The organism is Novosphingobium sp. SG720 (assembly GCF_012275365.1).
Lineage (GTDB): Bacteria > Pseudomonadota > Alphaproteobacteria > Sphingomonadales > Sphingomonadaceae > Novosphingobium > Novosphingobium rhizosphaerae.
Map to the genome: position 1 here is coordinate 449,333 of NZ_JAAZQN010000003.1, position 42,488 is coordinate 491,820.

Annotated in this window: 42 protein-coding genes and 1 other RNA gene (1 of these 43 cut by a window edge); 23 read left to right on the plus strand and 20 right to left on the minus strand. The window is 66.3% G+C overall.

The window, feature by feature from the left end; genetic code table 11:
- Window positions 1-683: the 5' portion of a LysR substrate-binding domain-containing protein gene (locus FHW94_RS14350; RefSeq protein WP_168556495.1), read on the minus strand. Its footprint begins 253 nt before the window's first position; only the first 683 of its 936 coding nucleotides appear in the window; the start codon lies at window positions 681-683; its stop codon lies beyond the left edge, outside the window.
- Window positions 684-790: 107 nt separating this feature from the next.
- Between FHW94_RS14350 and gabT the strand changes: the two genes are divergently transcribed.
- From gabT to FHW94_RS14370, 4 genes are all read left to right on the plus strand, one after another.
- On the plus strand, window positions 791-2,077 hold the full coding sequence (gene gabT, locus FHW94_RS14355) for a 4-aminobutyrate--2-oxoglutarate transaminase (protein WP_168556496.1): 1,287 nt from the start codon (window positions 791-793) through the stop codon (window positions 2,075-2,077).
- A complete protein-coding gene (locus tag FHW94_RS14360; protein WP_168556497.1) occupies window positions 2,074-3,555 on the plus strand; it encodes an NAD-dependent succinate-semialdehyde dehydrogenase in 1,482 nt (493 codons plus the stop codon). The genes gabT and FHW94_RS14360 overlap by 4 nt, the downstream gene beginning before the upstream one ends.
- A 136-nt stretch (window positions 3,556-3,691) precedes the next feature.
- On the plus strand, window positions 3,692-4,807 hold the full coding sequence (ald, locus tag FHW94_RS14365) for an alanine dehydrogenase (RefSeq protein WP_168556498.1): 1,116 nt from the start codon (window positions 3,692-3,694) through the stop codon (window positions 4,805-4,807).
- Between the two features lie 22 nt (window positions 4,808-4,829).
- Window positions 4,830-5,696: an XdhC family protein gene (locus FHW94_RS14370; protein WP_168556499.1), complete on the plus strand. Its 867-nt coding sequence runs from the start codon at window positions 4,830-4,832 to the stop codon at window positions 5,694-5,696.
- 56 nt (window positions 5,697-5,752) lie between these two features.
- Here the strand turns inward: FHW94_RS14370 and FHW94_RS14375 are convergent, their stop codons facing one another.
- Together FHW94_RS14375 and FHW94_RS14380 are read right to left on the minus strand one after the other, a co-directional pair.
- The gene (locus tag FHW94_RS14375; RefSeq protein WP_168556500.1) at window positions 5,753-6,358 is read right to left on the minus strand and encodes a nucleotidyltransferase family protein; all 606 of its coding nucleotides are present in this window, start codon (window positions 6,356-6,358) and stop codon (window positions 5,753-5,755) included.
- A complete protein-coding gene (locus FHW94_RS14380; RefSeq protein WP_168556501.1) occupies window positions 6,355-6,858 on the minus strand; it encodes an Lrp/AsnC family transcriptional regulator in 504 nt (167 codons plus the stop codon). Before FHW94_RS14380 ends, FHW94_RS14375 begins: the two co-directional genes overlap by 4 nt.
- A 141-nt stretch (window positions 6,859-6,999) precedes the next feature.
- Between FHW94_RS14380 and FHW94_RS14385 the strand changes: the two genes are divergently transcribed.
- From FHW94_RS14385 to FHW94_RS14395, 3 genes are read left to right on the plus strand one after another with little or no spacing between them, the layout of a single operon-like run.
- Window positions 7,000-8,295 carry a 3-methyl-2-oxobutanoate dehydrogenase (2-methylpropanoyl-transferring) subunit alpha gene (locus FHW94_RS14385; RefSeq protein ID WP_168556502.1) on the plus strand — a complete coding sequence of 432 codons (1,296 nt, stop codon included), beginning with the start codon at window positions 7,000-7,002 and terminating at the stop codon, window positions 8,293-8,295.
- Entirely contained in the window at window positions 8,292-9,323 is a 1,032-nt protein-coding gene (locus FHW94_RS14390) for an alpha-ketoacid dehydrogenase subunit beta (protein WP_246866136.1), read from the plus strand. Before FHW94_RS14385 ends, FHW94_RS14390 begins: the two co-directional genes overlap by 4 nt.
- Before the next feature lie 4 nt (window positions 9,324-9,327).
- Complete coding sequence (locus FHW94_RS14395) at window positions 9,328-10,635, plus strand: dihydrolipoamide acetyltransferase family protein (RefSeq protein WP_168556503.1); 1,308 nt, start codon at window positions 9,328-9,330, stop codon at window positions 10,633-10,635.
- 34 nt (window positions 10,636-10,669) lie between these two features.
- Here FHW94_RS14395 and FHW94_RS14400 read toward each other — a convergent pair whose 3' ends face one another.
- Window positions 10,670-11,590, minus strand: coding sequence for an SDR family NAD(P)-dependent oxidoreductase (locus FHW94_RS14400; RefSeq protein WP_168556504.1), 921 nt, complete (start codon window positions 11,588-11,590; stop codon window positions 10,670-10,672).
- A 20-nt stretch (window positions 11,591-11,610) separates the two neighbouring features.
- On the minus strand, window positions 11,611-12,558 hold the full coding sequence (locus FHW94_RS14405) for an SDR family NAD(P)-dependent oxidoreductase (protein WP_168556505.1): 948 nt from the start codon (window positions 12,556-12,558) through the stop codon (window positions 11,611-11,613).
- A 189-nt stretch (window positions 12,559-12,747) separates the two neighbouring features.
- Here FHW94_RS14405 and FHW94_RS14410 point away from each other — a divergent pair, with 189 nt between their 5' ends.
- The 7 genes from FHW94_RS14410 to FHW94_RS14440 all read left to right on the plus strand — a co-directional run bounded on the left by FHW94_RS14410 (window position 12,748) and on the right by FHW94_RS14440 (window position 20,856).
- Window positions 12,748-14,196 carry an MFS transporter gene (locus FHW94_RS14410; protein WP_246866137.1) on the plus strand — a complete coding sequence of 483 codons (1,449 nt, stop codon included), beginning with the start codon at window positions 12,748-12,750 and terminating at the stop codon, window positions 14,194-14,196.
- Window positions 14,197-14,250: 54 nt separating this feature from the next.
- Window positions 14,251-15,006: a nuclear transport factor 2 family protein gene (locus FHW94_RS14415; protein ID WP_168556506.1), complete on the plus strand. Its 756-nt coding sequence runs from the start codon at window positions 14,251-14,253 to the stop codon at window positions 15,004-15,006.
- A 10-nt stretch (window positions 15,007-15,016) separates the two neighbouring features.
- Window positions 15,017-16,453, plus strand: coding sequence for an NAD-dependent succinate-semialdehyde dehydrogenase (locus FHW94_RS14420; protein WP_168556507.1), 1,437 nt, complete (start codon window positions 15,017-15,019; stop codon window positions 16,451-16,453).
- A gap of 108 nt (window positions 16,454-16,561) precedes the next feature.
- Window positions 16,562-17,248: a DUF2490 domain-containing protein gene (locus FHW94_RS14425; protein WP_168556508.1), complete on the plus strand. Its 687-nt coding sequence runs from the start codon at window positions 16,562-16,564 to the stop codon at window positions 17,246-17,248.
- A gap of 37 nt (window positions 17,249-17,285) precedes the next feature.
- On the plus strand, window positions 17,286-18,356 hold the full coding sequence (locus tag FHW94_RS14430) for an amidohydrolase family protein (RefSeq protein WP_168556509.1): 1,071 nt from the start codon (window positions 17,286-17,288) through the stop codon (window positions 18,354-18,356).
- 32 nt (window positions 18,357-18,388) lie between these two features.
- On the plus strand, window positions 18,389-19,240 hold the full coding sequence (locus tag FHW94_RS14435; protein ID WP_168556510.1) for an NAD(P)H-binding protein: 852 nt from the start codon (window positions 18,389-18,391) through the stop codon (window positions 19,238-19,240).
- 2 nt (window positions 19,241-19,242) lie between these two features.
- On the plus strand, window positions 19,243-20,856 hold the full coding sequence (locus FHW94_RS14440) for an MFS transporter (protein ID WP_168556511.1): 1,614 nt from the start codon (window positions 19,243-19,245) through the stop codon (window positions 20,854-20,856).
- 124 nt (window positions 20,857-20,980) lie between these two features.
- Here FHW94_RS14440 and FHW94_RS14445 read toward each other — a convergent pair whose 3' ends face one another.
- Complete coding sequence (locus FHW94_RS14445; protein ID WP_168556512.1) at window positions 20,981-21,442, minus strand: DUF3237 domain-containing protein; 462 nt, start codon at window positions 21,440-21,442, stop codon at window positions 20,981-20,983.
- Between the two features lie 48 nt (window positions 21,443-21,490).
- Entirely contained in the window at window positions 21,491-22,960 is a 1,470-nt protein-coding gene (locus FHW94_RS14450; protein ID WP_168556513.1) for a carotenoid oxygenase family protein, read from the minus strand.
- Between the two features lie 77 nt (window positions 22,961-23,037).
- On the opposite strand from FHW94_RS14450, the gene FHW94_RS14455 reads away from it, so the two are divergent.
- Window positions 23,038-23,508 carry a MarR family transcriptional regulator gene (locus tag FHW94_RS14455; protein WP_168556514.1) on the plus strand — a complete coding sequence of 157 codons (471 nt, stop codon included), beginning with the start codon at window positions 23,038-23,040 and terminating at the stop codon, window positions 23,506-23,508.
- A 67-nt stretch (window positions 23,509-23,575) separates the two neighbouring features.
- Window positions 23,576-24,880, plus strand: a complete 1,305-nt coding sequence (locus tag FHW94_RS14460; RefSeq protein ID WP_168556515.1) for an MFS transporter — start codon at window positions 23,576-23,578, stop codon at window positions 24,878-24,880.
- Between the two features lie 30 nt (window positions 24,881-24,910).
- Here FHW94_RS14460 and FHW94_RS14465 read toward each other — a convergent pair whose 3' ends face one another.
- Genes FHW94_RS14465 through FHW94_RS14480 form a run of 4 tightly spaced genes read right to left on the minus strand, consistent with a single transcriptional unit; the run spans window position 24,911 to window position 27,551 of the window.
- Window positions 24,911-25,456: an NUDIX hydrolase gene (locus FHW94_RS14465; protein WP_168556516.1), complete on the minus strand. Its 546-nt coding sequence runs from the start codon at window positions 25,454-25,456 to the stop codon at window positions 24,911-24,913.
- A complete protein-coding gene (locus tag FHW94_RS14470; RefSeq protein WP_168556517.1) occupies window positions 25,453-26,124 on the minus strand; it encodes a hypothetical protein in 672 nt (223 codons plus the stop codon). Before FHW94_RS14470 ends, FHW94_RS14465 begins: the two co-directional genes overlap by 4 nt.
- A gap of 1 nt (window position 26,125) precedes the next feature.
- Window positions 26,126-26,902, minus strand: a complete 777-nt coding sequence (locus FHW94_RS14475; RefSeq protein ID WP_246866159.1) for a TPM domain-containing protein — start codon at window positions 26,900-26,902, stop codon at window positions 26,126-26,128.
- 43 nt (window positions 26,903-26,945) lie between these two features.
- Window positions 26,946-27,551: a LemA family protein gene (locus tag FHW94_RS14480; protein WP_168556519.1), complete on the minus strand. Its 606-nt coding sequence runs from the start codon at window positions 27,549-27,551 to the stop codon at window positions 26,946-26,948.
- 169 nt (window positions 27,552-27,720) lie between these two features.
- Here FHW94_RS14480 and mscL point away from each other — a divergent pair, with 169 nt between their 5' ends.
- Entirely contained in the window at window positions 27,721-28,170 is a 450-nt protein-coding gene (mscL, locus tag FHW94_RS14485; protein WP_168556584.1) for a large conductance mechanosensitive channel protein MscL, read from the plus strand.
- Window positions 28,171-28,298: 128 nt separating this feature from the next.
- Window positions 28,299-28,682: a transfer-messenger RNA gene (ssrA, locus tag FHW94_RS14490) on the plus strand.
- Window positions 28,683-28,777: 95 nt separating this feature from the next.
- On the opposite strand, the gene FHW94_RS14495 is transcribed toward ssrA, so the two are convergent.
- Genes FHW94_RS14495 through FHW94_RS14505 form a run of 3 tightly spaced genes read right to left on the minus strand, consistent with a single transcriptional unit; the run spans window position 28,778 to window position 31,277 of the window.
- Window positions 28,778-30,238: an MATE family efflux transporter gene (locus tag FHW94_RS14495; RefSeq protein WP_168556520.1), complete on the minus strand. Its 1,461-nt coding sequence runs from the start codon at window positions 30,236-30,238 to the stop codon at window positions 28,778-28,780.
- A 5-nt stretch (window positions 30,239-30,243) separates the two neighbouring features.
- Window positions 30,244-30,765, minus strand: coding sequence for a YceD family protein (locus tag FHW94_RS14500; RefSeq protein ID WP_168556521.1), 522 nt, complete (start codon window positions 30,763-30,765; stop codon window positions 30,244-30,246).
- A complete protein-coding gene (locus FHW94_RS14505) occupies window positions 30,762-31,277 on the minus strand; it encodes a ubiquinol-cytochrome C chaperone family protein (RefSeq protein ID WP_168556522.1) in 516 nt (171 codons plus the stop codon). The genes FHW94_RS14500 and FHW94_RS14505 overlap by 4 nt, the downstream gene beginning before the upstream one ends.
- Before the next feature lie 231 nt (window positions 31,278-31,508).
- Between FHW94_RS14505 and bamE the strand changes: the two genes are divergently transcribed.
- From bamE to hslU, 3 genes are all read left to right on the plus strand, one after another.
- Window positions 31,509-32,015, plus strand: a complete 507-nt coding sequence (bamE, locus tag FHW94_RS14510; protein WP_168556523.1) for an outer membrane protein assembly factor BamE — start codon at window positions 31,509-31,511, stop codon at window positions 32,013-32,015.
- Window positions 32,016-32,088: 73 nt separating this feature from the next.
- The gene (gene hslV / locus FHW94_RS14515; protein ID WP_168556524.1) at window positions 32,089-32,646 is read left to right on the plus strand and encodes an ATP-dependent protease subunit HslV; all 558 of its coding nucleotides are present in this window, start codon (window positions 32,089-32,091) and stop codon (window positions 32,644-32,646) included.
- Window positions 32,646-33,947 (plus strand): ATP-dependent protease ATPase subunit HslU, encoded by a 1,302-nt coding sequence (gene hslU, locus FHW94_RS14520; protein WP_168556525.1) that lies wholly within the window; start codon window positions 32,646-32,648, stop codon window positions 33,945-33,947. The genes hslV and hslU overlap by 1 nt, the downstream gene beginning before the upstream one ends.
- 20 nt (window positions 33,948-33,967) lie before the next feature.
- On the opposite strand, the gene FHW94_RS14525 is transcribed toward hslU, so the two are convergent.
- The gene (locus tag FHW94_RS14525; RefSeq protein ID WP_168556526.1) at window positions 33,968-35,365 is read right to left on the minus strand and encodes an MFS transporter; all 1,398 of its coding nucleotides are present in this window, start codon (window positions 35,363-35,365) and stop codon (window positions 33,968-33,970) included.
- 66 nt (window positions 35,366-35,431) lie between these two features.
- Between FHW94_RS14525 and FHW94_RS14530 the strand changes: the two genes are divergently transcribed.
- Window positions 35,432-35,632, plus strand: a complete 201-nt coding sequence (locus tag FHW94_RS14530; RefSeq protein WP_168556527.1) for a DUF1737 domain-containing protein — start codon at window positions 35,432-35,434, stop codon at window positions 35,630-35,632.
- 55 nt (window positions 35,633-35,687) lie between these two features.
- On the opposite strand, the gene FHW94_RS14535 is transcribed toward FHW94_RS14530, so the two are convergent.
- The 5 genes from FHW94_RS14535 to FHW94_RS14555 form a co-directional block, all read right to left on the minus strand.
- Window positions 35,688-37,517: an ABC transporter ATP-binding protein/permease gene (locus FHW94_RS14535; protein WP_168556528.1), complete on the minus strand. Its 1,830-nt coding sequence runs from the start codon at window positions 37,515-37,517 to the stop codon at window positions 35,688-35,690.
- 72 nt (window positions 37,518-37,589) lie between these two features.
- Window positions 37,590-38,558: an aspartyl protease family protein gene (locus FHW94_RS14540; RefSeq protein WP_168556529.1), complete on the minus strand. Its 969-nt coding sequence runs from the start codon at window positions 38,556-38,558 to the stop codon at window positions 37,590-37,592.
- A 94-nt stretch (window positions 38,559-38,652) separates the two neighbouring features.
- Window positions 38,653-40,179, minus strand: a complete 1,527-nt coding sequence (locus FHW94_RS14545; RefSeq protein ID WP_168556530.1) for an oligosaccharide flippase family protein — start codon at window positions 40,177-40,179, stop codon at window positions 38,653-38,655.
- Window positions 40,176-41,180, minus strand: a complete 1,005-nt coding sequence (locus tag FHW94_RS14550; protein WP_349237523.1) for a glycosyltransferase — start codon at window positions 41,178-41,180, stop codon at window positions 40,176-40,178. Before FHW94_RS14550 ends, FHW94_RS14545 begins: the two co-directional genes overlap by 4 nt.
- Window positions 41,177-42,202: a glycosyltransferase family A protein gene (locus FHW94_RS14555; protein ID WP_168556531.1), complete on the minus strand. Its 1,026-nt coding sequence runs from the start codon at window positions 42,200-42,202 to the stop codon at window positions 41,177-41,179. The genes FHW94_RS14550 and FHW94_RS14555 overlap by 4 nt, the downstream gene beginning before the upstream one ends.
- Before the next feature lie 42 nt (window positions 42,203-42,244).
- On the opposite strand from FHW94_RS14555, the gene FHW94_RS23060 reads away from it, so the two are divergent.
- A partial coding sequence (locus FHW94_RS23060) for a hypothetical protein (protein ID WP_210425668.1) occupies window positions 42,245-42,488 on the plus strand: 244 nt, incomplete at its 3' end.

Consider the following 42,488-nt stretch of genomic DNA (forward strand, 5'->3'; position numbering starts at 1 on the left):
TGCCACAGCCGGGCCGAGACCGGCGGCTGCGCCTGCCCTAGGCCCTGTGCGGTAAACCAGGCGCGCCATTCGGCGTCTGAATCCTCGTGCAGCAGGGGTAGGGCGAGCAGGTCTTGCGGCGTGGCCACGGCTGCGTCTTTCAGCCAGAGTGCATCGGCGCGGGCCACGGGAAACAGGCGGGGGCGCACCACGGCCTGGCGCATCAGGTTGCGCGGCGTGGCCAGGCCCGGCGCATCGTCGAGATACCAGCGAATATCCCCATGCGCCTCGCGCCGGGACAGATCGGGCGGGCTGTCGCTGGGCCGCAAGTCCAGCGCCATGCCGGGGTGGCGGCGGCCGAAACCGGGCAGCTTGGGGGTGAGCCACAAGTAGGCGAGGCCGGCCACCGACCATACATCCAGCCGCCCGCCATGCTGCCCCCGCGCCTGGCTGGTGGCGGTGCACAATTGGTCGAACGCCGGGCCGATCAGCGCGTGATAGCTTTCGCCTGCCGGGGTCAAGCCGCCGTGCTGGCGATCGACCAGCATCACGCCCAGCCAGTCTTCCAGGGCACGCAAGTGACGGCTGACGATGGCGTGGCTTACCCCCAGCGCGGTGGCCGTGCGGCGTACCCCGCCGTGGCGGCCGAACGCCTCGAACGCGCGCAAGGCGGCAAAGGGGGGCAAGTGGGGGCGGTCTGGCATGGTTGTGGTAACCCTTGGTCACCATCTGGGTAGCATTAGTGGGCTTTTGCGCACAAGCCGTTGGTGCGACAAGGCATGATCTGTTTTCCTTGCCCGGAGTGCCCGCCATGGCCGACAACGCTTCCCTTCATGCCCGCCGCGAACAGGCCGTGCCGCGCGGCGTGGCGTCTTCCACCGCCGTCTTTGCCGATCGCGCCGAGAATGCCGAGTTGTGGGACGTGGAAGGGCGCCGCTACATCGACTTTGCCGGGGGCATCGCGGTGCTCAACACCGGGCACCGCCATCCCAAGGTGATCGCGGCGGTGCAGGCGCAACTCGACCGCTTTACCCACACCGCGTTCCAGGTCAGCCCGTATGAAAGCTATATCGCGCTCGCGGAAAAGTTGAACGAGGCTGCCCCATTTTCCGGCCCGGCCAAGACCATCCTGCTGACGACGGGCGCCGAGGCCACCGAAAACGCGGTGAAGGTTGCGCGTGCCGCCACCGGCCGTTCGGCGGTGATCGCGTTTACCGGTGGCTTCCATGGCCGCACCCTGCTGGCCAGCGCGATGACCGGCAAGACCACCCCCTACAAGCGCCGCTTCGGGCCGATGCCGGGCGAAGTGTTCCACGCGCCGTTCCCCACCGGCCTGAATGGCAACACGGTGGAACGCACGCTGGAAGCGATCCAGTACCTGTTCGCCGCCGATGTGGAGCCCGAGCGCGTGGCGGCTTTCATTGTCGAGCCGGTGCAGGGCGAGGGCGGGTTCCATGTGGCGCCCAGCGAATTCCTGGAAGCGCTGCGGGCGCTGGCCGACCAGCACGGCATCCTGCTGATTGCCGATGAAGTGCAGGCCGGTTTTGCCCGCACCGGCAAGCTGTTCGGCATCGAGCATTCCGGCGTCGAGCCCGATCTGGTCTGCGTGGCCAAGTCGCTTGCCGGGGGCTTTCCACTGGCCGGGCTGATTGGCCGCGCGCCGATCATGGATGCGCTCGATCCCGGTGGCCTGGGCGGCACCTATGGCGGTTCGCCCATCGGCTGCGCGGCGGCGCTGGCCGTGCTGGAAGTAATCGAGGAAGAGGGCCTCTGCGCCCGTGCCACGGCGATCGGTGCGCGGATGCGCGCAAAGGTGGAGGGCTTTGCCGCCGCCGGGTTGCCAGTTGCCAACATTCGCGGGCTGGGCGCGATGTTCGGGTTCGACGTGACCAATGCGGCCGGGGAAACCGATGGAGCGGTGGCCAAGGCGGTAACCGCCGCCGCGCTCGATCTGGGGTTGATCCTGCTGTCATGCGGCACCAAGGGCGAAACCATTCGCGTGCTTGTGCCGTTGACGGCATCGGACGAACTGATCGACGAAGGCTTCGATCTGGTGGAACAGGCCCTGGCAACGGTGGCCGGCAAGGTGATGGCATGAACGATATTCTGGAAGTGACCCGCCCCGCGCTGCGCCGCGCCGACTTGTGGCGCGAGGCCGCTTTCGTGGCGGGCGAATGGCGCAAGGGGGCCAAGGCCATCGCGGTGGACAATCCCGCCACCGGCGCAGTGATCGGCCATGTGCCCGATCTGGGTGCGGCCGAGGCGGAAGAAGCCGTGGCTGCTGCCCAGGCCGCGTTCGGCCCGTGGAAGGCCAGGACGGCCAAGGAGCGCGGCGCCGTGCTCAAGCGCTGGGCCGCGCTGATGCTGGAACATGCCGACGATCTGGCCACGATCATGACCGCCGAACAGGGCAAGCCGCTGGCCGAGGCCAAGGGCGAAGTGGGCTATGCCGCATCGTTCCTGGAATGGTTTGGCGAAGAGGCGCGGCGCATTCGTGGCGACGTGATCGCCCCGCACCAGGCGGACCGGCGGCTGGTCGTCACCCGCCAGCCGGTGGGCGTGGTGGGCGCGATCACGCCGTGGAATTTCCCGCTAGCGATGATCACGCGCAAGGCCGGCCCGGCCCTGGCGGTGGGTTGCCCCATCGTGATCAAGCCTTCGGAACTGACGCCGTTTTCGGCGCTGGCGCTTGCCGTTCTGGCCGAAGAAGCCGGCCTGCCCAAGGGGCTGCTCAGCGTGGTGACGGGCCAGGCCAAGCCGATCGGCGAAGTGCTGACCGGCGATCCGCGCGTGGCCAAGTTCACCTTCACCGGATCGACCCCGGTGGGCAAGTTGCTGGCCGCGCAATGCGCCAGCACGGTGAAGAAAGTCAGCCTGGAACTGGGCGGCAATGCGCCGTTCATCGTGTTCGAGGATGCCGATCTCGATGCCGCGGTGGAAGGCGCGCTGGCGTCCAAGTTCCGCAACACCGGGCAGACTTGCGTCTGTGCCAATCGCCTGCTGGTGCACGAGGCGGTGCACGATGCCTTTGCGGAAAAGCTTGCCGCGCGCGTGGCCGCGTTCCGCGTCGGGCCGGGGCTGGACGGGCCGACCGACCAGGGGCCGCTGATCGACGATCGCGCGGTGGCCAAAGTGACGGCGCATGTGGCCGATGCCGTGGCCAAGGGCGGCAAAGTGCTGACCGGCGGGCATCAGGCCCAGGCGATCGGCGCGCGTTTCTTTGAACCCACGGTGATTGCAAACGTGCCGGCCGATGCGCTGCTCAACCGCGAGGAAACCTTCGGGCCCCTGGCGGGCCTTGTGCGCTTTTCCAGCGAGGCGGAAGCCGTGGCCCTGGCCAACGACACGCGCTCGGGCCTGGCGGCCTATGCCTATACCAACGATGCCGCGCGGCAATGGCGCCTGACCGAGGCGCTGGAATATGGCATGGTGGGCATCAACACCGGCCTGATTTCCACCGAAGTGGCCCCGTTTGGCGGGGTGAAGGAATCGGGCCTGGGCCGCGAAGGTTCGTATCTGGGCGTGGAAGACTATCTCGACGTGAAGCTGGCCTGCATCGCAGTGCCAGCCGCATAAATCGCGCGCGGCGCCGGATGGCTGGTAAAAAATCCCGCCATTCGGCGCTGTGGCGCCAAAAATAGGGAAAAATCATCAGCGAATTTCCCATATCATCCCGCTGAGATCGCAATGGATCACTTTGGGAGTTCAGGCCATGCTTGTCGGCACCGTCAAGGAAATCAAGAACCACGAATATCGCGTCGGGCTGACCCCTGAGAGCGCGCATGAACTCGTGGCGCATGGGCACACCGTGCTGGTCGAAACCGGCGCCGGGGCCGGCATCGGGGCCACCGATGAAGCCTATGTGGCCGCCGGCGCGCAGATCGTGGCGACAGCAGCCGAAGTCTTTGCCCGCGCCGAGATGGTGGTCAAGGTCAAGGAACCGCAGGCGGTGGAACGCGCCATGCTGCGCGAAGGGCAGATCCTTTACACCTACCTGCACCTGGCACCCGATCCGGAACAGACCGCCGACCTCGTCAAGTCGGGCGCGGTGTGCATCGCTTATGAAACCGTGACCGATGCCAGCGGCGGCCTGCCGCTGCTCAAGCCGATGAGCCAAGTGGCCGGGCGCATGGCGATCCAGGCCGGCGCGACCGCGCTGGAAAAGGCTCATGGCGGGCGCGGCGTGCTGCTGGGCGGCGTGCCGGGCGTGCTGCCGGCCAAAGTGGCGGTGATCGGCGGCGGCGTGGTGGGCTTCAATGCCGCGCAGATGGCCGCTGGCCTTGGCGCCGACGTGACGATAATCGACCGCAGCCCCGAAGTGCTGGAGCGCCTGTCCAACCATTTCGAAAGCCGCGCCAAGACGCTCTATGCCGGCAAGGCCAATATCGCCGCTGCCGTGGCCGAGGCCGACCTGGTGATCGGCGCCGTGCTGGTGCCCGGTGCCGCCGCGCCCAAGCTGGTCACGCGCGAGATGCTGGCCACGATGAAGCCCGGCGCGGTGCTGGTGGACGTGGCCATCGACCAGGGTGGCTGCTTTGAAACCAGCCACGCCACCACCCATGCCGAACCGACTTACGTGGTCGACGGCGTGGTGCACTATTGCGTGGCCAACATGCCGGGCGGCGTGGCGCGTACCAGCACCTACGCGCTAAACAACGTGACGCTGCCCCATGCCCTGGCGATTGCCAACCTGGGCTGGAAGGCCGCGCTGGCGCGCAACGTGCACCTTGCCAACGGCCTCAACGTGGCGTTCGGCAAGGTCACGTATGAAGCGGTGGCAAAGGACCTGGGCTATACCTATATCCCGGCCGCCGACCTGATCGGCTGACGCCAAGCCCTTTGGAGATGCGATGATCCACACCGACCATGCCGCGTTGCGTGCCGCCTTGGACGACGGCACGGGCCTGTGCACGGTGGTGGGGATCGATGGTAGCTTCTCCCGTCGGGTGGGGGCGCAGATGGCGGCAAGTCGGGCCGGTGTGGCGCAAGCCATTGCCGGCTCGCTCGCAGACGTGTGCCTGGAACGGCAATTGGCGGGCGACCTTGCCGGGCTGGCGCCGGGCGCCGTGCCCATGCTGCAGCGCTATGGCCGCGGATCGCCGATCATCGATTTCCGGCTGCCCTGCGGCGGCGGATTGGACATCCTGCTCGACCCCGCACCGGAACGCGCCGAACTGGCGCAGGCGGTGGCCATGCTCGATGACCGCCAGCCGGCTAGCCTGCCTTTGCCCGTGCCTGATTGTGCGCCGGCGCACCTGCTGCGTGCTCGCCCCTACATTCCGCCGCTATCGCTGGTGCTGCTGGGCGAAGGCGCGGAATTGGCTGCCACGGCGGCACTGGCGCACACCATGGGCATCGCCACGCAAGTCTATGCCAAGGAAGACGCTGGCGCCCTGCGCCTGGGCGGTCTGCCGCAAGGCGCGCAGGCCGATGCCTGGACGGCGGTGCTGCTGCTGTTCCACGATCACGAATGGGAGCGCACGATCCTGCGCTGGGCGCTCGATACCCCGGCGTTCTACATCGGCGCACAAGGCGGCCTGCGCGCGCGCATGGCGCGGCTGGAAGACCTGGCGCGCGACGGCGTGAATGAAACCCAGCTTTCGCGCGTGACCAGCCCCATCGGCCTGATCCCGCGCACGCGCGATCCTGGCGTGTTGGCGCTGTCCGCGCTGGCCGAGATCATGGGCGCGTATGAGGCGCTGCATCCGCTGGCGTGAGGGCCGCCCCCTCCGACGGCCTGCGGCCGCCACCTCCCCCGATGGGGGAGGATTTGTCAGGTCGATCCTTCCCCACCGGGGGAGGTGGCAGCCCGCAGGGCTGACGGAGGGGGAAGCAGCGCTTCCGCACGCGCCAGGTCTTCGGGCGTGTCGATATCCAGTGCCTGCTCGGGCGTGAGTGCGAGACACGGCGCATCACGCAAAAGCGCACTTGCGCCGCGATCGCCGGTCAGCGCCATGAGTGCGGGAAAATGCTGCCCGCCGAGCAGGGCGGGGGGCATGGGCTGGGCACCGCAAATGCTGGTCAGCCGGTCCCCATCGAACCGGTCGAGCATCGCGGCGAAATGCTGCGCCGGAACCAGCGGCATGTCGGCCAGGGCGATCAGCACCGCGTCTGCCCCTTGCACGGCGGCAAGGCCCAGCGCAAGCGAGCGCGATTGCGGAGCATCGGGCGGATCGAGCGCTATGCGGGTGAAGCCGGGCAAGTCTGGCACGCCGGGTGCGGCCACCAGGATGCGTTGCGCCAGAGGCAAGGCGGCCGTGGCGGCGGCGGCGTGGGCGATCACCGGCTTGCCCGCCAGCAGGGCCGAGAGCTTGCCGCCGCCAAAGCGGCTGGCGCGGCCCGCCGCGAGCAGGACCAGGGCGATGCGGCGCTCGGTCATCGCGCGCGCCGGATGCGGCTTTCGCTGATCAGCGGGGCCGGGCGGTTGATGAAGGTTTTCAGGGCAAAGCTGCTTTGCACATGGGCGACGCCTTCGATTTGCGTGAGCCGTTCGAGCAGTTCGCGATAGTGATCGAGATCGCGCACCACGCAGCGCAGCAGGAAGTCCGACCCGCCCGACATCAGGAATCCGCTCATGATTTCGGGCAGTTCGGCAACTTGCGCCTCGAAGCGGTCCAGTGCCTCGCGCTGTTGCCGTTCCAGCGTGACCGAGACGAATACGCTCATCTTGCCGGCCAGGGCGCGCTCGTCCAGGCGGGCGAAGTAGCCGGTGATCAGGCCGGCCGCCTCCAACTGGCGCACGCGGCGGATCGTGGGGGTAAGCGAGAGGCCGATCTCCTCGGCCAGGTCGCGCCAGCTCATCCGGCCATCGCGGGTGAGGCATTGCAGGATGCGAATATCCCAGGAATCGAGTTCGGGCGGAGCGGTGGTTTCGGCCATGCAGCGTGAATGCACCATGATATGGCGTGATGGTAGTGCAAAATGCTGGCACGGGATTTTACCGGTGCGGCATTTGGCAACCCTTTCCAACCCTTTTGCGTTATCCTGTCATGACCGTTCAAGGCTTGGGAGAGAAAGCCCGTGGCAGAAATCGCCAACCAGCAGCCCCTGGCGCTGCATGTGCCCGAGCCCAAGGCCCGCCCCGGCGCGGCGCCCGACTGGAGCGGGGTGATCCTGCCCAAGGCCGGCGCCCAGCCGCGTCCCGACGAGGTCTGTGCCGCGTCGGAAACCTGGCCGTTGTGCACCGACCTGATCCGCGTGCTGGACGAAGCAGGCCATGCACAAGGACCGTGGAATCCCCGGCTGGACGCGGAAACGCTGCGATCCATGCTGCGCAACATGGCGCTGACCCGCGCGTTCGACGAGCGCATGTTTCGCGGCCAGCGCCAGGGCAAGACCAGCTTCTATATGAAGTGTACCGGCGAGGAAGCCACCTCGGTGGCGCCGGCCATGGCTCTGGCCGCCGATGACATGGTCTTTCCCAGCTATCGCCAGCAGGGCATCCTGATCACGCGCGGCTATCCGCTGACAGAGATGATCAACCAGATCTATTCCAACAAGGCGGATAAGCTGAAAGGCCGGCAGTTGCCGATCATGTATTCGGCGCGCGACTATGGCTTTTTCACCATTTCCGGCAACCTCGCCACGCAATTGCCGCAGGCGGTCGGCTGGGCCATGGCCAGCGCGATTTCAGCAGACACGCGCATCGCCGCGGCCTGGGTGGGCGAAGGATCGACCGCCGAGGGCGATTTCCATTCGGCGATGACCTTTGCCACGGTCTATAACGCGCCGGTCGTGCTCAATGTGGTCAACAACCAGTGGGCCATTTCCAGCTTTTCGGGCTTTGCCGGGGGCGAGCGGCAGACCTTTGCCGCGCGCGCCATCGGCCATGGCATTGCCGGGTTGCGCGTGGACGGCAACGATCCCCTGGCGGTCTATGCCGCCACGCGCTGGGCCGCCAACCGCGCGCGCAGCAATGCCGGCCCCACGCTGATCGAGCATTTTACCTATCGCGCCGAGGGGCATTCGACTTCCGACGATCCCTCGCAATATCGCAGCGCGCAGGAGCGCAGTTCGTGGCCGCTGGGCGATCCGATCGCGCGGCTCAAGGACCACCTGATTGCCCTGGGCGAATGGGACGAGGAGCGCCAGGCGGCGATGGACCTGGACCTGGCCGAGCAGGTGAAGACCGCCACCCGTGCGGCCGAGGCCAATGGCGTGCTGGGCCACGGGCTGCACCATCCGTTCCACACCATGTTCGAGGACGTGTTCGAGACGCTGCCCTGGCACCTTCAGGAGCAGAGCGAGCAGGCGATGCGCGAGCGGCGGATCAAGTGGCCCGATTGGCGGCCCGAGGACGGAGACGATATGCCATGAGCGACTTGGTAACGTGCCGCCGCATGACGATGATCGAGGCGATCAACGACGCGCTCGACGTGATGATGGCGCGCGACCCGTCCGTGGTGATCATGGGCGAGGACGTGGGTTATTTCGGCGGGGTGTTCCGCGCCACGGCCGGCCTGCAGAAGAAGTATGGCAAGACCCGCGTGTTCGATACCCCGATCAGCGAATGCGGGATCATCGGCGTGGCGGTGGGCATGGGCGCCTATGGCCTGCGCCCGGTGCCCGAAATCCAGTTTGCCGACTATATCTATCCCGGCCTTGATCAGCTTGTGTCGGAAGCGGCGCGGCTGCGCTATCGCTCGGCGGGGGAGTTCATTGCACCGCTGACCGTGCGTTCGCCCTTTGGCGGCGGCATCTTTGGCGGGCAGACCCACAGCCAGAGCCCGGAAGCGCTGTTTACCCATGTGGCGGGCCTTAAAACGGTGATTCCTTCGAACCCCTATGATGCGAAGGGGCTGTTGATCGCGGCGATCGAAGACAACGACCCGGTGATCTTTTTCGAGCCCAAGCGCATCTACAACGGGCCGTTTACCGGCGCCTATGACCGTCCGGTGGAGCCGTGGAGCAAGCACCCCGACAGCGAAGTGCCCGAAGGCCACTACACCGTGCCGCTGGGCAAGGCCCGCGTGGTGCGCGAGGGCGAGGGCGTGACGGTGCTGGCCTATGGCACGATGGTGCACGTGGCCCACGCGGTGTGCGTGGACAAGGGCGTGGACGCCGAAGTCATCGACCTGCGCACCTTGGTGCCGCTGGATATCGAGACGATCAAGCAATCGGTGCGCAAGACCGGGCGCTGCATGATCGTGCACGAAGCGACACGCACGGGGGGCTTTGGCGCAGAGCTTTCCGCCCTGGTGCAGGAGCATTGCTTCTATGAACTGGAAGTGCCGATCGAGCGCGTGACAGGGTTCGACACGCCCTATCCGCACAGCCTGGAATGGGCCTATTTCCCCGGTGCCGTGCGCATCGGCGAAGCCCTTGACCGCATTTGCAAGGATTGATCCCATGGCGCTTTACACCTTCCGCCTGCCCGACATTGGCGAAGGCATTGCCGAGGCCGAGATCGTGGCCTGGCATGTGCAGCCAGGCGACATGGTGGGCGAGGACAGCCCGCTGGCCGACATGATGACCGACAAGGCCACCGTGGAGATGGAAAGCCCGGTGGCGGGGCGCGTGGTGGCGATCGCGGGCGAAGTGGGCGAGCGGATTCCGATCGGCTCCATGCTGGTGGAAATCGAGGTTGCCGATGTTGAGGCGGGGGCTTCGACGGGCTCAGCCCCAACGGAACCTGCGGAAATTGCCCCAAGTCCCGTTCGCCCTGAGCCTGTCGAAGGGCATGGGGCGGAGGTTGAGGTCGCGCAGGGGGCTTCGACAAGCGCAGCCCGAACGGAAACCAGGCAAGAAACCTCAAAACCCGTTCGCCCTGAGCTTCTCGAAGGGCGGGAAAGCATGCGCGTCCTGGCCAGCCCGGCCGTGCGCCAGCGCGCGCAGGAACTGGGGATCGATCTGGCGCAAGTGCGCCCCTCGCAGGATGGGCGCGTGCGGCATGGCGATCTCGATCAGTTCCTGGCCTATAACCGCAGCTATGCCCCGGCGGGCGTGGCGCGCGCGGACGAGCAGGTGAAAGTGATCGGCCTGCGCCGCCGCATTGCCGAGAACATGGCCGCGTCGAAGCGCGCGATCCCGCACTTTTCCTATGTGGAAGAATGCGATGTGACGGCGCTGGAAGAACTGCGCGCGCAGCTCAATGCCGGGGGGCTCGATCGTCCGCGCCTGACCATGCTGCCGCTGCTGATCGTGGCGATCTGCCGCACGTTGCCGCAGTTTCCCATGCTCAACGCCCGCTATGACGATGAAGCAGGCGTGGTCACGCGCCACGGCGCGGTGCATCTGGGCATGGCGACGCAGACCCCGGCTGGCCTGATGGTCCCGGTGATCCGCAACGCGCAGGACAAGAACCCCTGGGCCCTGGCGCAGGAAATCGCGCGGCTGGCCGAAGCCGCGCGCAATGGCACGGCCAAGGCGGACGAGCTTTCCGGCTCGACGTTCACGATCACGTCGCTCGGGCCGCTGGGCGGCGTCGCGACGACGCCGGTCATCAACCGGCCCGAAGTGGCGATCATCGGCCCCAATCGCATCGTCGAGCGGCCGATGTTCGTGCCCGATGGCCTGGGCGGCGAGCGCATTGCCAAGCGCAAGCTGATGAACATTTCGATCAGCTGCGACCATCGCGTGGTCGACGGCTGGGATGCGGCGAGCTTTGTTCAGGCGGTGAAGAAGCTGATCGAGACGCCGGCGTTGATCTTGGCGTGATGGCGGGGAGCGCGGTTGCGCTCCCCGCACCCATTCAGAAATCCGACGCGCGGGAGGCGGCGCGCGCCTTGGCAAAGGAGTCGCGGCGGAAGGCTTCGAACGCGACGCGCTGGTCGTGGCCGTTGTCCTTGGGATAGTCGCGGTATTCATCGATGATTTCGTCGAAGATCTCGCGCATCTCCTCCTTGTGGTCGGGGTGCGAGAAGATGTGCAGGCGGTTTTCGCGCATCGCGTCGAGCGTGCGCTGCGCGATCACGTCCGGCTCCATGCCGAATTCGTGCACGCCGGCCAGGCGCTCCACCGCTTCCTGGTTCACCGGCTTGGCCCCGGCTTTCAACCCATCCGGGCGGATCGCGTCGCTGGCGTAGATATAGCTTTTGACGAGGCCGGGGCACAGCACCGACACGCCGATGCCATATTGCAGCAGGGAATAGTGCAGCGATTCCGAAAGACCGCGCACGGCGAACTTGGTGGTGTTGTAGATCCCCGGTGTGCCGGCGGCGAGGAACGCGGCCATCGAGGCGGTGTTCGTGATGTGCCCGCCTTTTTGCGTGCCGGCCTTCACCCGTTCCACCATGCGCGGAACGAACGTCATCACGCCGTTGATCACGCCGTGGAGATTGACGCCGAGCAACCAGTCCCAGTCGTCATAGCTCGATTCCTCGATCGGCTGGAAAAGGTTGACCCCGGCGTTGTTGAACAAGAGCGAGACCGGGCCGAATTCGGCCTCCACCCGGTCGGCCGCATCGCGGAAGGCCTCGCGGCTCGATACGTCGAGCTGCACGCCCATGACTTCGCGATTGTCGAGGCTGGCCAGGGCCTTGTCGATCGAGTCCTGGCGAATGTCGGCAATCGCCACCTTGCAGCCTTCGTTGAGCAACTGGCGGACGAGGCCGATGCCGACGCCATTGGCGCCGCCGGTGACAAAGGCCGTGCGGCCCGCAAAATCCTTCATGGTCTTTCCTCTCCTTCCGGTCAGGCCGGCGTCTTTTCGGTGCGCGCGGCCTTGAGCGCGTTTTGCCGTTCGATTTCGGCGGTGATCGCCGGGTTGCGGAACAGCATGGCAAAGGTCTGCTTGTATTCCGGGTTTTCCGGCAGGTGGGTTTGCACCGCGGCCGTGGTCGCTTCACCGCGCTCGCGCACGCCCACCAGGAATTCGGAATGGGTGAGGATGTAGAGTTCGTCGTTCAGGATGCCTTCGAGCACGCGCTGGCCGACTTCTTCCTTGGTCTGGTAGAGGTGCGAGAAATTGCCCCCGGCCTGGCGCCGCTTGTCGGCTTCGGCATAGCCGGTTTCGGCCAGGTCTGCGGGGCGCGTCTTGCCCGCTTCGGCAATGTTGGACTGCACGGCGCCGGGGCAAAAGGCCGAGCAGATCACGCCACGCGGTTCAAGTTCGGGGCGCATGCATTCCATCATCGAGGTGACGGCGGCCTTGCCCGAGGAATAGATCGTGGTGGCTGCTGCGGGCACCAGTGCGGACATCGACGCGGTGTTGACGATATGGCCGCCTTCGCCATGGGCGAGGATGCGCGGCAGCACGGTGACGATGCCGTTGATCGTGCCGCCCAGGTTCACCCCCATGACCCAATCCCAATCGGCAAAGGTGGCAAGGTCGGTGGGGCCGACCACGGCCACGCCGGCATTGTTGACCAGCAGGTGGATCTTGCCAAAGCGCGCCTCGATCGCGTCGGCCACCTCGGCATAATTCGCACGATTGGTGACATCGAGCTTGAGCGCCAGGATGCGATCGGTGGCGCCATCGGTCCCTTGCGCCAGTTCGGCGCCGCCCTCGGCCAGGTGATCGTCGCGAATGTCGGCGATGGCCACGTTCATGCCCGCGCCAAGCAGCGCCTTGGCAATGCCCAGGCCGATGCCGCTGGCCCCCCCGGTGACGAGTGCCGTCTTGCCCGCAAGATTCTGCATGCTTCCTCTCCGATTGTTTCGATGTAACGTTTGTTATGATGACCAGCGCCGGCTGTGGCGCGGAATCTGTTTTTCGCCTTACCTATTCACTACCTGGGAATTGTATGCAAGACTAACAATGCACCGGATCAAAAGGCCCCGATTCAAGCTCTGTGTCAAACAGGGGCCGGCCGGGAGAGGAGACAAGCGATGGCAGGTGCAATGGCGCCGACGCTACCTGATGACGGGGTGGCGGCGATTCAGGCAGAAGCCGATGCGGCGCAAGGCGCGCCGGGCGGCGGAACCGACGCACGAAGCTGGCCTTCGGCAGGGGCGGCGTGGTTCGCGCTCTTTGCCATCGTGCTGGCCACGTTCCTCAATTTCTTCGACCAGACGGTGTTCGGCATGCTGGCCCAGCGCATCAAGCTGGACTTCGGCCTGAGCGACGAACAGCTCGGCTTTCTGGGTGGGCCGGCCAGCGTGATCTTTTTCGTGGTGGTGGGCATTCCGCTGGCGCGACTGGCCGATGTCTATCCCCGGCGGCTGGTGCTGGCGGGGGGCATGCTGGCCACCGGCACGATCATGGCGCTGGGCGGGCTGGCCCAGGGCTTTGGCCAGTTCGTCGGCACGCGCATGTTCCTGGGCGCGGGCGGATCGGCGCATGCGCCGGCATCCTATTCGCTGCTGGCCGATTTCTTCCCACCACGAAAGATCACGCGCGCCTTTGCCGTGCTGCAACTGGGCTTCATCGGCGGGACCACGGTGGGCGTGGCGCTGGGCGGCAAGCTGATCGTGTGGCTGGCGGGCGTGTCCGATCCGGTGGTGCTGGGCCTGCACGTGCATTCCTGGCAGCTGATCCTGCTGGGGCAGGCCGCGCTCGGGCTGGTGGCGGCGCTGCTGCTGCTGGCGATTCGCGAGCCGGCGCGGCGGGGCCTGGCGCCGGCCGCCAGCCGCGGGGCAGACCTGGAACGCCCCGGTCTGGGGCGGCGCATCCTGGCGTTCACCGGGCTTGATGCCATGCGTGCGATCCATGCGCGCGGGCGGGTCTATTATCCGCTGTTCCTGGGGCTGGCGCTGGCGGCGGTCGAGACGTTCGGCCTGGCGTTCTGGCGGGTGCCGTTCATGATCCGCACGTATGGCTGGGACGAAGGGCGGATCGGCATGGTCATGGCCCCGATGCTGCTGGTCAGCTCGTTGCTGGGCGTGTTCCTGGGCGGCGTGTTCGTGGAATGGATGGCCAAGCGCCACAAGGATGCCAACGTGCGCTGTGCGGCGATCCTGTTCGGCCTGGTCACGGTCTGCGCGATCGTCTCACCGCTGATGCCCACGGGCGAGACGAGCCTGGCGGTCATGGCGCTGAGCGGCATGTTCGGCCTGGCTGGGGCCGTGCCGCAGAACGCCGCGATCCAGCGCATCGCGCCCAATGAAATGCGCGGGCAGGTAACAGCGATCTATCTGTTCATGTTCACCTTTTTCGGTGCGATGGGCAGCTTTGTGGTGGGCGTTGTGGCGCAGCGCATCGTGGGCGTGGAAGCACAGCTGTGGAAGGCGCTGGTGATCACCGCCGCCGCCCTGCTGCCGATTGCGACGATCTCGATGATCCTGGCCATCCGCCCCTATCGCGAGGAAGTGGCCCGCCTCGAGGCGCAAGGGCGTTGACAGCCCGGTCCCGATCCGCAATTTGTTAGTTAGACAAACAAAGTGGAGAGAGTGATGACGGGCGAAACCGGAAGCGATCGTATTGCCGCGCTGGAGGAAAAACTGGCGCAAGTGGAAGCGCGGCTGACCGTGCGCGAAGATGAACTGGACGTGCGCAAGCTGCAGCACCTCTATGGCTACCTGATCGACAAGTGCCTCTATAACGAGACGGTGGACCTGTTCACCCCGGATGGCGAAGTGCGCTTCTTCGGCGGCACCTGGAAAGGCAAGGAAGGCATTCGCCGGCTCTATGTGGAGCGGTTCCAGAAGCGCTTCACCTATGGCAACAACGGCCCGATCGATGGCTTCCTGCTCGACCATCCGCAGTTGCAGGACATCATCGACATCCAGCCTGACGGCGTGACCGCGCTGGCGCGTGCGCGCTCGATGATGCAGGCCGGGCGCCACAAGGATTTCGAGGGCGATGCGCCGCACCTCAAGGCCCGGCAGTGGTGGGAAGGTGGCATTTACGAGAACACCTACAAGAAGGTGGACGGCAAGTGGCACATCCATATCCTGAACTACATGCCGATCTGGCACGGCGACTTTGAAAGCGGCTGGGCCAATACCCCGCCTGAATACGTGCCGTTCCCCAAGGTGACTTATCCCACCGATCCCACCGGGCCGGACGAACTGCTGGAAGGCCACTGGTTGTGGCCCACCCACAAGATCACCCCGTTCCACATGAACCATCCGATCACCGGCAAGCCGATCGAAGCGCAGCGCCTGCAGCGCGACCTCGATCACGATGCCGCCATCGCTGCGAAGTAAGCCACAGACCATGACGACAACCGCCTATCCCTCGCTTTGCATGATCATCAACGGCCAGCGCGTGAGCGGGGGTGGGCGGCGCACCCATGCCGTGGTCAACCCGGCCACCGGCGCCGTGCTGGGCGAATTGCCGCTGGCCGACGCCGCAGACCTTGATGCCGCGCTGGAGGCGGCCGCCCAGGGTTTTGCCCTGTGGCGCAAATCCACCCCGCAGCAGCGCGCCGCCGTGCTCAATGGCGCGGCGCGGCTGATGCTGGAGCGGCAGGAAGACCTGGCCCGCGTGGCCACGCTGGAACAGGGCAAGACCCTGGCCGAGGCACGGATCGAAGTCTTGATGAACGTGGGCCTGTTCCAGTTCTATGCCGGGGAAGTGCAGCGCATCTATGGCCGCGCGCTGGTGCGACCCACCGGCATGCGATCGACCGTGACGCACGAGCCGGTAGGTCCGGTGGCGGCCTTTGCGCCGTGGAACTTCCCGCTGGGCAACCCCGGGCGCAAGCTGGGCGCGCCAGTGGCGGCGGGCTGTTCGGTGATCCTGAAAGCGGCGGAGGAAACCCCGGCCAGCGCGCTGGGTGTGCTGCAATGCCTGCTCGACGCCGGGCTGCCGCCGCAAGTGGCCCAGGCGGTGTTCGGCGTGCCCGATCAAGTGAGCCGGCACTTGTTGGGTAGCCCGGTGATCCGCAAGCTGTCGTTCACCGGATCGACCCAGGTGGGCCAGCATCTGGCCAAGCTGGCGGCCGACGACATGAAGCGCACCACGATGGAACTGGGCGGCCATGGCCCGGTGCTGGTCTTTGCCGATGCCGATCTCGACCGCGCGATCGAAACCGCCGTGGCGCACAAGTATCGCAACGCCGGGCAGGTCTGCGTCAGCCCCACGCGCTTCATCGTGGAAGAGCCGGTGTTCGAGGCGTTTCGCGATGGCTTTGCCGCGCGCGCCGCCCAGGTACGCGTGGGCAACGGGCTGGACGAAGGCGTGCAGATGGGGCCGATGGCCAACCCGCGCCGGCCCGAAGCGATGGAACGGCTGATCGGCGATGCGCGCGGGCGCGGCGCACGGCTGCACACCGGGGGAGAGCGGATCGGCAATGCCGGGTTCTTCTTTGCGCCCACCGTGCTGTCCGACATTCCGCTTGATGCAGCGATCATGAACGAGGAGCCGTTCGGCCCGGTGGCGCTGATCAACCGCTTTGCCGATGCCGATGCGATGATCGCGGAAGCCAACCGCCTGCCCTATGGCCTGGCAGCCTATGCCTGGTGCCAGGGCCACGCCACGCGTGCCCGCGTCGCGGCCGAAGTGGAAACCGGGATGCTTGGCATCAACACCACGATGATCGGCGGGGCGGACGCGCCATTTGGCGGGGTGAAATGGTCGGGCCACGGGCACGAGGACGGGCCCGAGGGCCTGATGGCGTGCCTGGTGACCAAGACCGTGCACGAAGCCTGATGCGCCCCGTCATGTGCCCAGTCATACGCAACGTCATGGCTGGGCAACACTGTGGCAAAGCAAGAGGCATAGCGGGGCGGGTTTACCCCCTTCCTGCCGGAGTGCCCCATGCGCCGTCTTTCTGTCTGTGCCCTGATGCTGGCCGCCACCCCCGCGCTGGCCGCGGAGGACGACGCCCAAGTGTGGCTGGCGCAGCAATCGTTTCTCAACCTGAACCAGGACCTGGTGCTGTTCACCGACCTGCAACTGCGCCTGACCGACGATGCCGAGCGCGCCGGCCAGGCGATTGCGCGCGGCGCGCTGGGGGTGAAGCTGGATCGATCGACCACGGTGTGGGGCGGCTATGGCTATATCCGCACCGATCCGCTGGGCGGCCGGGTGACCCACGAGCATCGCGTATTCGAGCAGGTGACCTGGCGCGCCTTTGGCGACGGGGCAGGCAATGGCACGACACGCCCGACGCTGACAGGGCGCACGCGTCTGGAACAGCGCATGCTGGAAGGGCAGGGCGGCACCGGCTGGCGCCTGCGCCAACTGGTGCGCCTGGACGTGCCGCTGGGCAAGCCGGGCACGCCGCAGGCGGTGGTCTGGGCCGAGCCGTTCGTGGGCCTCAACCGCACCGGGTGGGGCCAGAAATCGGGCTTCGACCAGTTGCGCGGCTTTGCCGGCCTGGCCGTGCCGCTGGCGAAGGGGATCAGCGTGGAGGCCGGCTACTCGGGCCAATACGTGTCCCGCCCGGCGCGCGAAGACCGGATGAATCACATTGCCAGCCTGTCGCTGATGATCCGCAGGTGATCGCGCGCGGGCTGGCCCATAACCAGGAGAGGCCCGCATGACCCAGGAACTCAAGACCGGCGATCTGAAAACAGGTGGCGCGCAAGGATACTTGCGCATCGCCACCGAAGAAGCCTTTGCCACGCAGGAACAGGTCGATGCCTATCTGCGCATGATCCGCGATGGCGAGGCAGACAAGGGCATGGTCTCGCTCTGGGGCTTTTATGCGCAATCGCCGTCGGAGCGGGCGGTGCAGATCATGGAGCGGCTGCTCGACTTAGGGCCGAGGCGCATTGCCGACATGGATGCCACCGGCATCGACAAGGCGATCCTGGCGCTGACATCGCCCGGCGTGCAGCCCTTGACCAACCTGGACGAGGCCAAGGCGATTGCCGCGCGCGCCAACGACCGGCTGGCCCAGGCGTGCGAGACCTATCCCGACCGCTTCATCGGGCTGGGCACGGTGGCGCCGCAGGATCCGGAATGGTCCGCCCGCGAAATCCATCGCGGGGCCAAGGAACTGGGCTTCAAGGGCATCCAGATCAACAGCCATACCCAAGGCCGCTATCTGGACGAGGATTTCTTCGATCCGATCTTCCGCGCCCTCGTGGAAGTGGACCAGCCGCTGTACATCCACCCGGCAACCCCGCCCGATGCCATGATCGGGCCGATGCTGGAGGCCGGCCTTGACGGCGCGATCTTTGGTTTCGGCGTCGAAACCGGGATGCACCTGCTGCGGCTGATCACCATCGGCATTTTCGACAAGTATCCCAGCTTGCAGATCATGGTGGGCCACATGGGCGAAGCGCTGCCCTACTGGCTCTATCGCCTGGACTACATGCACCAGGCCGGGGTGCGTTCGCAGCGCTATGCGCGGATGAAGCCGCTCAAGAAGACCATCGCCGAATACCTGCGCTCCAACGTGCTGGTTACCAATTCGGGCATGGCGTGGGAGCCGGCGATCAAGTTCTGCCAGGAGGTGATGGGCGAGGACCGGGTGATGTATGCCATGGACTATCCCTATCAATACGTGGCCGACGAAGTGCGCGCGATGGATGCGATGGACATGACGCCGCAAACCAAGGCAAAGTTCTTCCAGACCAACGCGCAGCGCTGGTTCAAGCTGTAAGCCGGCACGACAAGAACAACGGGAGAGAGACGATGTACGCAGTGGCAGGGGCATCGGGGCAATTGGGGCGGCTGGTGCTCGCCGAACTGGTGGCGCGCGCGGGCGCGGCCCAGGTGGTGGCGCTGGCGCGCGATCCGGCCAAGCTGCAAGGCGCGGGCGTTGGCGCCCAAGTCTTGGGCCGCGTGGCCGATTACGACAAGCCCGAAACGCTGGCGCCCGCGCTGGCCGGGGTGGAACGGCTGCTGCTGATTTCGGGCAACGCCGTGGGCGCGCGCGTTTCGCAGCACAAGGCCGTGATCGATGCGGCCGTGGCGGCTGGCGTCAAGCTGATCGCCTATACCTCGATCCTGCATGCCGATACGTCCACCATCGGCCTGGCCGAAGAGCACAGGCAGACCGAAGCCTTGCTGCGCGCCAGCGGCGTGCCGTTCGTGCTGCTGCGCAACGGCTGGTATAACGAGAACTATACCGGCGCGCTGGCGCCCGCGATTGCCCATGGTGCGATTCTGGGCGCCGCGGGCGAGGGACGCATCGCCAGTGCCACGCGGGCGGACTATGCGGCGGCGGCGGCCACCGCGCTGATCGGCGCGCGCGGGGGCGAGGTCTATGAACTGGCGGGCGACACCGCCTTTACCATGGCGGAATTCGCGGCAGAGGTTTCGCGCCTGGCGGGCAAGCCGGTGGCCTATGTCAACATGACCAAGGCCGATTATGCCGCTGCGCTAGAAGGCGTGGGCCTGCCCGGGTTCCTGGCGCAGATGCTGGCCGATTCCAGCTTTGAATCGAGCAAGGACCAGCTGTTCGATGCCAGCCGCACGCTCAGCGCATTGATCGGCCGGCCGACCACGCCGATTGGCGATACCATCGCTGCGGCGCTGGCCTGATCATGGCGGAATCCGGCGACGCGCCCAATCCTTCTGGCGTTCCTTCTCGCCTCATTGCCAAGGGCGGCTGGTATGCCCTGGTGCTGGTGGCGCTGACCAATGCGATGAGCCTGCTCGATCGCCAGATCCTGGCGATCCTGGCCCCGGCGATCAAGCAGGACCTGGGCGTGGGCGATGCGGAGATGGGCCTGCTCTACGGCACGGTCTTCGCGCTGTTCTACGCGCTGTTTTCGCTGCCGGTGGGCCGCCTGGCCGATGGCTGGACGCGCACCCGGCTGCTGGGGATCAGCCTGGTGCTGTGGTCGGCGGCGACCGGGCTGGGTGGCCTTGCCACCAGTTTTGCCCTGCTTGCCCTCTCGCGCCTGGGCGTGGGGATCGGCGAGGCGGCGACCCAGCCGGCCGGCACATCACTGATCTATGATTTCTGGCCCAAGCATCGGCGCGGTTTCGTCATGGCGGTGATGGCCTCGGCCATTGCGCTGGGGCTGGGCGGCTCGCTGATCCTGGGCGGAGTGGCGGCGCAGGCCTGGACCGAACATTGGGCCGGCGGCGCGGCGCCCTGGGGGCTCAAGGGCTGGCAGTTCGCGTTTCTGGTGGCCGCCGCGCCCGGCTTTGTCCTGGCGGCCTTCGTCGGCACGATGAAGGAACCGGCACGCGGCGCCATCGACGGTCTGGCGGCGCCGGTCGATCCGCATCCGTTTCGTGCCAGCTTTGCCCTGTTGGGTGGGGTGACGCCGGGGCTGCACTGGATTGCCATGGCGCTGCGCCGCGTGCATCTGCGCGCACTGGGTTTCAACCTCGCAGCGCTGGCGGCAATCGTGGCGGTCATGGCGGGGCTGGCCGTGGTTTGCCGCGGCCTTTCGCTGCGCCCGCCGGTGCCGCTTGGCCCCGTCACCGTGGATGCCCACACCCTGCAATGGACGGTGATCGGCTTTGGCCTGTTCGTGCTGGTCAACCTGATGCAGCGGATGCGCGCCGACGATGCCCAGGCGTTTCGCGTGATCGCCGGATCACCCACGCTGATCATGGCGATTGCGGTGGGCACGCTGCAATCGGCGATCAACTATGGCATGATGGCATTCAATCCCAGCTTCCTGATCAAGACCTATCATCTTTCGATGAAGGACACGGCGTTGCAGTTCGGACTGCTTTCGGCCGGGATGGGCATTGTCGGCCCGTTGATCTGGGGCCCCCTGGCCGATCTGCTGCACCGCCGCCTGCCGTCTTCGGGCCGGGCGATGGTGGCGCTGTTCGCCATGGGGGTTTCGCCCATCCTCTCGTTCTGGACGTACCTTTCACCCGATCCGGCCACGTTCTATTGGCACTTTGCGATCTACAGCCTGGTGCTGACGGGCTGGATGCCCCCGCTCTATGCGATCATGTACGATCAGGTGCTGCCGCGCATGCGCGGGATCACCGCCAGCCTCTATCTCTTGACCATGACCATCGTGGGCATGGGCATCGGGCCCTATGCGGTTGGGCTGATTTCCGACGCCACCGGCAACCTCACCCATGCGATGCTGACGATGAACGCGGTGGCCGTGCCGATCGTGGTGCTCATGCTGCTGATCGCGCGGCGTTCGGCGCGGGATGAGGCGGGATTGGTGGGGCGGTAACGGAAGTAGCACAAGGCTTCCACCACCCCCCGACCCCCCCCTCTGAAGAGGAGGGGGAGTATAAACCAAAAGCCCCATCCTCTTTAGAGGAGGAGGTTGGGGGTGGTGGAAACCGCAATCAACGTCACAAAACCCGCCACACCCACAGCTTGATGCCCAGCGGATAGCGCGCGCCGCTGCAGATGAAGATCGACTGGTTCATCCACTCGTATTTGCCCAACGGCGCGATGAATTCGGGCACGGTGCGGAAATAGTATTCGGCCGGATCGACCTCTTCCCCCGCAGCCAGGCGCGCCATCACGTCGGGCGGGCCGCGGCGCAGGCCCTTGTTGCGGATCTGGATGAGCACGCCATCGTCGGTCTCGATGGCATAGAGCGCATCGGCCACGGTGACGCCGTCGGGCCGGGTTAGCTGCCAATCGGCCGAATTGCCCACCAGGCGGCCCTGGATCAGCGGCCCTTCCACGCGCCCGCCGCCCACGATGGGGATGATGCGGCGGGTGCCGTCATAAGTCGGCCCGATCTGGCGCGGCGGTTCGAGTTCGCCGCTGGCCTCATAGACGAATTCCAGTTCGGGCTTGATCATGCGTGCTCTCCCATCGACCAGATCGTTATGCGGCATAGCATAAGGCGATCACGCCGCCAGGCCAATCTCGGCCGCATCCGCCCAGTTGCCGTGCAGGCCAAAGCGCAGGCGAATGGGAATGTGCACGGTGGCCAGCGGGCCGTTGGCGATGGCCTGGGCATCGAAGATCAACAGGTCGCTGCGCTGTTCTTCCAGCCGGTTGCACACTTGCACGATCCAGCCATCGCCTTCTGCGGCATCCTTGCTGCGCGGGATGAAGCACGGTTCCTGCAACGAAGAGACCGGGCCGCACCACCAGTGTTGCTCTTCTCCGCTAGCGAAATCCTTGTGGAACAGGCAATTCATCAAGAGGCCCCCGGCGCTGCCACCGCGCAGTTCCACGGGACGCTTCATGTCCATTTCCAGGAACCACCCATGGCGCGTCTGGCGTCCGGCAAAGCGATCGTCGATGCGCGGAAATTCGCACGCCGTGTCCGACAGGCGATCGATCGCGGCAAAGTCCTCGCCGTTGCTGGCCAGGTCCACCACCCAATCGGTGGGATAGCTCATCGCCTCGCGCCCGTTGAACGGGGCGCCGTGCACGTCGGGAAAGAACGGGAACATGTTGTTCTTCGCCTCGCACGTCAGGAAGTGTATCTTGCTGCCTTCCTGCCAGGCGTTGAGCACGTGGCTGGCAAAGCAGTTGTCGCGCTTGAACCAGCGGATGTCATCCTGGGTCACGCCATCGCGGCGCGGGATCACGCCCAGGTACACTGGCTTGGTGGTGTCGAAACCGAAGTGCGGCAGCCCTGCTTCCAGCCGTTCCCAACTGCCGATCGAGGGGATGATGTGCAGCACCAGGTAATCCTGGGTGATGCCGAAATCGTGCATCATGCAGTAATAGGGAACCTTGAACCACACCTCGCGCACCAGTTCGCCGCTCGGGCTTACTTCCATGTACGTCACGTCATCGGTGCACAGGCCGCTGGCGGCATAGCCGATCGCCACCATGTTGCCCGTGGCCGGATCGATCTTGGGATGGGATGTGAAAGTCTGCCCGGTCATCTTGCCGCCGAACTTTTCAAAGCCGATGGTTTCCATGCTGGCCGGGTCCATCAGCAGGGCGGGGCTGTCTTCCTTCATTGCCCACAGCTTTCCGGCGTAGATGAAGGCGTTGGTGTTGGCCGTGGAGCGGATCTGCCCTTTCACGCTCTCGTCATCGGTCAAGGGATTGCGATAGGCGCCGAACAGGCCCTTGCCGGCTGCCTTCTCCAGCTTCCACTTGTCGGTCTGGGCCCAGCGCTGGCGAAAATCCACCTGGCCATCGTGAATGTGGAAGCGGGTGATCATGCCATCGCCATTGAAGGCAATGTCATCGCCCAGACGCGGGGGGAATTGCGGGTCTGGCTGAACGCGGTAAAACGCCCCGTTCAGTTCGCGGGGAATTTCGCCTTCGTGGGCCAGGTCGGCGATGTCGGCTTCGATCCGCGACGGGGTGTTGAAGCCGGTGAAGCTGGGCGAAGCGGGAAAGTGAGACACTGGCATCCTCCTGCTGGTATTGTATGGTTGGCTAACAATTGCGCTCTTCTGATGCGCAAGGCAATGGGGAGCAGGCATTGATCAAGGACAAGTTTGCCGATGCGGTGACGCCGCCCCCTGGCGAAGAAGCCGATATCGGCGAAATCAACGGAATCCTGGGCTTTCACATCCGCCTGGCGCATGGCGCGTGCCTGCGCCATTTCACCGAAACCTTCACCGAGCTGGACCTGACGCAGAAGCAGGTTTCGGTGTTGTGGCTGGTGGACGATCACCCCGGTATCGCGCAGACCGACCTGGCGCAGCGCCTGCGGATGGACCGCGCCACGACCATGGCGATCATCAACCGGTTGCAGGCCAAGCACTTCCTGCGGCGCGATCGATCGGCCGAGGATGGCCGCAAGCAGGCGCTGTTCCTGGAACCGCAGGGCCAGATCATGCTATCGCGCGCCAAGCACGCGATTGCCGAGCACGAAGCCTGGGTGAAGCGCCATTTTTCCGACAAGGAAGTGAAGCTCCTGCTGGAACTGCTGGCGCGCATTCACGAGTAGCCAGATCGTTTCGGCATGTTATAAAGCATAGCAATAATACGCCAGCCGGGCCTGTGGGAGAGAACCGATGTTGAACGATCCGCGCGAAGTGATTCGCCAATCGCCCATGGGGCTGCGGCAGTGGATTGCCGTCACCTTGATGATCGCGCTCAATGCGCTCGACGGGTTCGATGTGCTGTCGAGCGCCTTTGCCGCGCCCGGCATTTCCAAGGAATGGGGCATCGGCCGCGACGCGCTGGGCGTGGTGCTGTCGATGGAACTGATCGGCATGGGCTTTGGCTCGATCGTGCTGGGCGGCGCGGCAGACCGGTTTGGCCGGCGACCCACGGTGCTGGGTTGCCTGGTGGTGATGGCGCTGGGCATGGGCCTGGCGACCACGGCGAGCAGTCCGGTCACGCTGGGCTTGTGGCGCCTGCTCACCGGCCTTGGCATCGGTGGCATGCTCGCGGCGATCAACGCGGTGACGGCCGAGATTTGCAGCACCAAGGGCCGCAGCCTGGCGATGTCGCTGATGGTGATCGGCTATCCCATCGGTGCCACGGTGGGCGGCACGATTGCCGCCCTCCTGCTCAAGAGCGGCGATTGGCGCGTGGTGTTCGAATTTGGCGCGATCGCCACGGTGGTGTTCATCCCGCTGGTCTGGTTCCTGGTGCCTGAAACGCCGGCGTGGTTCCTGGTCAGCCGCCCGGCCGATGCCCTGGCGCGGGTCAACCGCTCGCTGGGCGCACTGCGCCTGCCTGCCGTGCATGCGTTGCCTCCGGTGGAAACCGGCGCGGCCAAGTCCAGCCTGTTCGACATTTTCCGGCCGGGCCTGGTCGGCACCACGCTGCTGCTCACGCTGGGCTATTCGCTCCACTGCATCACGTTCTATTACATCCTGAAGTGGAGCCCCAAGATCGTGGCCGATTTCGGCTATACGCAGCCGCAGGCAGCCAGCGTGCTGGTGTGGGCCAATATCGGCGGGGCGATCGGCGGTGGACTGTTCGGGTTCCTGATGCACCGGTTCGGCATCAAGTGGCCGACGATCGCCATGCTGCTGGCCGGCACCGTGGCGGTTTCGCTGTTCGGCCTGGGGGCAGACAGCCTGGTCGGCTGGCGCGTGGCGGTGTTCTGCACCGGGTTTACCACCAATGCCGCGATCGTCGGGTTCTATTCCGCGTTTGCCCAGGGCTTTCCGGCCAAGGTGCGCGCCACGGGCACCGGCTTTGCCATCGGCGCGGGGCGGATCGGCGCGGCCGGCTCACCCATCCTGGCCGGCGAACTGTTCCATGCCGCGCAATTGCCGCTGCTGACCGTGTCGATCATCATGGGGCTGGGCTCGCTTGGCGCGGCGGCCACGCTGCTGGCGCTGCGCCTGCGCGAGGCGCACTGACCGGTCGCAACTGGGGTCAGGCGAGGATGCTTACGTCAGCAAGCCGGGCCCCAGCAGCGTCAGAATCTTGACGTCGATCGCCATGCCTTCCGCCCGGCGGGCGGCGACATAGCCGGCAATATCGTCCAGCGGCGCGTGGTGCACGGTGATGCCTTCGCCTTCCACCCCGCCGCCGGCCGAAACCCGCGTCAGGCCATGGGCACGGAACAGGGTAAAGCTTTCCGAAACCATGCCGGGGCTGGACCAGAATTCGCCCAGCGCTTCCATGCGGGTGGCGCGATAGCCGGTTTCTTCTTCCAGTTCGCGTGATGCAGCAAGGCTCGCGTCTTCGTCCTGGCTGCTATCGTCATCGCCGATCAGGCCGGCGGGCAATTCCAGGCAGGGGCGGCCCAGCGGCACGCGGAACTGCTCCACCAGGATCACGTCGCGGGCTTCGGTCATCGCCAGGATTACCGCCGCGCGAATGTTGCGCGCGCGGCTGACATATTCCCAGCGGCCGCGCGTTTTGGCGGCAATGAAGCGGCCTTCCCAAGGCGTTTCCTCGGGATTGTCGCGGAATTCGTCTTCAAGGCTCATAGCAGGATCGGTCCGTCGGGCAGTTCGTTGCGGTCATCCGCCAGGGCCGGGGCGGCTTGGGCGAGCACGGCGCCGATGCGCTCGATCGCCGCGACCATTCCATCGCCCAGGCGCCCCTCGCGCAAGGGCGCCAGCAGGGCCGCCATGGCATCGCCCCACACTTCCGGGCTGACATGGTCGGCAATCGCGCGGTCGGCGATGATCTCGGCCTTGCGCTCGGCCAGCGAGACATAGAGCACCACGCCGGTGCGCCCGGTGGTGCGGCTTTCCGCGCCCAGGCGAAAGGCAGTGAGGGCACGGGCGTGGACGCGGGCGCGCTTGATGGGCGCCGGGGTGAGCCACAGGCGCAGGCGATGCCACTTCAGGATCGCGAGGCTGGCGGCGAACTTGACCACCGCCACGGTGAGGGCGAGGCCGAAATAGGCACGCGCGCTCCATTCCGTGGCCCACAGGCCCAGCACGCGATCGACCAGCGCCACGTAAAACGCAGGGGTGGCTTCCAGCGCGGCGAGGGCCAGGAACGCGATGAACACCGACCAGGCCAGCGCCACGTCGGTGTAAGGGTCGGACTGCGCGGATACGACGGTAACGATCTCGCCCGCCGTGTCGCGCTCGGCCTGGGCCACGGCGGCCGCGATGCGGGCACTGTCATCCTGGGTCAACAGCATGTCACCAATCCCCCGAAGCGCCACCGCCGCCAAAACTGCCACCGCCGCCGGAGAAGCCGCCGCCACCACCGCCGCCCCAGTCCGATCCGCCGCCAAAGCCGGAACCGCCACCGCCGCCGCCCCATCCGCCGCTCGGGAAGATGAACACGCCGGGACCGCCGCCGCCATAGCGGCGCCCGCCGCCCCGCATGGCGCGCAGGAACGGCAGGACGAAGAAGAGGCCGAAGATCACCAGGAATACCACGGTGCCCGCGTCGAAGTGCGGCTCGTTGGCCTTCTTCTGCGCCTTGGCCGCCTGCGCCGCCACCTGGCGCGCCTGATCCTCGGGCAGCTTGAGCTGGGCGATCAGCTGGTCGGTGGCCGCGTTGATGCCACCGGCGTAATCGCCCGCCTTGAAGCGCGGCACGATTTCACGCTGGATGATCACTTCCGAAAGCGCGTCGGTCAGGATGCCTTCCAGGCCATAGCCCACCTCGATCCGCACTTTGCGCTGGTTGGGCGCGACCAGCAGGATCGCGCCATCGTTGCGCTGCTTGTCGCCCAGGCCCCAGGCGCGGCCCAGGCGATAGCCGTAGTCCTCGATCTCCTGTCCTTGCAGGTCGGGCACGGTCGCCACCACCAGCTGGCGCTGCGACTGCTGCTCCAGCGCGGCCAGCTTGGTATCGAGGGCTTGCACCTGCTGGGGCGACAGCAGGTGCGCATCGTCCACCACGCGGCCGGTCAGCTGCGGAAACGTCTGCGCCCAGGCTGGCGTGGCGAAGATCGCCAGCACCAGCAGGGCAAGGGCGGCCCAGCGCTGTACGAAGTGCCGTTTCACCGGCTTAATTGAAATTGACCTTGGGCGCTTCGTCGGCCCCGGGCGTCGTGGCCTGGAACGGCACCATCGGCTTGGCACCATAGATCACCTTGGCGCCGATCACCGCCGGGAACGTGCGGATCGTGGTGTTGTAGGATTGCACCGCGTCGTTGTAATCGCGGCGGGCCACGGCGATGCGGTTTTCGGTGCCCTCAAGCTGGCTTTGCAGGGCCAGGAAATTCTCGTTGGACTTGAGATCGGGATAGGCCTCGACATTGGCCATCAGCCGGCCCAGCCCCTGCGACAGCTCGCCCTGCGCCTTCTGATAGGCGGCAACCTTGTCGGGGTCGGAAAGGTCGGCCGCCGTGATCTGGACCGAAGTGGCCTTGGCGCGGGCCTCGGTCACTTTCACCAGGGTGTCCTGTTCCTGGCGGGCATAGCCCTTTACGGTGGCCACCAGGTTAGGCACCAGATCGGCACGCCGCTGGTACTGGTTCTGCACATTGGCCCACTTGGCCTTCGCATTTTCCTCGGCCGTGGGAATCGAGTTGACCCCGCAGCCGGCAAGGCTTGCCGCTGCCACGGCAGCAAGGGCGAAGCGGGGCAGAAAACGATTGAAGAGGCGGGACATGGATCGATCCTCGTTGCAGATGCGCTGATGACATAGCGCTGCGACGTTGCGGATCAAGGGCAGCGCAACGTCGTTGGTCGAACTGTAAAGCAATTACCTTGGCGCTTGCCGCCCGGCAGGGGTGGTGGCAATCATCCGCGACGACCTGGTTAAGAAGGGGAAATGGGCCGTGGCCATTCTCGACGAATTCAAGACTTTTATCGCCCGTGGCAACGTGCTCGATCTGGCGGTCGGTGTCATCATCGGCGGCGCCTTTGGCAAGATCGTGACCTCGCTGACCGAAAGCATGATCATGCCGGTGGTGGGTTTCGTGACCGGCGGCGTGGATTTCACGCGCTATTTCGTGCGCCTGGGGCCGATCCCGGCAACGTTCAAGGGCGATCCCGACAACTATGCCCAGCTCAAGGCTGCGGGCGTGCCGATGATCGGCTATGGCGATTTCATCACCCAGGCGGTCAATTTCCTGATCGTGGCCTTCATCATCTTCCTGATCGTGAAGCTCGCCAATTCGCTGATCCGCAAGCACGAGGAAAAGCCCGCTGCGCCCGAAGCGCCCAAGGGACCGAGCGAAGTGGACCTGCTGATCGAGATCAGGGACGCGCTCAAGGCCAAGGGGTGAAGCACGGTTGGGCGCGGGCTCGGGGCCGGTTCGGGACAGGCCCTTCGACAGGCTCAGGGCGAACGCGGGTTGGGTTTTCCATTCCGAATTGCCCCGGCCTGAGCGTGTCGAAGCCGGTTTCCTCGCGCCCTCTTCCCATTGCGGAAGGAATCCCTATATGGGGCTCTGCCGGGTTTGACCCGGCTATGGCGATAAACTGCGGCGTACAATAGGCGCAGCGGACCCGGGGGCGGTACCCGGCGGCTCCACCACCTCTCTCGCGCATGCGGGGCAGATGACGGGGCCGAACTAGGATCGACGTGTGTTGAAAAGCGCTGTTTTCGCCCGGGCTGAGTAACCCGTTAAAGGCTCAAAACCAACAAGTGCCAACGACAACGAAGCACTTGCTCTCGCCGCGTAACCTGACGGCCTAACGGCCTGATCTTACAAAGCGAAAGCGCGGCTGGACACGCCGGTCAACAGAAGTGATACCAGCGGCCCGGGGGGTGCCGGGCAACAGAAATCCCCCCACCTTCCTTCATTTTCGCCCGCTTTGGCCCGGCCCAGTTCTGCCTGGCCCAGATCAGCCAGGCCCAGATCAGCCAGGCCCAGATCAGCCAGACCCAGATCAGCCAGGCATCGTCTCGGCCGAGCATTCGGCTGCGGCCTCGGTTTCCTGGCGCCGCGCCGCGCCGATTGCCTGCGCACGCTTGCGCCAGCCGGGGCGGCTATAGGCGATCGCGCTCATCGCCACGGCGGCCAGCGAACCCACCGGGAAAGCCAGCCACAGTGCATCGGCGCCGATCGAGGGATAGGCCAGGTGGTAGAACCCCAGCCGCGCCGGGAACATCGCGATGGCCAGGACGACCAGCGGCGCCATGACCACGCCGCCCGCGCGCATGGTGCCGAACAGCATGATTGTCATCCCGAACAGGATATAGCTCCAGCTGGCGAGCAGCTGGATGTGGCGTGCCATGTCCACCGCCGGGCTGGTCGAGCCCAGGAAAAGCACCAGCACCGGCCGGTCGAAGGCAAGCAGCAGCGCGGTCATCGTGCCGGTGACCGCGAAATTGAGAATGAGGCCTGCGCGCGTGATCCGGCCCAGCCGATCGACCAGGCCGGCCCCGATCGATTGGGCCGCCATGGCGCTGAGCGCAGCGGAAATGGCCATCGCCGGCATCTGCAGGTAGGTCCACACCTGGAGCGAGGCGCCATAGGCCGCACTGGTGACCGAACCTTCGCGGTTGACCAGGCCCAGCATGATGATCCCGGCGCCCGACACGATCAGCATCTGCGCGCCCATCGGCAGGCCCTTGGTGACGATATAGCGCAGCTCGTCCATGCGGGGCAGCAGATAGCCCAGTTCCGCCCCGCGCAGCCGCAGCGGCAGGTTGCGGGCATAGGCATAGAGCACCAGGACCACCATCGAGACATAGGACGAAATGGCCGTGGCGAGTGCCGAGCCGGCAATGCCCATGGCCGGGATCGGCCCCAGCCCGGCGATGAACACCGGGTTGAGCCCGCAATCGAGCACCACCGAGACGATCATGAAATAGAGGCTGGTCTTAGCATCGCCCGCGCCGCGCAGGCCCATCGAGATCATCACCGAAATCATCGTGGCCGGCAGCGCCACGAAGATCACCCGCAGATAGGCGAGCGCGAAGGCAAAAATGTCTGCCGGGGTGGACATGATGCGCAGCAATGCCGGCGCGCCGAGCCAGCCGGCTGTGGCCACGATGATCGCCAGGCCCACGCAAAAGCCCACTGCCGTGCCGAACGTGCGCCGTGCCGCATCGACATTGCCGGCGCCGAACGACTGCCCGACTTTCACGGTGGCGGCCATGCCGAAGCCGAACACGGCGGCAAAGACCAGGAACATCACGACGTTGGCATTGGCCGTGGCGGCCAGCGCCGAATCGCCCAGCAGGCGGCCGACCCAGATGGCGTTGATCGAGCCGTTGAGCGACTGGAGGATATTGCCCACCAGCGTGGGCATCGAAAACAGCATGAGCGTTTTCAGAATCGGGCCACGCGTAAGATCGCGCGCCCCGGGCCCGCCAGGAGCGGTGTTGCCTTGCGGACCTGCCATGGTGTTCAATCCTTGTTGCGCAAGGCGGCCAGGGCCGCAAAAGGCCCGCTGGCGTCATCGCCGGCGAGGTTGTGTTCGGCGCGCGCCTTGTCGGCCAGCGGCCCTTCGGCAAAGGGGTCGATCGCCAGCGCCAGGCTTTGCGCCACCGCCTCGCCCAGGTCGAAGGTCAGACCGCTGTAGGGAATCTCGTCGCACTCGTCGGCGGTGATCTCGATTTCCTCTTCCGCGGACACTTCGATCTGGCTTTCCGGCACGAAGCGCAAGTGTAGCGCCTCGTTGATGCGGACCGGGAAATCCTCGCCTGAAATGGCGCAGGCCTGCTGGATGGCCGCGGTCAACCGGCCATCGGCGCGCACCACCGGTCCATCGGCAGTCAGCTTGACCTCTGCCCGCATCGTCTCGATCGCCGAAATGGCAAAGCGCGCGGCCAGGCGGCGGCGCTCGTCGGCATCGGGTTCGAGCACCACCGGCGCGTCACCGATCTGGCGCAGATCGATCCAGCGGGTGAATTCGTGGGTGTCGCTCATCGTCCAATCTCCGCGGCCAGAACCCTGTCGGCCGGCACCAGCGCGAGCCCGGCGGCAAAGGCGCGGGCGCGGCGGGCCAGGGGCAGGGGATCTGTACCGTCCTGCAATGTCATGTTGCGGGCAAGCGCGGCGGCAAGGGCCTGCTCGCCTGCGTCCAGGCCGTCGCGATAGGCGCCCAGGCGGCCGCCCAGCGTGCCCATCAACTTGCCGATATGCTTGCCCACCATCAGATCGCCCACGCCGCTTTCGCGCAGCTGGCCATCCATGTCTTCCACAAACAGTTCGGTCAACCATACCGATGGCTGGACCAGCCCGGGATCGCGCTCCATCCGCAAGAGCACGATGGAAAGCACCAGGGTGATCATGTCGAACCGGCCGGCGACGCTGTCGGCCACGCCGCATGCCGCATACCATTCCTTTTCGCGCGCGATTTCCACCACGCGGTGCCACAGCGGGCGGGCGGCATCGCGATCATCGCGGGTCTGGCCCAGAAGGCGGGCGAGCAGGGACATGGTGCGTGGCATCCTTTGGTTCGTTGGCAGCGTCAGGCGCGGCCAATTTGCGCAGCCCGGCGCAAACCGGCACGCCGCCATTGCGGACAACCCGTTTCGCCCCTAAGGCTTGCGCGGATATAGGGCGCTGCAGCGCGAAGGCAAAGTGGGCCTTTGTGCGTTGTGCCGGCGGGGGTTCCCGGCCAGGTGGTGCCGGGTGTTCCCGCAGTGGGTCGTATTTGGAGTGATGGAATGCGCGAGAATCGGATGGCCCTGAAAAGCGCTGCGCTGGCAGGTCTTGTCGTGCTGGTCAGCGGCTGTGCCAGCATCCGCGACCATCGTGGGTTCCAGATGGACAAGGCGCTGACCGATTCGGTGCAGCCGGGCGTGGACAACCGCAATTCGGTGGAACGCGCGCTGGGCCAGGCCACGTTCAAGAGCCAGTTCGGCCCGCAAAGCTGGTATTACGTTTCGGTCGACACCCGGCAACGCCCGTTCAAGCGCCCGCGCACCACCAGCGAGCAGGTGCTGAAAGTGAACTTTGACACCGCCGGCAATGTCAGCACTGTCGATCGCGTGAATCTCACCCGCGTGCCCACGATCCACCCCGTGCGCGAAGCGACGCCTACGCTGGGCCGCCATCGCAGCTTCTTCCAGGATCTGTTCGGCAACATCGGCGCTGTCGGCGCCATGCCCACGGGCACCGGTGGCACCGGCCAGGGCCGTGGCCCGACCGGCTCGGGCCCGAACGGCAGCTGATCGGCGGGGGCGTTCGGTCTGGGCCGTTCGGGCTGTGGCTTGAACGGCCGGCCGGCGATCCCATATCGCCGGGATGGACGATAGCAAGGCGAGCCACGGCCTGGTCCAGTGGCACGGCACCACGATCATCGGGGTGAAGAAGAACGGCCGTACCGTGATCGCGGGTGACGGCCAGGTTTCCATGGGCAACACGGTGATGAAGCCCAATGCCCGCAAGGTGCGGCGCATTGGCGACGGATCGGTGATCGCCGGCTTTGCCGGGGCGACGGCCGATGCCTTTACCCTGTTCGAGCGGCTGGAGCGCAAGCTGGAGCAGCATCGCGGCCAGTTGATGCGCGCCGCGGTGGAACTGGCCAAGGACTGGCGCACCGACAAATACCTGCGCAACCTGGAAGCGTTGATGATCGTGGCCGACGCCAGCACCCTGCTGGTGCTGACCGGCAACGGCGACGTGCTGGAGCCCGAAGGCGGCATCACCGCGATCGGTTCGGGCGGCAACTATGCCCTGGCGGCCGCGCGCGCGGTGGATGCCTATGAAGATGATCCCGAAAAGATTGCCCGCCGCGCCATGCAGGTGGCGGCGGAAATCTGCGTGTTCACCAACGACCGCGTGACGGTTGAGGAAATCTGATGCTCGACAGTCTTACCCCCAAGGCCATTGTCCGCGCGCTGGACGAACACATCGTGGGCCAGGCCGATGCCAAGCGCGCGGTGGCCGTGGCGCTGCGCAACCGCTGGCGCCGGCAGCGCCTCTCGCCCGATCTGCGCGACGAGGTTTCGCCCAAGAACATCCTGATGATCGGGCCGACCGGCTGCGGCAAGACCGAGATCAGCCGCCGCCTGGCGCGGCTGGCCGATGCGCCGTTCGTGAAAGTGGAAGCGACCAAGTTCACTGAAGTGGGCTATGTCGGGCGCGATGTGGAACAGATTGCCCGCGACCTGGCCGAAGAAGCGATCCGCCTGGAAAAGGACCGCCGCCGCGAAGCCGTGCGCGATGCCGCCAGCAAGGCCGCGATGGACCGCCTGCTGAAAGCCCTGGTGGGCGACGGCGCCAGCGAAGCGACGCGCGAAAGCTTTCGCCAGCGGTTGAGCGAAGGCGCGATGAACGACGTGGAAGTGGAAATCGAGGTGGAGGACGCGCCTGCCGCCCCGATGGAAATCCCCGGCCTTGGCGGCAATGTCGGCATGATCAACCTGTCGGACATGATGGGCAAGGCGTTCGGGCGCAACCAGCTCAAGCGGCGCAAGATGCGCGTGGCCGATGCCTGGGACAAGCTGGTGGACGAAGAGTCCGAAAAGCGCATGGACCAGGATGACGTGGCCCGCGTGGCGCTGCAGAACGCGGAAACCAACGGCATCGTGTTCATCGACGAGATCGACAAGATCGCGGTGTCCGATGTGCGCGGCGGTTCTGTCAGCCGCGAAGGCGTGCAGCGCGATCTGCTGCCGCTGATCGAGGGCACGACGGTTGCCACCAAGTATGGCCCGATGAAGACCGACCACGTGCTGTTCATCGCCTCGGGCGCGTTCCACGTGGCCAAGCCATCGGACATGCTGCCCGAATTGCAGGGCCGCCTGCCGATCCGGGTGGAGCTGAAGGCGCTGACCGAGGATGATTTCGTGCGCATCCTGGCTGAAACGCGCGCCAACCTGGTGGAACAGTACCGCGCGCTGCTCGGCACCGAGCAGGTCACCCTGGATTTCACGCCCGAGGCCGTGCGCGCGATTGCCCGCACTGCCGCGCAAGTGAACGAAAGCGTGGAGAACATCGGCGCCCGGCGGCTGCAGACCGTGATGGAAAAGCTGCTGGAGGAAGTGAGCTTTGACGCGGAAGACCGCGTCGGCACCACCGTGACGGTGGACGAGGCCTATGTGGCAGACCGGCTGGCCGGCCTGGCCGGCAACGCCGACCTGTCGAAGTACATCCTGTGACCAGATCGCAGCGCCGGCCCTCAGTGGGCCGGCGCTGCTGTCGTTTGCACCAGCGGGTCGGGGCCGCCGAACGCGCGCAGCGGGCGGCGCAGGGCTAGCAGCAGGACCCCGGCCACCGCCGGAATCGCGGCCGTCACCATCCAGAACAGCGGCGGGCTGACGCGCGTGTACCAGCCGCCCATCGGCCCGCTGATCAGGCTGGCCACCGCCACCGACATCATGTCTATCCCGATCAGCGTACCGCGCCAGCGCTCTGGCGCGCGCGAGGCGAACGTTGCGTGCATGACCGGGGTGAAGAACATCGCCCCCAGGTTGGACAGCAGATGGAACGCCACCGGCAGCCAGATCGTGCCCCGCGTGTTGGTCGGCACCAGCGCCAGCAACAGGGTGGACCCGGCGAAGATCAGGCAGCCCGTGGCAAGCTTGCCCAGGCTGTCGGATTCGGCCTGGCGCGAAGCCTGCCAGCGCCACAGCAGGATCAGCAAGGGCGCCTCGAACGCGGGGGCAAGCCCGTCAAGCGATTGCAGCCAGGGGATCGGCACGGCAAAGCCGCCCACGACCATGTCGATATGGTCGCGCACCCACAGGCTGTAGACATTCCAGACTTGTGCCTGGGCGGTCCAGAACGCCACGCTGAACGGCCAGACCAGGGCCAGCAGCCACATATTGCGCTTTTCCGCCGCAGTCAGCTGCCGGGCCGGGCCGGCCTGGAGCGGCGGCACTTGCGCGGGCAGGTGCCGCGAGCCGGCCAGATACCACACCAGGCCGGCCAGCATGCCCACGCCCGCCACGGCAAACCCGGCGTGCCAGCCATAATACTTGGCCATCGTGCCGCTAGCGATCGGTGCGATGAAGGCGCCCACGTTGATCGCGAAAGTATAGACCTGGAACGCATCGCCCAGGCGGCGATCCCCGGCGGCATAGAGCGCGCGAATCTGCGGCATCAGGTTGCCGCGCAACAGCCCGGCGCCGATCACCAGCAGGACCAGCGCCATGAGGAACGTGGCATCGAACGCCATGGCGAAATGGCCCGCCGTCATCGTCAGCGCGCCCAGGCTCACCGCCGCGCGCCGGGGCATGACCCTGTCGCCGATCCATCCGCCCACCAGCGGCAGGAACGTGATTGCCGCGAAATAGAGCGCGAACGTCTGCGTGGCGAGTTGCGTCACGTTCATCGGGCCGAACACGTGCTCCAGCCCGGCGCGATAGCCGGCAAAGCCGATGACGTGCTCCACCCGGCCGGGCAGCAGCAATTCGCCCGTCATGTAAAGCACCAGCATGGCCACCATGCCGTGCCAGGAAATGCGATCCCACAGTTCGGTGCCGGCCAGCACCCACAGCCCCCTTGGATGGTCGAGCAACGCGCGCTTTTCGGGGATCGGGGCGGCAATTGCGTCGGGGCTGGCGATCGGTTCCATGCGCGCATCTGGTGCCGCCAAATGCCGGGGCTGGCAAGCGCACGCCGGCGTGATACACCGCAGGCCATGCATGAAACGCCCGACAATCGCCCGATCTATCGCCTGCTCACCGGCAAGGACGACCGCGCCTTTTGCGAGCGCGTGTCCGAAGCCCTGGCCCAGGGCTGGCGGCTCTATGGCTCACCCTCGATCACGTATGATGGCGGCATGGACTGCATCAAGGTGGCGCAGGCCGTGGTCTGGCACGAGGCCGATGTGGTGAAGTAAGTGTGCGCTGGGCTGCCAGGCCCGGAGCCCCGCGCAACCCTGAACTTGGCGCGCGTTACTCTGCCGCCTGGCCCAGTTCCTCGCCCTCGGCCGCCTGGCGCGCCCACATTTCGGCATAAAGGCCGGCGCGGCGCAGCAGGTCGGTGTGGCCGCCTTGTTCCACCAGGCGGCCCTGGTCGATCACCAGGATCGTGTCGCTGTCGGCAATGGTGGAAAGCCGGTGCGCAATCGACAGCGTGGTGCGGCCCCCCGCCACATCGCGCAAGGTGCCCAGGATGTCCTGCTCGGTGCGGGTGTCGAGCGCGCTGGTCGCCTCGTCGAACAGCAGGATCGGCGGGTTCTTCACCAGCGTGCGGGCAATCGCCACGCGCTGCTTTTCCCCGCCCGACAGTTTCAGGCCGCGCTCGCCCACTTCGGTGTCGAGCCCATGGGGCAGACGCGCAATGAAATCGGCAATCGCCGCCCCGCGCGCGGCCGCCGCCACGTCGTCTGCGGTGGCGCCTTCGCGGCCATAGGCGATGTTGTAGCCGATGGTGTCATTGAACAGCACCGAATCCTGGGGCACGATGCCGATCGCGGCGCGCAGGCTTGCCTGGGTGACCCCGGCAATGTCCTGCCCGTCGATCAGGATACGGCCCGAACGCGGATCGTAGAACCGGAACAGCAGGCGCGCGATGGTGGACTTGCCCGCGCCCGACGGCCCGACGATGGCCACGCGGCTGCCGGCCGGTACTTCGAACGACAGGCCATGCAGGATCGTGCGGTCGGGATCATAACCGAACACCACGTTGTCGAACGTGACCGAAGGGCGGCGCACCACCAGCGCCGGCGCGCCGGGCTTGTCGGCCACTTCCACCTGGGTGTCGATCAGGCGGAACATCTCGGCCATGTCGATCAGCCCCTGGCGGATCGTGCGATAGACCATGCCGAGCATGTCGAGCGGGCGGAACAACTGGGTGAGATAAGTCTGCACGAAGACCAGTTGCCCGGCGGTGTAGCGGCCATGCCACCAGCCCCACACGGTATAGGCGAGGGCGCCGGCCATCAGCAGGCTGATCACCATGGCCTGGGCAATATTGAGCAGGCCCAGGCTGTTTTCGCTGGTGATCGCCGCTTCGGCATAAGCGCGCGCGGCCTGGCCATAGCGCGCTTCCTCGCGCCGCTCTGCCCCGAAATACTTCACCGTTTCATAGTTGAGCAGCGAATCCACCGCGCGCGACAGGGCCTGCCCGTCCAGCCGGTTCATCCGCTCGCGCAAGTGGGTGCGCCATTCGGTGATCGTGCGCGTCACCCAGATATAGGCGGCCACTGCCACGGCCGTCGCGGCCACCAGCCCCCAGCCAAAGGTGATCCAGAAAATCACCGCCACCACGATCAGTTGCAGGATGGTGGGGGCGATGTTGAACAGCATGAAATAGAGCATCGTGTCGATGCTCTTGGTCCCGCGCTCGATCGTCTTGGTCACTTCGCCGGTGCGCCGCGCCAGGTGAAAGCGCAAGGACAGGCGGTGAAGCTGGGCAAAGACATGCTCGGCCAAGGCGCGCGTGGCATCCTGGCCCACCCGCTCGAACACGATGTTGCGCAAGTTGTCGAATGCCACCCAGGCAAAGCGGCCGAACGAATAGGCCAGCACCGTCCACATTGCCAACATGCCAAGCCGTGGCCCGGTCACGTTCATGGCATCGACCGCCCACTTGAGCAGATAGGGCAGGGTCAGCTGCACCCCGGTGGATGCCAGAATGAACAGGCAGGCCACCACGATGCGCCAGCGCAGGCCCGGATTGTCCACCGGCCAGAGATAGGGCAGGAAGCGCTTGAGCGTGTGCCAGCCATCATGACGGGCGCCAGGTGCATTCGGGTTTTTTTGGGCGTTCTCGGGCGGCATGGCCTTCACATAGGCATTTTGCCGGCCGTTGCCACCCGGGATCTGACCGCCACGCTCTATCGCCTGGCCACGTTAACGCGCGGCGAGCGCCGGCGGTGGTGCCGGGGTGAAATCGAACATCACCTTGCGCCGGGCAAAATCGATGGCGACTTTCTGGAACGCGCTCAAATCACGCATGCCCAGCAGCAGCGCAGGGCGGCGGTTGAGCCGCAGGTGGGCAAAGGCCGGGGCATCGGCAAAGGCGAACGTCAGGTTGTTGATATCCATACCGCCGATGCGCATGGTGCGGGCATGGCCCACGTCGGCGGCGATGCTTTGCCCGGTCACCGCGACGAGGCGGGCCTGCTGCACCACCCCCTGCCGCGATAGCGCGCGTTGTAGCGCGCGGTTGCCGATGGAGACGTCCGATCCGGTGTCGATCATCACATCGGTGCGCACGCCATCGACCGTCGCTTCGGTCATGATCAGCTGGCCCGAGCGGCGGCGGGCGGTGACCACGATGTCATAGCTGTCTGCCTGGGGTACATCGGGCGCGGCATTGCCGATCATCAGGCGGTTGGCGGCAAAATCGATCGTGATGCGCTGGTCTTGCAAGCCATCGAGACCCACGATCCCCTCAGCCTCCAGATCCGCGCCGTCGACCAGCGGCGCTTCCAGTCCGGCAAAGCGGCGCGTGCCGAGCGAAATTTCCGCAACCTTCACCAGGTCGACGTCTTCCAGTCCCGCCACGCTCACCAACCGGGCGCGGCCGCTGGGCTCCAGGCCCAGCACTTGCGCGGTCTGCCGTGTCAGCACGGTGCGCTCCGCCCCGGTATCGACCAGGAAGGCAAACGGCCCCGCGCTGCCGATCGTCACCGGCACGGTAAGCCGGGCACGGGCATCGTGGCTCAACCGGATTTCTTCCATCGGGGGCTGGATATCGGGCATCAGTGCCGCAGGCGCGGGGGCAGTTGGCGCGGTTTGCGCCGACACCGGCAGGGCCGCCGCCGCAAGGGCCAGCAGGCCAAGCGTGCCGGCAACCTTGGGGGCCAGCATCGTCATGGTTCTTGTTCCTCTCCGCCACGCAGGTTACGCCTGCTTGAACGGCAGCGCCATGGCTTATTTCAATGCTGCATTGCGAATTTTTCGCCCGTTTTCAGCCCGAAACGGTCTGTTTGCGCCAGGGCAGGGCGGCCATGATCTCGCCCAGCAGGCCCAGCACTTCGCCCAGCAGCGGATGGCGGGTGATGCGCATCACCAAAAGCCAGCAAAGGATGCCGGCGGCCACCATGCTGGCCGCCTGGCCCAGGCTGCACGCCGCCGGCCCCGCCCACAGCGCATAGCTGGCCAGCAGTGGCGCCACGGCGGCCAGCGTGGCAGCCAGGCTTTGGGCATAGATGCGCAGCAGGTCGCGCCAGGCAAAATCGAGCATGGCGCGCATGAACGGCGCATAGATCGCCATCCACAACAGCCCATGGACAAAGCGCGAGATCGCGACGGCCACCAGGCCAAAGGGCGCGGCGGCCATAATCATGCCCACCGACAGCACCGTTTCGGCCACATTGCGATGGATCAGGCCGCGCTTGCGGCCGAGCAGCAACGGCAGATCGGCATTGAGCGGCAAGGAGATATAGCACAACTGCGCCAACGCCACCCACAGTAGCAGCGGGGCGGCCGCCACCCAGCGCGGGCCATAGAGCGCGAGGATCAGCGGCTGCGCCAGCGTGGCAATGCCCGCCATCGCCGGCCAGGTCACGCCGGTATAGGCTGCCACCACGCGCAGGTAGGGCGGCCCCAGCGGATCGCCCTGGTCGCGCACGCGGCGGAACGCGGGATAGAACACCCCGGTAACGGCGCCGGCCACCAGCATGCGCAATTGCAGGGCCAGGCCAGACGCCCGGGCAAACAGGCCCACGGCGGTGTTGTCGATCAAGCGGCCGATGACCAGTTCGGGCGCGCGGGCGGTGATCGAATAGCAGGTGGAGAGCACCGAATTGGTGCCGCCCAGTTCCAGCACCGGCCGTGCGCCTTTCAGCCGCAGTGGCCAGGGCACCATCAATCCCGCGCGCCACTGGCTCACCACCAGGCGCGCACCCTGCTGGGCAAAGGCGCCCCAGGCCAGCGCCAGCGCGCCATGGCCCAGCACTGCCAGCATGACGGCCGCCGCTGCGTTGGCGATGGAGGAGCCCACCTCGATCATGGTGTTGGACTTGTAGTCCATGCGCCGCTGGCACGTGGCCTGCGGCACGATCGACAGCGGTACCAGCAGATACGACGATGCCACCACCAGCAAGACCGGCAACAGCGCCGGATCGCCATAGAACCGTGCGACCGGTACCGCGCAGGCCAGTGCCAGCAGGGCAATGCCCCAGGCAAAGATCACGGAAATGGTGAACGCGGTCTGGAGCTTTTCGGGCGTCAGGTCGCGCTCGCCGTTGACATAGCGCGCCACGCCGAAATCCTGGAGGAACGCGACGATCGTGACCGCAGCGAAGGCGATCGAAAACAGCCCCAATTGCGCCGGGGTGATGAACCAGCGTGCCAGCACCACGCTGGTCGCGAACTGGATCGCGAAAGACGCATATTGCGATACCAGCGCCCAGGCGGCGGCCGTGCGCACGGACATTTCCGGTGGCGGGCTGCCGGTGGCCGGATGCGGGCGGCGGGAGGTTGTCGTGCTCATGCCGCGTGCCGCAGCAGCGTGGCCGCCGCCTGCGCCGCGCGCAACGGTCGCCCGGCCCGCAGCATGCGCAGCGCGGCCCGCCACAGGCGCGGCTGCGCACCCACGTCGGCAATATGGCCGGCCAGCACGGGCCATGCTTCGCCCGCCAGGCGATCGGGCGCATAGATCAGCCGGTCGATCATGCGCTGGCGCACATAGGCCGCGCTGCCCGCGCCGAACACCGCATCGAGCGCGTCGATTTCGGGCAGGGTGGCCAGGCTTGCGGTGGGATCCTGCCCGGTTTGCTGGCGCGCGCGGTGGGCCAGCCAGGCAATCGCGGCGTTGCGCGCCTGGGTTACCACATGGCGCGTGCTGACCTGGCCGGGCGTGATGCGATAGGCTAGCAGGCATTCGGGCAGATTGGCCATGCGTGTGCGGCCGGCCAGGCGCAGCCACAAGTCATAATCCTCGGCATGAAGATAGACCGCGCGGTAGCCGCCTGCGTCACGCACCAGGTCGGTGCGCACCATGACGGCGCTGTGGCACAGGATCGGCCCATGCTCGAGTTCGGCCAGGATCGCGCCGTGATCGTGCGGGCGATGGACCGGCGGGTTGGACGCCGGGGCGCCGTCGGCGTCGATGAACGTGGTTTCGCTTGCCACCAGGCCATGGTCCGGGTTGGCGGCCAGAAAGGCGGTCTGGCGCTCCAGGCGGTGCGGCAGGCAGATGTCGTCGGCATCGAACCGGGCCACCAGCGGCGCGCGTGCTTGCGCAAACAACTGGTTCAGGCTTGGCACCAGGCCCTGCCGCGGCATGGCGATCAAGCGGATGCGCGGATCGCGCGCGGCATAGTCTTGCGCGATGGCACGGCTTTGGTCGGTCGATCCATCATCCAGGATCAGGAATTCGAAATCGCCGAACGTCTGGGCCAGCACGCTTTCGATCGCCGCGGCCAGGGTGGTGGCGGCGTTGTGCATGCTGGTGGCCACTGTCACGGCCGGAATGGCGCCCGATATGGTCACTGCTCGGTTTCCAGGAAGCTGGGGGCGGGCGTGCCGCTGGTGCCGCCGCGGCGATGGGCACGGCGCCGCCAGCGCAGCATCGGGGCGGCAAGGCCGGGCAGCCAGTGCCACAGCGCCATGGCGATCTGCCACACCGGGCCGTCCATCTGGCTGCCGATGCGGCGCAAGTCGGCCAGGCCCGATCGCGCCTGCCCGGCCACGATGCGGTCGATCGCCTCTTCGAAGGCCAGCGCATCGCGCGTCTCGTTCATCAATTGCTCGATCCGGGGAATCTCCGGCGCGGCAGGGGGCAACGTGGCGCGGGCCTTGGTCTGGACTTTCAGGCTGCCGCGCAGCAGGCGCATGGCCTGGGCCGAGGCCGAGCCGGCGCGCACGCGATATTCGCACAGCACTTCGTCCAGATAATGCGCTTGCCCGCCCAACCCCATGAGCCGCACCCACAGGTCGAGATCCTCGGCATGGGTCATTGTCTCGTCAAAGCCGCCCACGGCCAGGCAATCGGCGCGGCGAAAGGTCGATCCGATATAGACGTTGAAGGAGCGGTCCAGCACATCGATCCAGGTGCCGCGCGCCGGCTGGGGCCGTTCCACACAATGGCGTTCGGCTGCCACTGCGCCAAACATGCGGGCGTTGCACGTCACCAGGCGCAGGTCCGCCTGCTGTTCGAGCAGCGGCACGGTGGCGGCCAGATAGCCGGGACGAAACAGGTCATCCCCATCGAGCAGGGCAATCAGCGGCGCCTGGCTCGCGGCGATGGCGGCGTTGCGTGCCGCCGAAACACCCCGGTTCGGCGTTTGCAGCAGGCGAATGCGCGGATCGGCCAGAAAGGGCGCTACGGCCTTGGCCACGGCGGGATCACCATCGTCCACCACCACGGCTTCCCATGGCTCCAGCGTCTGGCGTTGCAGGGACGTGAGCGCGTCGCCCAGGAAAGCCGCCACGCCAAAGCCCGGCACGATCACGCTGACGCGCGCGGGCGTGCCATCGGGCAAAGTGGGGCAGGGGTAAGGTGGGGCGGCCATTGACTGCGATCTAGTCCGTGCGGGTTTAAGGATTGGCTTACAATGCCGCAAAGAATCAGGAGAATCACGGATTGCGCCCGACCAGTGCTGTCCGCCTTGCCACAGCGCGCCGAGGTTGTCTGTGGCCATGGCAGAAAGTCCCAGCATTTCCGGGCCTTTTCCCGGGATCTGCAACAAAAATGCAAAATGGTGTTGACGCCTGCGGTGGCCCTCCATATATGCCGCTTCACCGATGCGGTGCAGCCGGTTTTCCGGCGGCTTGGTTGTTTCCAGGTGCTGCGGTGTT

Excerpts from the sequence above, each read along its gene's own strand:
- gabT (WP_168556496.1), top strand. The coding sequence starts at position 791 with ATGGCCGACAACGCTTCCCTTCATGCCCGCCGCGAACAGGCCGTGCCG.
- FHW94_RS14360 (WP_168556497.1), top strand. The coding sequence starts at position 2,074 with ATGAACGATATTCTGGAAGTGACCCGCCCCGCGCTGCGCCGCGCCGAC.
- ald (WP_168556498.1), top strand. The coding sequence starts at position 3,692 with ATGCTTGTCGGCACCGTCAAGGAAATCAAGAACCACGAATATCGCGTC.
- FHW94_RS14370 (WP_168556499.1), top strand. The coding sequence starts at position 4,830 with ATGATCCACACCGACCATGCCGCGTTGCGTGCCGCCTTGGACGACGGC.
- FHW94_RS14375 (WP_168556500.1), bottom strand. The coding sequence starts at position 6,358 with ATGACCGAGCGCCGCATCGCCCTGGTCCTGCTCGCGGCGGGCCGCGCC.
- FHW94_RS14380 (WP_168556501.1), bottom strand. The coding sequence starts at position 6,858 with ATGGCCGAAACCACCGCTCCGCCCGAACTCGATTCCTGGGATATTCGC.
- FHW94_RS14390 (WP_246866136.1), top strand. The coding sequence starts at position 8,292 with ATGAGCGACTTGGTAACGTGCCGCCGCATGACGATGATCGAGGCGATC.
- FHW94_RS14395 (WP_168556503.1), top strand. The coding sequence starts at position 9,328 with ATGGCGCTTTACACCTTCCGCCTGCCCGACATTGGCGAAGGCATTGCC.
- FHW94_RS14400 (WP_168556504.1), bottom strand. The coding sequence starts at position 11,590 with ATGAAGGATTTTGCGGGCCGCACGGCCTTTGTCACCGGCGGCGCCAAT.
- FHW94_RS14405 (WP_168556505.1), bottom strand. The coding sequence starts at position 12,558 with ATGCAGAATCTTGCGGGCAAGACGGCACTCGTCACCGGGGGGGCCAGC.
- FHW94_RS14410 (WP_246866137.1), top strand. The coding sequence starts at position 12,748 with ATGGCAGGTGCAATGGCGCCGACGCTACCTGATGACGGGGTGGCGGCG.
- FHW94_RS14415 (WP_168556506.1), top strand. The coding sequence starts at position 14,251 with ATGACGGGCGAAACCGGAAGCGATCGTATTGCCGCGCTGGAGGAAAAA.
- FHW94_RS14420 (WP_168556507.1), top strand. The coding sequence starts at position 15,017 with ATGACGACAACCGCCTATCCCTCGCTTTGCATGATCATCAACGGCCAG.
- FHW94_RS14425 (WP_168556508.1), top strand. The coding sequence starts at position 16,562 with ATGCGCCGTCTTTCTGTCTGTGCCCTGATGCTGGCCGCCACCCCCGCG.
- FHW94_RS14430 (WP_168556509.1), top strand. The coding sequence starts at position 17,286 with ATGACCCAGGAACTCAAGACCGGCGATCTGAAAACAGGTGGCGCGCAA.
- FHW94_RS14435 (WP_168556510.1), top strand. The coding sequence starts at position 18,389 with ATGTACGCAGTGGCAGGGGCATCGGGGCAATTGGGGCGGCTGGTGCTC.
- FHW94_RS14440 (WP_168556511.1), top strand. The coding sequence starts at position 19,243 with ATGGCGGAATCCGGCGACGCGCCCAATCCTTCTGGCGTTCCTTCTCGC.
- FHW94_RS14445 (WP_168556512.1), bottom strand. The coding sequence starts at position 21,442 with ATGATCAAGCCCGAACTGGAATTCGTCTATGAGGCCAGCGGCGAACTC.
- FHW94_RS14460 (WP_168556515.1), top strand. The coding sequence starts at position 23,576 with ATGTTGAACGATCCGCGCGAAGTGATTCGCCAATCGCCCATGGGGCTG.
- FHW94_RS14465 (WP_168556516.1), bottom strand. The coding sequence starts at position 25,456 with ATGAGCCTTGAAGACGAATTCCGCGACAATCCCGAGGAAACGCCTTGG.
- FHW94_RS14470 (WP_168556517.1), bottom strand. The coding sequence starts at position 26,124 with ATGCTGTTGACCCAGGATGACAGTGCCCGCATCGCGGCCGCCGTGGCC.
- FHW94_RS14480 (WP_168556519.1), bottom strand. The coding sequence starts at position 27,551 with ATGTCCCGCCTCTTCAATCGTTTTCTGCCCCGCTTCGCCCTTGCTGCC.
- FHW94_RS14495 (WP_168556520.1), bottom strand. The coding sequence starts at position 30,238 with ATGGCAGGTCCGCAAGGCAACACCGCTCCTGGCGGGCCCGGGGCGCGC.
- FHW94_RS14500 (WP_168556521.1), bottom strand. The coding sequence starts at position 30,765 with ATGAGCGACACCCACGAATTCACCCGCTGGATCGATCTGCGCCAGATC.
- FHW94_RS14505 (WP_168556522.1), bottom strand. The coding sequence starts at position 31,277 with ATGTCCCTGCTCGCCCGCCTTCTGGGCCAGACCCGCGATGATCGCGAT.
- bamE (WP_168556523.1), top strand. The coding sequence starts at position 31,509 with ATGCGCGAGAATCGGATGGCCCTGAAAAGCGCTGCGCTGGCAGGTCTT.
- hslV (WP_168556524.1), top strand. The coding sequence starts at position 32,089 with ATGGACGATAGCAAGGCGAGCCACGGCCTGGTCCAGTGGCACGGCACC.
- hslU (WP_168556525.1), top strand. The coding sequence starts at position 32,646 with ATGCTCGACAGTCTTACCCCCAAGGCCATTGTCCGCGCGCTGGACGAA.
- FHW94_RS14525 (WP_168556526.1), bottom strand. The coding sequence starts at position 35,365 with ATGGAACCGATCGCCAGCCCCGACGCAATTGCCGCCCCGATCCCCGAA.
- FHW94_RS14530 (WP_168556527.1), top strand. The coding sequence starts at position 35,432 with ATGCATGAAACGCCCGACAATCGCCCGATCTATCGCCTGCTCACCGGC.
- FHW94_RS14535 (WP_168556528.1), bottom strand. The coding sequence starts at position 37,517 with ATGCCGCCCGAGAACGCCCAAAAAAACCCGAATGCACCTGGCGCCCGT.
- FHW94_RS14540 (WP_168556529.1), bottom strand. The coding sequence starts at position 38,558 with ATGACGATGCTGGCCCCCAAGGTTGCCGGCACGCTTGGCCTGCTGGCC.
- FHW94_RS14545 (WP_168556530.1), bottom strand. The coding sequence starts at position 40,179 with ATGAGCACGACAACCTCCCGCCGCCCGCATCCGGCCACCGGCAGCCCG.
- FHW94_RS14555 (WP_168556531.1), bottom strand. The coding sequence starts at position 42,202 with ATGGCCGCCCCACCTTACCCCTGCCCCACTTTGCCCGATGGCACGCCC.